Raw genomic sequence first — 57,671 nt, 5'->3', positions numbered from 1 at the left:
GCGCGGTGCCCAGGTGTGTCCCTTCGGCGGCCTCAGACCCTGGCCTGCCTCGTCCTCGAAGCAGATGTACGCGCCCAGGTCCGCCGCAGTCCTTTTACCTCCGGCCACACCCCCGACTTCCACACCTCGATGGCTCCTCGTCGCGCTCGATCGCCCGCCGCAGCGGAACCTGCACAGACCAGCCGCGCCGGCGCAACAGCTTCCACACGCCCTGGACGGTGTAGCCGACATGGAACATCCGGCCGATCAGCAGCTTGACCCGCTTCAGCGTCCAGCCCTGGAACTCATCATCCCAGCCGTGCGCCAGCGGACCACTCTGCAACTCCCGCTCCAGCCCCTCCCACTGCGCCGTACTCAACCGCTCCACCGAGACCGGCCCCTTCGACCGCAACGCGTCCGCGCCGTCCTGCTCCCACGCCCGGCGCCAGCGCCGTACCGACCGTGGGTCACCCGAAGCGCCCGTGCGATCACCTCGGTTCTCTCGCCGCGAGCGAACCGCGCGGCCGCCTCCAGACGCAGCCGCTCCCGCTTTTCCTGCTCTCTGGGCGTCAGCCCGCCCCCTTGCGCGTACCGCATGATCCCCTCGTACCGCAGGGATCAAGGAACGTCACCAGGCGCCGGACATCACGAGTTCAACCTTAGTACCAGGGGGAGAACTCTTCTCGCTATAAACGAGCCACACAGCACGTCTCATTCGAACGAGGGTCCTTGATGGCCGTCCCGAATTCCCTCGAAAGCAGGGGGCATCTTATCCGGGGCAGCACGCCCTGGGAACCTCGGGAGAACCACATGCGCCAGGCCCTCAACGAGCGGCAGCAGACCGTGCTCGACTGGGTGGGCCTGGGGTGCCCCGACGGAGTCTGGCCGGACAGCACGTACAAGACCAGCGCACAGGCCCTGCAGAACCGCGGGTTGATCAAAATCACCAAACGCCGCGGGCATTGGAGCGCCCACCTCACCGACAAAGGCCGTCGGCATCTCACCGACCGCGGCATCCGCCCCGTGGAGCAGAACGCTGAACCACCCAAGCGACCCGTCCGAAACCCGGCACCGCCACGGCTCAAGACAGTGCCGAAGGCCCGTACGAACTACGCGGACCAACTCCTCGACGAACTGGCCGCGAACGACGGCTTCCTCATCAAGCCCCTCGAACCCGGACCGCACGCAGTGAATTGGGCGTCACGGGTCAGCGCCGCCCGCAAGTCCGGCAAGATCCCCCACACGCAGGAGCTCTACGGATACCGAACCCACCGCGGCTACGAAATCAAGCTCACCGACATCCCCGCCTGGCGCCTCGCCGAACTCACTCCGCTGCCCGTTCCGGCCAGACTCACCAAACCCCACTCCGTCGTGGCCGCCCTCCAAAAACAGTCGCAGCCCATGGGGCTGACCAAACCCGTCCAAGGCCGAGCCCTGCGCATCATCCAGGCCCTCGTCACCGCCACCGAAGCACAAGGCCACAAGGCAGCGCTCGGAACCACCCGGGGCGCTCCCCCACCCCATCGGCGCCGCAGCGCACCACCGCACTTCACCATCACCGCCCAAGGCGAAAGCGTCGGATTCCTCGTCCTCCAGGAACAGGACCGCAGCGAACACGTCCCCACCGACAAGGAACTCGCCGAAGCTAAGAAGTACTCCTGGATGCGTATCGCCCGATTCGACTACACGCCCTCGAACCGTCTTCGCTTCATCCTCCGCGGCGGCTCCCCGCACCGCGCCAGTGAATGGGCTGATCTCCCCGACCGGCCGTTGGAGGACCAACTCGCCGAGATCGCGCAGGAAGTCGGCCTCCGTGGCGAAGCCGCGGAACGCAAACGCCGAGCGGATCAGCTAGCCCGAGAGGCGGAGCAACGGCGCTGGGAATCCGCCATGCAAGAAGCCCGCGCCGCGTACGCCCATAGCTATCGCGTCAAACACCTCGGAGAACAGGCAGACGCCTGGCACGCGACCAAGCGGCTGACCGAATACGTCACAGCAGTGCGCGACCAAACCACATCACTGCCACCTGGGCAGGAAAAGACCGAGATCGAGGCGTGGCTCGCCTTCGCGGATGCCCGCCTGCAACACCTCACCGAGTCCGCCGCAGCGCCGAAGCTGCCCTCCCCACCGAAGCCCAGCAGCGACGACCTCAAGCCTTTCCTCGGCCACTGGAGCCCTTACGGACCTCGCCCCTACTGAGCCCCAAACCCGGCCATAAAGGACGGCTCTTCATTAAGGGATAGCAAAGAAGAAGCCCGGCGGACTTCACCCGACGCACCGTCACCTGCACGAACGGCGGCCTGACGCTCCATCAGAACGTGCGTCAAACGTGCGTCACGTGCGTCGCTCATGCGTCAAGATATCGCCCGTAACGCACACAACGCCCATAATGCACACCTGGAGAAACAGCAGGTCAGGCACCCTTTTCGGCAGGCTCCAGAATCGTCACGCACTCCACATGATGCGTCATCGGAAAGATGTGAACCAGAAACGTGTGAAAGGAAACCGCAAGTCAGCGGAATGCTGGGAGTGAAACGGACCCGAGGTCGATGTGCGTTGCGTGCTCTATGGGCACTACATGCAGCCTCTTGACGCACGCTCCAGCACAACGCGAACGCCCCTCTGCCTCCCACACACCACACCCCGCGACCAGGTCGTCAGCTGACCCCAGAGTCCCGTTCACGCCCTCGGCTGCCGCACCGGCGCCGGGGGCGGCGACGCCGGATCCCGGGTGTCGCCGAGGTCGAGATCATTGCCGATGATGACTTTGCCGAACAGCCACATCAACCGCACCGCGCGCGCCACCCCCAGGGCAGCCGCGCCCTCGGCCAGCCAGTGCGCTCCGCTCAGATCCTGCTCCGTAGTGTCGAGGACAACAGCGAGCAGGCACAGCCCGGAGCCCACCAGTGTCGCGCTGAGAATGCTCATCCAATTCCGCCGGAATACCGGCCCCTGTTGGGGGTGCGTGCGCAACACCCGCATGCGGGGACCTGTGGCCGCGGCGTACAGGGTCACGGCCGCAGTGATGAAACTGCCGATGATCGCGACGATGGTCGCCGTCGTCGTATAGACCGCGATCCTCTGCTCCCTGCCGGGCCATCCCAGCACATCGCCCGCGCCCGTCATCCGCACAGCCGCCATGTGCAGGCCGACCACCGCACCTGCGATCACCAGGTCCACCACTGGTCGACCCACCCAGCGCCGCAACAGCCAATTCAGCACGCCGCCCCCAACCTCAGCCCTGAACTACTGCTCAGGCTAGCGGCCGATACTGACATGCTTCCTGCAGCGCCTGCTCATGCGTACGGGCCGCCGCAAAGATCTCGTCGACGGCGTACCGCAGATCGACCGACCGTCCGTCGGTGAAAGCGAGCGGGACATCGCACTGGGCCGTGATGCGGTGGGCGAGAAAGTCCAGCGGCTCGTACTCAAGGGACTGACGGTGCGGATCCCGGACCGCGACCCTGCCGGTTACGGACCGGATCACTCCGGACTCGTCCACCCATTCATCCAGATCTGGCATGAACTGGAGTACGTCGGTGCGCAGTTCGGTTGCGGCCCGATTCCTGCGCATCGCGGGGAGCCTGCTGCCACGCTGGGGAACCTTCAACGAGAGCGTGATGGAGGTGTCGGGATGCCGTTGCCCGAAACTCCGCAGTGAATCAGCAAGGCTGCCGTGGGCGCTCAAGGCGCTGACGGTATCCGCCGGAGCCCCCTCCAAATGCACGGTGAACTCGGTGACCGCCTCGATGCGGTTGAGCTTCTCTCGAGCGCGCGCGTGGATGACCGGCTTGAGCACCACCTCACCCCACGGCAGGCCAACGGCGTTCAGCCACTTGGTGATGGCACTCACCCGCGGCGCCGAGAAGCCGCCGGGCAGGACCCCAATGATGTTGGCGTACGGAAGGAAGCAGATCGTCGTCACATGGACGACGTCCTTGCCCGCCGCGACCTGAAGTGCCTCAATCGTTCCATTGCTCCGGTCAAGCTGGTGCGGCACCTCACCAGTGATCTTGGCGAGTTGTAAATGATCAACAGTGACAGCTGAGTCGATCACCCCGACCAGCTGATCGTCCGCGCTGCGGACCACGCGCTCGTGCGAATCTGAGGCCGAGACCCGGTCGAGGAAGCTCCGCCAGTCCTGGTGATCCATGCGCGGCTGACCGCGCCTGGCCTCCACGACCTCGAAGAAGAAGACCGTTCGCTTGCGTACTGTCCGGGCCACGCCCGCCTCCCCCGCTCTCAGGCTCCCGCGTTCCTACATGATCGTAGGTGCATTCGCTGTGGCACACGGCACAGCATTCACGGGATGACCTGATAGGGACAACCGCATTCCCCTGCCTCCCACACCGCTCACCGGTTTTCTCCCGTCCTCCTGCAACACAGCCTCCCACCTGGCAAGATGTCCAGATCGGCAGTCTGACGATCTCAAAATACCGCGATTCGCCCAATACATTGCCGCTGACGCGGACCACGTCGGCAATCAGGCGGGTCCGGGAGTGGAAAGGTGCGGTGACCGGCGGTGGCGGCAGCAGGAGGTCAGGCGACTCCCAAGCCCGGCCAGCATCATCCGAAGCGCTGGTACCAGACCCGGCCGTCCCCCTTCCCCTGGGAGCAGACGGCCCTCGACTACATCAAGCAGCGAATGCCGGCCACGGCTCCGCACTATGCCTGGGCAACGTTCTCCTTCACCGCCATGAGCGGCCGCATCAACGAGTGCGACCTGTTCATCGCCACACCCCGCGGTCTCTATCTGGTCGAGCTGAAGGGGCACCCGGGCCGCGTCGTCAACAGCGGGGACACCTGGAGCTTCCACGCCCCAGACGGCCGGGTCCGTACGATCCGCAACCCCCTGCACCTCACCGATCTGAAGTCCAAAGAGCTGAGATCGCGTCTCCAGGAAGCGGCCCGCGAGCTCTATCCGAGCATTCGCGTTCCGCGGATCGACCCGATCGTGTTCCTGTCCGACCCGCTGCTCCGGAGCGAGTTAGACACGGTGCAGCGCACTCATGTGTACGGGCGTGATGGCGCCCAGAGCGGTCTCCCCGGCATCTGGGACGACTTCCTCAGCCTGCCGCCAGAGCGAGAGAGCTGGCGGATCAAGGAAGACATCCTTGCACGGCATCTGCCCGAGCTGATGAAGAAAATCGGTGTGCGGGCATCCACCGCCCACCTCGACTTCGGCGACGGCTGGAGGCTCTCCTCTCGTCCCCTGGACGCGGGGCCCACTTGGGAAGACCGGCTCGCCGAACGCAAGGAAATGATCCACGAGGAGGGTCGGGTCCGGGTCTACCTCGTTGAGCAGCAGGCGAGCGAGGAGAGGCGGCGCTCCGCCACCCGCGCCGCCGAGCGCGAGTACCAGGTACTCCAGGGTATCGCCCACCGTGGCATCTCCCAGGCCGTCGCCTTCCGCCAGCACCAAGGCGGCCCTGCAATCCTCTTCCGCCACCGGGAGAGCGACCTGCGGCTGGACAACTACCTTGCTGTGCACGGCCCGAAGCTTTCCGAAGCCGTACGCCGCGACATGGTGCGCCAGCTCGCCGAGGCGGTCCGCTACGCCCACCGCCGCTCGCTCTACCACCGTGCGCTCGCGGCCCGTTCGGTGTACGTCAGTGCCCGCGAGAACGGCAACGACCCCGCCCTGCGGATCATCGACTGGCAGGCATCAGCCCGCGATTTCGACACCACCTCACTGCGCTCGCTCGGCGAGAGCTCCTTCACCGGAGAGCACATCGAGGACGCTGCCCAGTGCTACCTCGCTCCCGAGACCGACGCCGACTACCCGGACCCCGTGGATCTCGATGTCTTCGGACTCGGAGCCGTAGCGCACCACATCCTGACCGGAATGCCGCCTGCCGAGACCCGTACCGCCTTGAAGGCGCGACTTGCGGCCGACGGCGGACTGCACCTCTACGCGGTCAGCGACGCCATGGATGCCGGCCTCGACGAGCTGGTGTACGCCGCGACCCGCGCGTCCGTGGACGATCGCCTTGACTCTGCCGACGCCTTTCTCAGGCAGCTCGACGATGCCGAGCAGGCCAGCGCCGCACAGGCGGTCGCCGTGGAAGCCGACCCGCTCACCGCCACCCCAGGCCAGGCTGTCGACGGGGACTGGACCGTCGAGCGGGTGCTCGGCTCGGGTGCGACAGCCCGGGCGCTGTACGTGACACGCGTCACCGAGGACGAGCGCGGTCGCCGCGTCGAGGAGGAGCGGGTCCTCAAGGTCGCGTTGGACGCAGAGAAGAACGAGCGCCTGGCCTCGGAAGCTGCGGCCCTCCAGCAGATCAGCAGCGGCCGCATCGTCAAGCTGCACGAAGGCCCGCGCACGATCGGCGGCCGAACCGTCCTCGCCTTGGAGTACGCCGGTCCTGAGACCCTCGGCCAACGGCTGGCAAGCTACGGGCAGCTGGGTTATGAGGACTTGGCATCCTTCGGCGAGGACCTGTTCACCGCCCTCGACGACCTTGCAGCCAGGGGCCTGCGCCACCGCGACCTCAAGCCCGACAACCTTGGGATCAAGGTCCGGGACGACGGCGAGCAGCAGTTGATGCTCTTCGACTTCTCCCTGGCCAATGTCTCCGACCGCGACATCAAGGCCGGCACGCGCGGCTATCTCGATCCCTTCCTCGGAGATGTCCGGCGCCCTATCTACGACGACTACGCGGAGCGGTACGCCACCGCGGTCGTTCTGCATGAGATGGCTGCCGCCGAGCGCCCCATGTGGGGCAACGGCACGGACGACCCGCAGACGGCCCTCAGAGACGACCTCCCCGTCCTCGCCACGGACGCCTTCGTGTCCGTCCTGAGACCAGGACTGGAGAAGTTCTTTGAGCGGGCGCTGCACCGTGAAGCGAACCGCCGGTTCGAGTCACTGCGACAGATGCGCGACGCTTGGCGATCCATCTTCGTGGAGGCCGACCGCACCCAGCCGCCGCCGGCATCGGACCCGGTCTCGCTGCTGGGCGGCGCGGGCCGGCAGGAGGGCCTCTCCGACGATGACATCCGAGACTTGTACGCGGAGAAGGCGAAGCTCGGCACAACGCTCAGGGACGCGGGGCTGACCGAGCGAGCGGCTGCGGTGGCCGAGGAACTCGGCGCGGTGACGGTCGGCGAACTGCTGGGCGTCCCCTCGCCTCGCTTCCGCGGGAAGCGCGGTATTGGCGCAGTGGTCAAGAAGGAGCTCAACCGGCGGCACCGTCAGTGGACGGCTGCGCTGCGTCCCAAGAAGCCCAAGGCCGCCGCTCCCCCAGCGCGGCCCGTAGTGCCTGTGGCGGCGGACGACAAGCTCGGTGCCGAGCACGAGGCCAGGCAGGACGTGGAGCACTTGGCCGCGCTCCTCAACCCGGTGCCACCGGGCCGCAAAGACAACAAGCGGCCGCAGGTCGTGGCGGCCTGGCTCGGGCTCAACGGCAAGGCTGAGCTGGGCTCCTGGCCCACTAACCGCCAGGTCGCGGAGACGGTGCAGGTCTCCGAGTTCACCGTCTCGAAGCACCTCAGCGCGGCGATCACGGAGTGGGCCGACGCCGGTTGGATGAAAGTCCTGTGCGGTGAGTTGGTAGACGCGGTCCGGGACGCGGGCCGTGTGATGACTGCGAGGGAACTGTCCCGGGTGCTGGCCGCGAGTCACGGTTCCGAGAGCGAGTCCACGGAGGGCACTGAGGCCGCCGCGCTCGCGGTCGTACGAGCCGCTGTCGCCGCCGAGACACTCCTTACCGGACGCGACGAGGACCATGAACCGCGGCTCGCGCAGATGCGGCGGCGGGGCCGGTTGATCGTGGCCCTGGAGTCGCTGGACGGCTCCGATGACCCGACGTCCGATGAACTCGCTGCCTACGCGACAGAGCTGGGCGAAGCGGCGGAGAAAATCGCCACCGCCGACCCCCTGCCAGACCGGTCTGGTGCACTCCGAGACCTGCGAGCAGTGCGCACACCTGAAGGCATGGACCCGCTGCCGGACGCCCGGCTGGTCACGCTGGCCGCGGCAACTTCGTTGGGTGCCGCCGCCTCCCCCCGGCTAGAGCTGTACCCACGCACGCTGGAGCTGTGGCGTGCCCTGCAGATCTCTCAAGCCGCGGCCGGTGTGCGACGCGAGGTAGGCATCAGCCTGGAGGGGCTGCTCTCTCGCCTGCGCTCTCGCTTCCCCGAGATGGCAATGGGTAGGCCCACGTACGTCGAGGTCGAGGACGCGCTCAAGAAGGCCGGGTTCCCGCTGACGTACGAGACGGCGGAGGCACGCTTCAAGCCCCCCGTGCCGGTGTCAGCGGTGGGCGGCAGCAGCTGGCCCACCTCGACGGGCACGGTGACCAGGGCCTCTCGCGCCCTGGCCGCGGGAGCTGCTGGGGGGCGTGAGCCGTCGGCGCTGCTCGCCGCGAAGCTCAACTCCGCGATACTGGAGGGCGGATTCCTCGCGCTGAATGTGCACGTCAAGCGGCTGCGGGGCGAGGCCGGCTCGGTTGCGGAGGCGGTCGCGGAGGCGTTCCCGGTGGTTCCGGTGAACTTGGCACGGGTCTTTCTGGAGGAGTTCCGGGCGCTCGCGGGCGAGCACGGCACGGACTGGTCGAAGGTACTGGGTGCGGACACCCGGTACACGAGGAGCAGTGAACTTCCGGGTGGCCTGCGGTCGTTCGTGGTCCGGGTGTGGCCGAGGGTCGCGGCACGGCTGGAGGGGGCAGCCTCTCGGGAGCCCGGAGCGGTGTTGTTCGTTCACACCGCGGGCCTGCTCTCCCACTACTACGAGGCGGGCGGGCACGAGCTGCTGGTGGAGCTGCAGCGCGAGTCCCGCAAGCCTGGTGGGCGACCGCACGGGCTGTGGCTGCTCACGCCGTCGCACAACCCGCAGGGGGCACCGCAGTTGGACGGTCGCACGGTGGAGGTAACCGGTGGCGACGCGGAACGCGTGGTACTGACCGAGGACTTCCTCAAGAACATAGCTGCACATCGAGAGGGTTTGGGACTGTGAGCGCGCGCACTGGTGGTCAGGACGGCCTGCTGAAGGACTTGCGCAAGCAGGTCACGCACCTGGAAGACGACCTGCGGGCACGGAGCGAGTCGGTGGAGGAGTATCGGGACCGGCTCACGGACGAGTACACGCGAGCCTTCGCAGCCGGGCGCACTGCAGCCATATATGAGCCATGGCGCGACGAACGAATCACGCAAGTGGCGGCAGCGTGGGTCCTGGGGTGCCTCTTCGTGCGATTCTGCGAAGACAACAGACTGATTGCCCGCCCGTGGCTAGCGGGTGCTGGCGAACGCCTCAAAGACGCGGAAGATCATGATGCCGCGTTCTTTGCGACGAACCCGGAGAAGAACGACCGCGACTGGATTATCGCAGCATTTGATCATCTGGCGGAGACTAACCCGACAGTGGCAGGGCTATTCGACCGCGCACATAACCCTCTATGGGAAATCGAACCTTCATATGAAGCGGCTTCGGCGCTACTAAAATTCTGGCGGCGGGTGGGATCCGACGGCGAGATCATCCACTCGTTCACGGACGAGAACTTGGACACTCGATTCCTCGGCGACCTCTACCAAGATTTGAGCTCGCACGCCCGAGACACGTACGCTTTGCTCCAAACACCGGTGTTCGTTGAAGAGTTCATCCTCGACATGACACTGGACACGGCAGTGGCAGAGTTCGGCCTGGAGCCAGTCGTCTCAATCCACGAAGCAGACGGGTCCATTCGGGAACTTCCGGCGGGTTTGCGGACAATCGACCCTACGTGTGGATCCGGCCACTTTCTGCTCGGCCTCTTCGAGCGACTGCTCACAAAATGGCGGGACGCAGATAAGACCGCAGACGACTGGACTCTGATCCGGAGGGCATTGAACGCAGTACACGGCTGCGATAAGAATCCGTTCGCCGTAGCGATCGCCCGATTCCGTCTACTAATCGCAGTAATGAAGGCAGCAGGGGAGCGGCAGCTGAACTCCCTCAAAGAATTCCCGCTCCATATCGCCGTGGGTGACTCCTTGCTGTACGGTCGAGGAAGCACAGGAATCCAAGAAGACCTATTCTCAACGGTTGATGCATTCCAATACAAGACCGAGGACGCTTGGGAGCATTCCGCCCGATGCGACCTATTGGGTCGCTCGACATACCATCTAGTAGTCGGAAATCCTCCATACATCGAAGTAGCCGACCCGCAAGAAAACAAGAACTATCGAGCGGCATTCGGCGTATGCGTAAACAAGTACCCTCTCTCCGTTCCATTCATTCAGCGATTCTTCGAACTGGCCATCCGACCGGACACACCCGATTCCCCAGCAGGCCTGACCGGACAGATCACCTCAAACTCCTTCATGAAACGAAACCCAGGAAAGAAGGTAATCGAGAATTTCTTACCTACGGTCAACCTCACTCACGTAATTGACACGTCTTACGCGCACATCCCTGGACATAACCGGGAGGGAACACCCACCGTCATCCTGATTGGATCAAACGAAAGCCCATCCCGAGAGACCAGAATTCGCATCGTATCCGGAAATAAGGGTGAAACCCCAACACCGAAAAACCCCAAGAAGGGGAAGGTCTGGCTCGAGCTCACCAGCCACACCGCCGCTAGCTATCCAAGAGAGACCGAGTGGGCATCGTCAAGTGACACACTTCGCACGGGACTGGCTAAGCATCCATGGGCGTTACACGGAGGAGAGCTTAGCCGCCTCACCAACCACCTACGTGCCGAAAACGCTACTCTGAAATCTGTGATTAATCCACCAATTGGCAGGGCGATCAGAGCAGGTGCAGATGAAGCCTTCGTGCGCCCCCTCCGGCCCCACATGAATACCTTCGCCCCAAAAGAAGCCCTGCGCCCCTTCATGACAGGCAAAGTGATCCGGGACTGGAGTGCGGACCCCGCCGAGTCCATCTGGTACCCGTACCACAAGGGTCTTTCCCCCGAAGTGATTAGCCGAGAGCTATGGCCGTTGCGATCCACTCTCGCAGAGCGGCGGACCTTCAAGGGCAACATGGCCTCCGCTGAGCTAAATTGGTGGGAATACATGCAGCACACCCCATCCGCTTACGCTACACCTTTGAGTATCATCTTCGCATTCAAGGCTTCCCGCAATCATTTCTCCCTGGATCGCGGAGGAAACGTCTTCAATCGACACTCCCCGGCCATCAAGCTTCCAGCCGAATCGACGCTCAAAGATCACTATTCGCTCACGGCTATTCTAAATTCATCAACGTCATGCCTTCTCATGCGCGAGTCCTCCCAGCATCAAGGAGGTGGGGCGGCGGAGCATCCTTGGTCATGGACGTTTGAATTTACTGGAGGCATGGTCGAGCGCCTCCCTATTCCAAATGGCGACTTTTCCGAACTTGGTCACTCGCTTGATATGCGAATGCAGGAGCTCAGCCATCATGAGCCTTCCAGTCAGTGCAGTATAGGAAATGTGACGCCAACGCGTGACATCCTCGATGCCGCTCGCCTTCGCTGGGAATGCACTCGAGAGCAGATGATCTCCCTGCAGGAGGAGTTGGATTGGTCTATTTATCACGCCTTCGGACTACTGGACGATGCCGATAAGAAAAGACTTACAATCCCTAACCATGAGGCCTTGAATACCCCTCGGGTAAAACTCGGGGAGCGGGCATTCGAGATCATCCTCGCACGAAAGTTGGCTGCAGGCGAAGTTGAAACGGCCTGGTTCCACCGGCACGGCTCCGAACCAGTCACCGTGATCCCCGAGCATTGGCCCGATTGGTATCGGAGCATCGTACAAGAAAGAATCGACGCGATCATTGCTCGTCCGGATATTTCCCTGATTGAGCGACCTGAGTATAAGCGTCGATGGGAAGCTGAACCTTGGGAGAATCGCGAGAGGTTCGCACTACGGGGATGGTTGTTGGACCGCTGCGAAAAGAGAGCCCTTTGGTTCCATGTCCGAAATGGATTCGAGCAACCCCGAACACTCACCGTCGGGCAACTCGCCGACGAACTTGAGAAGCAGACGGACGCCGATTCAATTCTCAACATCGCATCGCTCTACGCTGCCCACTTGGGCAAGCCGAACCTGTCCCTACAGTACATCCTTCAGGATGTCTTGGACGCCGAGCATGTGCCGTACCTGGCCGCCTACCGCTATACGGATTCTGGCCTTCTTACACACAAACGTTGGGAGTGGGTGTGGGAATTTCAACGAAAGGCAGACTACGCCACAAAATCCGACGACATTCAAGTACCACCTCCCTTCGGGAAGAATGACTTCGCCAAACAGTCCTACTGGTCGAACCGCGGGAAGTTCGACGTGCCCAAGGAGCGATTCGTCTCCTACCCGGACGCCAGTCCCGGCTCCGACCCCACCCTGCTCCTCGGCTGGGCCGGCTGGGACCAGCGTGACCAGGCCACCGCCCTGCTGAACATCGTCAGCGAGCGCCGCAAGCAGCAGGACTGGTCCGGCGAGCAGCTCGTACCGCTGCTCGCCGGGATTAGCGAGCTGATGCCGTGGCTGCGGCAGTGGTTCAGCGAGGTGGACGACGAGTGGGGCGAGGAGTCCGCCGCAGAGGAGTTCCAGAGCTTCTTGGATGGCGAGTTGGCGCGCGAGCACCTCACCCCGGCAGCGCTCACCGAATGGCGTCCGGCGAAGAAGATCCGGGTGCGCAAGGCAACAGCAACGGCAAAGGCGGCAAAGAAGAAGGCGGCGGAAGACGATGAGTAGCGGCAACGGCGACCTCTACCTCCGGGACGTACTCGACCTGCCCGAGTCCGTACTCGCCGGGTCGTTCAAGGTCGAGCTGTCCGGCGGCTTCGACGCGACCGCAGACCGCGTACGCGAGTATGTGGTCACCCCGCAGCTGGAGCAGTCCCTCCGCAAGGCGCTGAAGATTGTTGAGGCCTCTGTACGGGCGGGGTCGTCCGACGCCGCTTACCTACACGGATCGTTCGGCTCCGGTAAGAGCCACTTCATGACCGTGCTGCACGCGATCCTCTCCAACGACCCGGCCGCTCGAACCAAGCCAACCCTCCAGCCGATCATCGCGGACCATGACGCGTGGCTGCGGGACCGGAAGTTCCTGATGGTCCCGTTCCACCTGGTCGGGGCGACCGACCTCGATTCGGCGATCCTCGGTGGATACGTCCGCATGGTTCAGCGCTTGCACGCGGACGCGCCCGTACCGCCGGTCTATCGGACGGACGGGATGTTCGAAGACGCCCGCCGCCAGCGGCAGTTCTTCTCCGATGACACGGAATTCGTCCGCTGGCTCGGCAACCCCTCGCTACCGAAGGAGACAAGCACCGACCCGCAGGCGGCCGCCGATGACGAGGACGATCTGGTGAACCTCGACGTCAAGGAGGCTCCTGAGGTCTGGACTCCGGCGCTCCTCGACGAGGCCTTCGCCGCCTCCCCCGGTGAGAAGGTCCGCAACTGGCTTGCGTCTGCGCTGATATCCGGTCCGTACTCCTCGTACTCCCTGAGTGCGCTCGGCGCGAAGAACGCCTTCCTGCCGCTCGAGAACGGTCTCGACATCATCAGCCAGCACGCCAAGTCTCTTGGCTACGACGGACTGATCCTCTTCCTCGACGAGCTGATCCTCTGGCTCCAGGCGCATCTGCGTGAGCGGACCTTCGTCAATGACGAGGTGAACAAGCTCGTCAAGCTGATCGAGTCAGGTACGGGGGGCCGCGCCCTGCCGGTGATCTCATTCATCTCCCGACAGCGCGATCTCTCCGAGCTGATCGGATCGGACGCGGTCGGCGCTGACGCCAAGAACCTTGAACAGCAGGTCAAGTACCTGGCGGGCCGCATCGACCCGATCAGCCTGGAGGACCGCAACCTCCCGGAGATCATCAAGGAGCGGGTCCTCAAGCCGAAGGACGACGCCGCCAAGGCCGCGCTCGAAGCTGCCTTCGCACGGGTTGAGACGTCCAACCAGTCGGTACGTGACGTGTTGCTCGACGCCAACGGCGCCACCCACGCGGACTGGGGCGACTTCAAGGCCTTGTACCCGGTCTCGCCCGTCCTCCTGAACGTTTTGGTCGCGCTCTCCGGTGCGCTTCAGCGCGAGCGCACCGGTCTCAAGCTGCTCCAGCAGATGCTCTACAAGCGTCGCGAGGATATGAAGGTCGGTGAGCTGATCCCGCTGGGTGACCTGTGGGACGTGCTCGCCGAGGGAATGGGCGAGGCGTTCACCGACCGGCTGCGCAGCGAGGCTGACGCGGCAACTCGCTTTCACTGCAAGGTCAAGGACCACCTCCTCCAGAAGTACGGTTCGGCGGACGACGCCAAGTACAAGGCCGACGACCGCTTCATCAAGACAATGCTGCTCGCCTACCTCGCACCCGAGGTGCCTGCTCTCACTCGCCTCACCGGGCCACGCCTTGCCGCCTTGAACCACGGGTCGATCCGCTCCCGCACCGGGCAGGAGGACCGGATCGTGGTCAAGCGGATGCAGGAGCTCCAGGCAGAGTTCCCCGGTGAGCTGCGCAGTGACGGAAACGACGCGGACCCTGTCTTCACGCTGCATCTGTCCGATCTGGACGTGGAGCCGATCCTGGACAGTGTCGGCGAGAAGGACACGCATGGCGCCCGCAAGCGGTGGGTGCAGGAATGGCTGTGGCGAGAGTTGGGCGTCGTCGACAGCGGTGGCTTCGTCGCCGATCGCGAGATCGTCTGGCACGGTACGCGGCGCATGGTCGAGTTCGTCTTCGAGAACGTGAGCGACCCCCAGATTCTGCCCGACGCGCAGTTCGAGCCGTCCTCGTCGGACCGGATCCGGTTCATCATCGACTACCCCTTCGACGAAAACGAAGACGGCCAGCCCAGTGCGGACGAGAACCGGGTCTTCCGCCTGCAGCGGGAGAAGCCCGATGCGGCGACCATCGTCTGGCTGCCGTCCTTCCTCTCTGCCCAGCGAGGCACCCAGCTCGGCCGGCTCCTGAAGATCAACTACCTGCTCGGCAGGGACCGGTTGAAAGACTTCGCGACCCACCTGTCGTCCGACGACCAGGTGCGGGTCAGGCATCAGTTGGAGGCACAGCGCGAGACGCTCGTCTCGCAGCTGGGCCAGGTACTGCACCAGGCGTACGGAATCGCCAAGGCCAACGAGACCGACCTCGGCGCCCAGGTGACCGAGGGCAAGCACGTCCACTCGTTGTACGCCGGGCACACTCCACAGCTCCAGGGCGGCGGCCTCTTCGAATACAACCTGCTGAAGCTCGGCGACGGGTTGCTGGACACACTGCACCCCAAGCACCCGAACTTCGATCGTCAGGAGAGCCGCAAGCCGGTCACTGCCGCGAAGTTCAAGAAGGCGTACGGCTGGATCGCCAAGGCCATGGATGACGGCTCACGTCGGGTCGTGGTCGACAGCGGTGACATCACGGACGTGGCGCGGATCGTGCACGCGCTGGAGCTGGGTGAGGTGCACGACGGACCACTGAACGTCTCCACGGACTGGCGTCGCCACATCGACCAGCAGGCCGGCAAACGCGGGGCAAAGGGCGACTTCTCGGTCGAGGACATCCGCGTCTGGATCGCCGAACTCGGCTGGACGGGACTCGACAAGCTGGTCTCCAACCTGGTGATCGCCACGTACGCGCTTCTCTCGGACCGCTCCTGGATCTACAACGGGCAAGCGGAAGAGGCCCCCGCGCTGGACCAGATCGGCCCCGGCTGGGCACTGCGGGCCCAAGAGCGACCCAGTGAGGACGAGTTCACGGCGGCACACACCCGGGCCGCGGCACTGTTCGGCACGAGTGTCCCGCAGATGCTGTTCGCCCGGAACGTCAACGCACTTGCCACGGACGTTCACGCGAAAGCGGCGGAACGAGATGCCGCTGTCGGCGGGTTGCGGCGGGCACTGTCCCGGTTCAGAACCGCACTCGGTATCAGTGGCGAGACCCTCAGCGCACGCGAGCAGTCGTTGCACGACGCGGCCGACCTGCTGGCTCGGATCAAACAGAACCCCGAGCCAACTCCGCTTGCCCGTGACCTTGCCGCGGCAACGTATGCCAGCTCTGATGTGGTGCTGGCCAAGACCATGTCCTCGGCACAGCGCGTGCTGGATGCTCTGGAGAGCACCGACTGGGACCTCATCGAGAGTCTTCGGCAGTACACCGAGCGCGGGGATGATCTCGCTGATCGGTCCCGGCTGCTGCTCGACGAAATCGCGGAGACCGCGGCAGCCAACGAGTTCGACACCGAGCTCGCCCCGGTGCTGCGCAGTGCGCGCAGTCAGGCCGTGTCGATGATCAACGAGGCAGCGCGCCGCAGCGTCGTGGCGCCCGTCGCGCCCACGCCGCCCCCGCCTGTGGAGCCGGTGGTGGTTTCTCCCCCTGTCGAGACGAACGACGACAAGCCGCTCGAAGAGCCGAAGCCGACGCCCAGTCCCCCGGTCGCTCCGGTTGGCCCTCGCCGTACCCGTCGGGTCTCGGCGGGGTCCACGAGTGCACTGGAGACCGCGCTCGGTCAGGCTCTCAACGCGATACAGGACGAGATTCGCGACTACGCGGCCGCATACCCCGGCGCCGAGATCGAAATCCAGTGGCGGGTACCCCACGTTGACCAGGGCGACGACGTGCAGGTGCACGGCGGCGAGGGCTGATGGGAGCCATGGTGCCCGAACTCGACCAGCGGGTCATCACCGGACTTCTGACCACACGGCTGGCCCAAACCAAGGGTCGACGGCTGGTGCTGGTGCACGGTAAGTACGTGGTGGGCGGGCCACAGGAGTTCACCGTGCCGGTCGGCGAAGGTGAGCGCCGCAAGGTCCGGGTCACGCACACCACTTCGGTACTCGGCATCACCGATGCCTGGCAGGCTCATCTGGGTACCGAGGGTTCGGACCTGCTGGTGGTCACCACCGATGTGTCCGGTGATCGGATCAGTCTCGACCTGGTGGGCGAGATGGTGCGCTCGCAGATCATCGCCGTCGACGAGGCCGACATCGTCAAGCAGCTTTTCGGCGCCGCCGACCTCGATCCTCGTATGCGGCGCGACCCATGGCTCTGGTTGCCCAACGCACTGATCACCGCCGAGCCGGACGGCGGCTGGCCCCAGCGTGGGGCCGTGCTCACCCTGGACGCGGCGATGCGCGCTCTTGTTGGAGTGCGTCTCGGGCTCGAGGGCGTGTTCGAGGGCGAGGCGTCGGTGGATGTCGATGCCTTGCTGGCCTGGTCCCGTACGGCCGGCGGGCCACAGCGTTTCGCGGCGTTGCCGGAAGCCGAACAGCAGGGCATCGCCGAGTGGCTGGCGCAGAATGCAGGCGAGGCTGCCCCAGTGCTCCTGCGACTGGCACTCAGCGGCCGCGGCACCGAGGCCACTGCGCTGGGTGTGCTGGCCTCGGTCATGAACGGGGACGCCGCGTCGGCCGATGCGGCCGTCGCTCTGGGCTCCGTCTTCGGCATGGGTTCACACCCGACCGAACTGCGCGCCTATGCAAGGGCCGTGGAGGGCACGCTCACCCGATGGATCGGGGAGGCGACGGGGCGGGGGGCGCAGAGCGAGGAGGCACGGCAGCGGGTTCTCGACGTACTGCGCCAAGCTGATCAACTGGCCACGGAGGCCCATCTCTCTGCTGCGCTCGCCGATAATCCATTTCTACCCTCGGGGTTCCAGGCACGGCTGCGTCGGCTGGCCGAGGCGCTGGCCCAGGAGCCTCAAGTAGCTCAGACCGCCTGGGAACACGTACAAGAGCATCACCTTGCCGCTGTTCTCTATGCGAAGCGGATCGAGCTGGCGCGCATGGCCGTACGGCTGAAGCACTGGCTGGACGCGCCGGAGCCGGTGGTGTCCTCGGTCGACCAGGCTGTGCACGCGCATGTCGCCGACTGGGGGTGGGTGGACCGGGCACTGACGCAGTTGTGGGTGGGAGATGCCGACGCCGAGCCCGTTCTGGTTCATGCGTACCGCACTGTGCATGACGCTGCGCGACGGCGAAGGGCGACGCTCGACGAAGCCTTCGCGGCCGAGCTCGGGCCGTGGGCGCAGCACGCCAGTACGGCGCAGCCCGGTGGGACGCTGCTCGTCGAGGACGTGCTGGAGAAGATCGCCGTGAAGCTGGCGGCGAAGCGTCCGCCGTTGGTCCTCGTACTGGACGCGATGAGCAGCGCGGTCGCGGCGCAGCTCGGCGAAGAGTTGACCGGTGCGGGCCGGTGGAGCGAACTGTCCGGCGACGGGCGGCGAGCGGCTGCGGTCGCCATGATCCCGTCGGTGACTGTCGTCAGCCGGGCCACCTTGCTGTGCGGACGCCCGGTATCGGGCGGGCAGAGTGTGGAGAAGGAGGGATTCGTCGATTTCTGGAAGCAGCGCCGGCGTGCGGCTGCTCTCTTCCACAAGAACGAGATCGCCGGTCCCGCGGGACAGTTGCTCGACCAGCGGCTGGTCGAGGCCATCGCATCGGATGCCGTGGTCGGTGTCGTGCTGAACACCATCGAAGATAGCCTCGACCACGGGCAGCAGAGCTCGCTGGCCGACTGGTCGGTGAATCGAGTGAAGTACCTCACCGAACTACTCAACTCCGCGCGGGGGCAAGGGCGTCCAGTGGTACTGGTATCCGATCACGGACACGTACTCGACCGGACGAGACCCGATGCAGAACCAGTGACCGCCGAGGGGGTGGAGTCGGCCCGCTGGCGTACGGGGGCGGCTGCCGGTGAGGGAGAGATCGCGCTGGCAGGCCCCCGCGTGCTGGAAAACGGCGGTCACCTCGTTGCCCCCTGGTCGGAGGAGATCCGCTACACCCCGCGTAAGGCCGGCTACCACGGCGGCGCCGCACTCGCCGAGATGACGGTGCCGGTACTGGTCCTGACTCCGTCGATCGACCTCGCGCCCGACGGATGGGCCGAGCTACCGCGAGAGTCAGCCCAGCCGCCATGGTGGGAAGCGCAAGTCGTCCCGGCACCGTTGACGACCCAAACCACCACGAAGCCCACGCGGAAGGCACCGCCCGCAAAGCCGAAGGCACGGCCCCAGGAGGGTGAGCTCTTCGCCGACGACGCGGTCGAAACGCCCTCGACCACGCCCGCACCCATCGAGTCGCCGGCCCCGGTCACGCTCGGCCGTCAGGTCGTGGCCACCAAGCTCTACGAGCATCAGGGGAAGTTCGTGCGCAGGGTCCCGGACCGCAAGGTGGTGGCGGCTGTCATCGACGCACTCGACGCATCGGGGGGCACGCTCTCACTCGCAGCAGTCGCTGGCGCCGCCGTCGCTTCGGGGGGCCGCACCAACACCCGCCCGGAAGGCTTCGTCACTGTGCTGACCCGGCTGCTGAACATCGAGGGCTACGAAGTCATCAGCCTGATCGACTCCCGGACCCGAGTCCGGCTCAACCGCGACACACTGCGCGAGCAGTTCGAACTGCCCAGGGAGAACGCATGAGCGGGGCATCCGTCAGCGCAGCCCGCCGCCGCGAGGTCATCGACGCGCTACGGCGCGGGACCGTGCCACACTCGGGTCTCGACCTCTTCGCTGTCGGGCTGGACCGTTTCGCGCCCGCGCTGGACGAGCGGATCGCCACGATCGCGACGGGCAGTGCGGCCTTCCATGCCATTCGCGGCGAGTACGGGTCCGGCAAGACCTTCTTCGCCCGCTGGCTCGCCGAACGGGCGAAGCGGGCGGGGCTCGCCACCGCCGAGATTCAGATCTCGGAGACAGAGACACCACTGCACAAACTGGAAACCGTCTACCGACGGCTCACCGAGCGGCTGACCACAGCGACCGAGCCTGCCAGCGCCCTGCGCTCGGTGATCGATGGTTGGTTCTACACCCTCGAAGAGGAGGTGACCGAGGCGCAACCCGAACTCGCTGAAGACAGTGAGGCGTTGGAGTCTGCGGTCGAAGCGCTGCTGGAGGTGCGGCTGCGTGGCGTAGCCCAGACCACTCCCGCCTTCTCCGCCGCCCTGCGCGGCTATCGCAAGGCCACGCTGGACGGGGACGCGGCCACCGCCGAAGCCGTCATCGCCTGGCTAGGCGGCCAGAAGTCGGTCGCCGCCTCCGCGCGCCGTACTGCGGGGGTGCGCGGAGATCTCGACCACTTCGCGGCACTGGGCTTCCTTCAGGGACTGCTCACCGTCCTGAAGGACTGCGGGCATCCCGGACTCCTGCTGGTCCTCGATGAGATCGAGACCTTGCAACGGGTGCGGGGAGACGTGCGCGAGAAGGGGCTCAATGCCCTACGACAGCTCCTTGATGAAATCGACGCGGGCCGCTTTCCTGGGCTCTTCCTGGTCATCACCGGCACACCTGCCTTCTACGACGGGCAGCAGGGGGTTCAACGCCTGCCTCCGCTGGCCCAACGGTTGGCAACCGACTTCTCCACCGATCCGCGCTTCGACTCACCGCGGGCGGTCCAGCTGCGACTTACCGGTTTCGATCTCCAGCGGCTGGGCGAACTGGGCCGTGCCGTACGCGACTTGTATGCGGGATCGGCCCGGAATCCTGAGCGTATCGCTGACCTTGTCGACGATACGTACGTGGCGGAGTTGGCCACTGCCCTGACGGGAAGGCTCGGCGGGCGGGCGGGCATCGCACCGAGGCTCTTCCTGCGCAAACTCGTCGCAGACGTATTGGACCGGGTGGACGAGTTTGACGACTTCGACCCGCGCAAGCACTACGCGCTGACCGTCAGCAGCGACGAGCTGAGCGAAGTCGAGCGCAACGCCACGGCGGACAGCGCCGACGAGATCGAGCTGGAGCTGCCGTGACAGGTGCACCCGAACCGCTGGACCGGCTGCACCCCGGGGTCGTACACCACATCGTCAACACCCTGGGGTGGCCTGGCCTTCGCCCGCTCCAAGAAGAGGCAATCGAACCGCTGCTGGACGGTGCCGATGCAGTACTGCTCGCACCGACGGCGGGCGGCAAGACCGAAGCGGCATCCTTCCCTCTGCTGTCCAGGATGGCAGCGGAGAACTGGACAGGGACCTCAGTCCTCTACGTATGCCCGCTCAAGGCGCTGCTCAACAACCTCCTGCCCCGTCTGGAGACTTACACCTCATGGCTGGGCCGGACCGCGGCGCTGTGGCACGGGGATGTCTCGCAGCCACGACGCAAGCGGATCCTGCGGGATCGGCCAGACATCCTGCTGACTACGCCAGAATCGCTGGAGGCGATGCTGGTCAGCGCCAATGTCGACCACCGGGCCTTCTTCTCCGGGCTGCGGACCATCGTCGTCGATGAGGTGCATGCCTTCGCCGGTGACGACCGGGGCTGGCATCTGCTGGCCGTGCTCGAGCGGCTCGAACGAGTCGTCGGTCGGTCAGTACAGCGGGTCGGGCTCTCCGCGACGGTGAGCAATCCTGAACAGCTGCTCACGTGGCTGCAGGGCTCGGGGCTCGGCCAACGCGCGGCTTACGTTGTCGCCCCGCATCTGCGCGAGGAGAATCCAGTCCTGCCGCCCCCCGGCGAAATCCAGCTCGACTATGTGGGGTCCCTGGAGAATGCGGCGACGGTGATCGCCTTCCTGCATAGCGGGGAGAAGCGGCTGGTGTTCTGCGAATCGCGTCGGCAGGTCGAGATGCTCGGCGAGAGCCTGCGAGCCAAGGGTGTGACCACATTCCTCTCGCATGCGTCTCTCTCAATGGATGAGCGGAGGCGGGCGGAAGAGGCATTCGCCGATGCACGAGACTGTGTGATCGTCTCCACCAGCACACTGGAACTCGGCATCGACGTGGGCGACCTGGATCGCGTCATCCAGATTGACGCACCCAGCACCGTGGCCTCCTTCCTCCAGCGGCTCGGTCGGACCGGACGGCGCCCGGGTTCCACTCGGAATTGCCTTTTCCTTGCCACCGACGAAGACGGTCTGCTCGGCGCAGCAGCCCTGCTTCTGCTGTGGTCACGTGGCTGGGTCGAGCCGGTGGTGGCCCCACCGGAACCCCGGCACATCGTCGCCCAGCAAGTGCTGGCTCTCTGCCTGCAGGAACACCGGGTCGGAGACCGGCTCTGGCGGGAGTGGTGGGGCGGGCTCGGCCCCTTCGGCCCCTCCGCCGAACCCATCGTGCGCCATCTGATCGACGAGGGGTTCCTGGAGCAGGACGGCGGAATGCTGTTCATCGGCCCCGAGGCCGAACGCCGCTTCGGTTACCGCCACTTCATGGATCTCACCGCGGTCTTCACTGCCGCACCGGAGTTCACTGTGCTGGCGGGCCGCAGCGAGATCGGCACCACCAACCCGGCGCTGCTGACTGAGGAAGTTGCCGGACCTAGGCGGCTGCTCCTCGCCGGACGGAGCTGGCAGGTGACGTACATCGACTGGTCCCGGCGGCGGTGCTTCGTCGAACCGGTCGAGGGCGGCGGCAAGGCACGGTGGGGCGGGGTCGGCTCCGGCCGTTCCGCCTCGTACGAGCTGACCCGCTCCGCCCGGGAGGTCCTGCTCGGCACCGATCCGCTAGTCACTTTGACCCGTCGTGCTGAAGCCGCCCTCGCTCAGGCTCGCGACAACGGCGCGGAGTCGGTGCACCCTGCCGGGACAGTTGTTCTCCGCGGTGGTCGGGACACGAACGTGCGCTGGTGGACTTGGGCCGGCTATCGGGTCAACGTCACCCTGGCTGCCACGCTCTCGGGCATTGCCGACCCTCTTCAGCGCCCTACAGACACGTACATCCGGCTCCGCGAAGACTTGACTCTGGACGAGTGGAATCGAGCCAAGGCCGCGGCAATAGGTCAGCTCTGCCTCCCCGCCGTCGACACTCGCGCTATCCATGGGCTCAAGTTCAGCGCCGCACTCCCTCAACGGCTTGCAGAGGCCACACTCGCCGCGCGTCTCGCGGACCTCGATGGCGCATCGGCTGCACTCAAAGAAACCTCGAGGTTCGTGTTCGTGGGCGATTGAGCACCCACGGTAGGGCAGCACCGGCGGTGAGGCGTTCGAGCGCGTCGGCGGTAGGGAAGATCTGGACGAGGTCGACGCGGCGCTTGGCTTCCCGCTGAGTTCAACCACCACAGACTCGCCGGCCAAGCTCTCAGCAGCACACCACTGATGGAAGACGGGCGGCCGAACGTGCGCAGCCCAATTAAGGGTTGCCAAACATCTGAAGCCTAAGCGCTGCCCCCAACTGGGAACATGCCATCGGGCGGACCTACCGACGCAAAGGGTATTCACATGCCGCAACTGCTAAATGAACCTCAACTACAGGTCCTGCGTTGGGTCGGCCAAGGTTGCCCGGAAGACCTATGGGAAGGGACCGCCCACAAGCTCAGCTGCCAAGCGCTACAGAGCCGGGGGCTGGTCAAAGTCTCCAAGAGGGAAGGGCAATGGTCCGCGAGACTCACGGCCTCCGGCCAGTACTTCCTCGACCACGGCAGCTATCCGCCCGACAAACCTCGCGCCAGAGGTGGCGCCCCAGCCCAGAAAGCTGGACCGCCACCAGCGACCGTCTCCACCGGGCAAAAGGCCAGCGAGCCGGTAGACGCGCCAACACCACCACCGAGCCCCAACTCCGGTCCTCGCAAGAGGAAGACGACCGTCACGGAGCAGCTCCTGGAAGAGCTTGTGGAGGCGGGCGGCCGGATCGTCAAACGGGAAGCCAGCGGCCGGGAGACCGAGAAATGGCCGATCCGCGTCGCTGCCGCCCGGAGGTCGGGGAAGATCCCGAAGGCCAAAGAGCTGCACGGAGGCTGGTGCCGTGACGGCTATGAGATCCGGCTGGTCGACACACCTGCCTGGCGCTTGGCCGTGCTGTCACCCATTCCTGTGCCTTCACGGCTCACAAAACCGTATCCAGTCGTCAAAGCCCTGCAGGGCCTTCCTCAGCCCATGGGGCTGACCAAGTCCGTGCAGAACCGGGCTTTCCGACTCATCCATGCCCTGCTCACCGCAACACAGGGGGCGGGGCACACCGTCGTGATCGGCACAGCGAATGCGGCACCGCCACCGCATCGTCGGCGAGGCGGCCCACCTCACTTCACCATCACCGCGCAGGGACAGAAATGCGAATTCCTCGTCCTGCAGGAACAGGACCGGGTCGAACACGTCCCCACGCGGAAGGAACTTGCGGACGCCGAGAAGTACTCCTGGGCCAGGCCCCCTCGCTACGACTACTCCCCCGCCGACCGCTTGAGGATCGCTGTCAGCGGTGGGCTGCCGCACCGGGCCGGCGAGTGGGCCGACACGGCGGCACGCCCTCTTGAGGACCAGCTCGCCGAGATCGTTCAGGAGGTCGGCTTGCGCGGACAGGAAGCCGAACGCAAGCGTCTGGCTGACCTGGAAGAAGCACAGCAGAAGCGCCTGCGGTGGGAAGCCGCCAAGCGGCAGGCCGCGGCCGAATACGCAGAGGCATACCGCGTCCGCCACCTCGAAGAACAGCACGCGGGGTGGAGGCGCGCAGCGGGCCTCGTCGAGTACGTCGGCGCACTCCGACTTCATGCAGAGGGTCTGCCTCCCGGAGCAGCCAGGGACGAAGCCGAGGCATGGATCGCGTGGGCCGAGAGCCATGTGAAACGCCTGAACCCGCTCAACGGTTCACCGTTGCTACCGAAAATCCCCGAGCCCCGCGCTGAGGACCTCCAGCCGTTCATTCGCGGCTGGAGCCCCTACGGACCCACCTATTAAGCGCACGATCCACCTGACTTCCGCCGGACCCGCCAGATCGCGAACTGCAGCGCGCCTGGCACCTGCGATGGCAAAACTCGACCGATCTTCGCAAAGTCCCCGCAAAGACAGGGCTCAGGAACCGCCTTTTCCATCTCACGTGACCTGCGTAATCGACCGAGTGACGCCCCGTCAGAATCTGCGTCAAACGTGCGTCACGTGCGTCGAATATGCGTCAAGATATCGCCCGTAACGCCCACAGCGCACATAACGCACACCACCCGAACCCGCAGGTCAGACGCCCTTTGCGGCCCGCTCAAGGATCGCGACGCACTCCACATGGTGGGTCATCGGGAAGAGATCGAACGCCCGCATGCGCCGTGCCCCGTACCCCGCCTCGCGGAAGTACGCGAGGTCGCGGGCGAGGGCGGCCGGGTCGCAGGCGACGTAGGCGATGCGGCGGGGGGTGAGGGAGGCGAGGTGGCGGACGGTGGCCTTGCCGGCGCCGGCGCGGGGCGGGTCGAGGACGACGAGGTCGACGTCGGTGATGCCGGTGCGGGGGAGGATCTGCTCGACCTTGCCCTGTTCGATGCGGACCCGGTCGAGGTCGGCGAGGTTGTGGCGGGCGTCCTCGACGGCGCGCTTGCTCGATTCGATGCCGAGGACTGCGCCCTTGTCGCCGACGCGTTCGGCGAGGGCCCCGGCGAAGAGGCCGACGCCGCAGTAGAGGTCGAGGGCCATGTCGCCCTTCTTCGGCATCAGGCCCTGCATGACGGCCTCGACGAGGAGGTCGGCGGCCTTCGGGTGGACCTGCCAGAAGCCGCCGTTGCCGACCCGCCAGGTGCGGCCGGCGGCGCGTTCGCGGACGAAGGGGCGGCCGTGGACGCGGTGGACGCCGCCGTCCTTCTCGTCGACGCGGAGGACGGAGACCGGCTTGTCGAGTTCGACGATGGGGAGGCGGCCGCCGGGGCGGGGGGTGAGGATGACCTGGCGGTCGTGGGAGCCGGTGGCGGCGATCGCCTCGACGGTGGCGATCTGCGGCCAGGTGCGCTGCTCGATGCCGAGTTCGGATACGCCGGGGGCGGCGATCATGCAGTGGGTGACCGGCTCGACGTCGTGCGAGCGGTGCTTGCGGAGGCCGGGGTGGCCGTCGGCGTCGACCGCGTACTGGACGCGGGTGCGCCAGGCCGGGACCTCGCCCTTGGCGACCTTGTCGCCGGGGGCCGGTTCGACGGTGCCGTCCCAGCCGGTCTCCTCGGGGGTGAGGCCGGCGAGCCGCGCCAGTTGCTCGGCGATGACCGTGGCCTTGAGGCGGCGCTGCGCGCCGGGCGCGGCGTGCTGCCAGTCGCAGCCGCCGCACCGGCCGGGGCCGGAGAACGGGCAGGGCGCCTCGACGCGGTCCTTGGAGGGGTCGAGGATGTCGACGGCGTCGGCGCGCAGGAAGCGGGCGCCTTCCTCGCCGTCGGTGACGCGGGCGCGGACCCGTTCGCCGGGCAGTGCGTGCCGGACGAAGAGGACCTGGCCGGCGTCGGTGCGGGCGATGCAGTGGCCGCCGTGCGCGACCGGGCCGATCTCGACCTCGTACTCCTCGCCGACCAGTGACTTCCTGGGTTCCGGCGGCGTGTCCGGCTGCATGGCGGGGAGCTCCTGGGTGGGGTGGGAGGAAACCGTGACGGCTGGCCTCCGAGTGGAGGCCAGCCGTCCATTCTACGGCGTGCCGGGGTGTGCCCCGGGCCGCCGCGGTCACTTCTTGGTGGCCGCGGATTCCTTCTTGGGTGCGGTGACCGGGCCGCGCCGGACCGCGCCGGGGGCGTTCCATTCGGCGCGCTTGCGGGCGCGCTTCTTGGCGGCTTCGGAGGAGTCCAGCTGCCAGGGCACGGAGGTGACCATGACGCCGGGGGTGAACAGCAGGCGTCCCTTGAGGCGCAGCGCGGACTGGTTGTGGAGCAGGTGCTCGTACCAGTGGCCGACGACGTACTCGGGGATGTAGACGGAGACCGCGTCGCGGGGGCTCTCCCGGCGCAGCGACTTGACGTAGTCGATGATCGGCCGGGTGATCTCGCGGTACGGGGAGGCGAGGACCTTCAGCGGGACCTCGATGCCGCGGCGCTCCCACTCGGCGCGCAGGGCCCGGGTGTCGGCCTGGTCGACGTCGACGCTGACCGCTTCGAGGGTGCCCGAGCGCATCAGCTTGGCGTAGTTCAGGGCGCGCAGGGTGGGCTTGTGCAGCTTGGAGACCAGGACGATGGCGTGCACGCGGGAGGGGCGGACCACGTCGTCGTCGGGCATGTCCGGGGCGGCGATCTCGTCGGACACCCGGTCGTAGTGGCGGCGGATCGCGGTCATGGTCACGAAGAAGATGACCATGCCGAGGAGGGCGACCCAGGCGCCGTGGGTGAACTTGGTGAGCAGGACGACGACCAGGACCAGGCCGGTGAAGAAGGCACCGAAGGCGTTGATGGCGCGGGAGCGGTGCATCTTGCGGCGCTTGGCGGGGTCCTTCTCGCTGACCAGGTGGCGGTTCCAGTGCCGGACCATGCCGATCTGGCTGAGCGTGAAGGAGACGAAGACGCCGACGATGTAGAGCTGGATCAGGCGGGTGGAGTCCGCGCCGTAGAGGTAGACCAGGATGGTGGCGGCGCCGGCCAGTAGGACGATGCCGTTGGAGAAGGCCAGCCGGTCGCCGCGGGTGTGCAGCTGGCGCGGCAGGTAGCGGTCCTGGGCGAGGATCGAGCCGAGCAGCGGGAAACCGTTGTAGGCGGTGTTGGCGGCCAGGAACAGGACCAGTGCGGTGGCCGCGGCCAGCACGACGAAGAGGAAGCTGCCCTTGCCGAAGACCGCCTCGGCGACCTGCGAGATGACCGGGTTCTGGGTGTAGCCGGAGCCGATCGGCTTGCCGTTGCTGAGCAGGTCGGTGGCGGGGTTCTCGGCCATCCGGACGTGGGTGGTCATGGCCAGCGCGATGATGCCGCAGAACATGGTGACGGCCAGCCCGCCCATCAGGGCGAGGGTGGTGGCGGCGTTCTTCGACTTCGGCTTGCGGAAGGCGGGCACACCGTTGGAGATCGCCTCGACGCCGGTGAGCGCGGCACAGCCGGAGGAGAAGGCGCGCAGCAGCAGGAAGATCATTGCGAAGCCGGCGAGGCCGCCCTGTTCGGCGTGGATGGTGTAGTCGGCGGTGGGGGCCTTCATGGTGTCGCCGAGGACCAGGCCGCGGATCGCGCCCCAGAGGATCATGATGAAGACGCCGGCCACGAAGACGTACGTGGGGATCGCGAAGAGCTTGCCGGACTCCTTGACGCCGCGCAGGTTCATCAAGGTCAGCAGCACGATGATGGCGATGGCGCAGAGCGTCTTGTGCTCGACGACGAAGGGGACGGCGGAGCCGAGGTTCTCCACTCCGGAGGAGATGGAGACCGCGACGGTCAGGACGTAGTCGACCAGCAGTGCGCTGGCGACGGTCAGGCCGGCCTTGGGCCCGAGGTTGGTGGTGGCGACCTCGTAGTCACCACCGCCGCTCGGGTAGGCGTGCACGTTCTGCCGGTACGACGCGACGACGGTGAACATCAGCACGACGACCGCGACCGCGATCCACGGGCTGAAGTGGTACGCCGAGACCCCCGCCACGGACAGGACCAGCAGTACCTCGCCGGGCGCGTAGGCCACGGAGGAGAGCGGGTCGGAGGCGAAGACGGGGAGTGCGATGCGCTTGGGGAGAAGGGTCTCCCCAAGCCTGTCGCTGCGCAGTGCGCGCCCGATCAAGATCCGTTTGGGCACGTCGGTCAGTTTGGACACCCGAGGATGCTAAGCCTTCGTCAAGGTCCTCGCCCACCCGCCACCCGGACGGGTCGGAACACCCGAATGCGCCACCATGCACAGAGCCACCCGACTCCGCATCCACCACGCGGCTTCTCCGCAACATCTACACGCTACGCACACGGCTGCATCGTCGATACGGGGAACCCCGCGGGCCCGAACTTCGTGGTGGATGTCACGGAGTTCGGGCGTGTCGCGGGGGGCGTGTCGTCACTCGCCGCGCGCTGCCGGGCGTGTCGGGGGCCGTGGCCTCACTCCGCGCGCACCACCGGGCGCGGCCGACGGGACAGCAGATCGCCCAGCCCCTCCCGGGTCGCCGCCAGCAGCACCACGTCCTGCGGCCGCAGGACGTGGTCGTCCAACTCGTCCGCCAGATGCGCCGGCGCCGGACCGTCCCCCGACTGCGGCGCGCCCGCCGCGGGCTCCGCCGCCGGCTCGTCGGGCGCGGAATTGTCGACGGCCAGCACCCGCAGCCGGCCCGGCCGCAGCACCTCACCGACCGTCCGCCCCTCCAGGGCGGCATGACCGCGCACCTCCACCCGGGCCACCAGCAGCACCCGCCGCTCCACCGGGATCGCCCCGAGGATCTCGCGGCCCATCATCGCCCCGGCGAAGGCCGGCGCCGCCAGGAACGACACGCTGCGGCTACGGGTCCGCGCACCCGGATGCGCCGCGCGCAACGTGCGGTAGACGGCGGCGGCGAACCCGTCGTCGAAGAGCCGCAGCGTCACCCGCAGCCGCGGATTGACCGACCGTGCGTAGAGCGCCGCCTCCAGATTGGTGGTGTCCTCGCTCGTCAGCGCCAGCAAGGTCCGGGCCCGGTCGGCCAACGCCGCCTCCAACACGCCCTCCTGCGTCACGTCCCCCACGACGGTCGGCACCCGCAGCCGGCGCGCCAACGCGATCCCGCGCGCCTCCGGATCGGCCTCAATGCACACCACCGGGATCCGCATCTCGTGCAACCGCGCCAGCACCCGGGTACCGATCTTCCCCAGCCCCAGCAACACCACGTGCCCGGACAACCCACGGGGCGGACGACGCAACGCCGAGGCACTACGGAACGTCCCCAGCCCCTCGAACGCCGCCGCCACCAGCACCGGGAGCAACAACAGCCCGACCAACCCGGACAGCAACTGGAGCAGTTTGCGCGCCAACGGGGCGTCGAGCGCCGGTTCATTGATCGCGAACAGGTCCAGCAGCGTGAGGTACGCCGCGTGCAACGGCTTCTCCCCCGTCGCCAAGGACGCCGCGACGGCCAGCGCCAGCACCGCCCCGACGATCCCGGCCAGCGACCAGCGCAGCCGCCGGGAGAAGAGGGAGGCGAGCGGCGCACCCCGACCGCGCAGCCGGCGCGGCCGCACCGTCCGCCCCGTATAGGCCACGGTCTCCAGAACGATCCGGCCACAGCCGGTGGCCGCCGCGGCCGAGGCGTCGTCCGGCAGCAGCACCGGCCCCTCGTCACCCGACGCCGCCCCGGGCGCACCGGACGGCCCGCCTGAGGGGCCACCGGCGAAACCACCAGACGCCTCGCCGGGCGACGGCGACAGCAACGCCAACGTGCACAGCCGCCGCGCCCCCGCCGGACCGGACTGCCCCGGCGCACGCTCCACGGCCCGCAGCATCAACCCGTCCGCCTCGATGACCTTGCTGGTCCCGGCGACCGCCGTCGCCACCAACGCCGGCGCGACGGTGTCCGCGTCGGAGAGCACCGTGGTGGAGGCATCGGCTCGCGGCGGCTGCGCACCGTCCGCCCCGCTACTCGCGGCGACCGCCGCTGCCTGGTCCAGCAACTCCTCCAGATGCTGGCCGAGTTTGCGGTTGTAGAGCCGGATCACCAGCCGCAACCGGGGGTTGAGGCGACGGGCCCGGAGCGCGGCGTGGATGTTGAGATCGTCGTCGTCGTGGACCAGCGCCAGCGCGCCGGCCTCGGTGATCCCCGCCCGGATCAGCGCCGCGTCGTCGACCTGCGTCGCCACCAGGACGCGTATCGGCTCCGGCGGCGACTGCCCGTCCTCGCGCGCCGGCGCGGGCGGCGCACCGGGCGGCACACCGGGCCCGCCCCGCGCCACCGCCGCCGACATCCGGCCGAGCAGCGCGGTGGCCCGACCCAGGCCGCGGGACGGCGACGGAACACGGGGGCGGTTCGGCTCCCGCGCGGACGGCACGATCAGCGTCACCCGTTCGCCGTAGACGTCACGGAGCTCGGCGGCGAGCCGGTGGGCGAGCGCGTCATCGCCGCACACCACCATGTGCGGTGCGAGAGAGACCTGTTGGGGCTGTTGTGGCAGTTGTGGCACACGCCGTAGCGTGCCCTATAGGCCCGCCCCCGCGCAGCGCAGCGCACGATCCCACCGCACCCCGGCACCCGCCCACAACGGACCAGCACCCACCGCGCCCCCTACCGGGCACGCCATTACAGCTACGGTTGTACCGGACCACGGTGCGGCCGGCGCTCCCGTCTGACGCACCGGGCCGCGGTCACAAGACCGCGGCTCCGTGTCGCCGGTACGTCGGAGAAGAAAGTAGTGAGCAGGGTGTTTGTGCAGGTCAGCGCGCTAGTGCAAGGCACGGGGTAATCAGCATGCACATCGTCATCATGGGATGCGGCCGCGTGGGCTCCGCGCTCGCGCAGACCCTGGAAGGCCAGGGCCACTCCATCGCGGTGATCGACCAGGACCCGACCGCGTTCCGCCGCCTCGGCTCGGCCTTCGGCGGCCGCCGCGTCACCGGCGTCGGCTTCGACCAGGACACCCTCCGCGAAGCCGGCATCGAAGAGGCCGGCGCCTTCGCCGCCGTCTCCAGCGGCGACAACTCCAACATCATCGCCGCCCGCGTGGCCCGCGAGATGTTCGGCGTGGAGAACGTCGCGGCCCGGATCTACGACCCGCGCCGCGCCGAGGTCTACCAGCGCCTCGGCATCCCCACCGTCGCCACCGTCCGCTGGACCGCCGACCAGATGCTGCGCCGGCTGCTGCCCTCGGGCGCCGAACCCCTCTGGCGCGACCCCAGCGGCGGCGTCCAGCTCGCCGAGGTCCACACCGCCCCCTCCTGGGTCGGCCACAAGATCAGCAAACTGCAGGAGGAGACCGGCGTCCGCGTCGCCTTCCTCACCCGCCTGGGCGAGGCCACGCTGCCCACCTCCCAGACGGTCCTCCAGGAAGGCGACCTGGTGCACGTCATGATGCGCACCGACGAAGTCGAAAAGGTCGAGGCGGCATTCGCCCAGGGTCCCGAGGAGGCGCACGCATGAGGGTCGCCATTGCGGGCGCAGGAGCGGTCGGCCGCTCCATCGCCGGCGAACTGCTCGAAAACGGTCACGAGATCCTGCTCATCGACAAGGCGCCCACCGCCATCTCCGTCGAACGGGTCCCGCTTGCCGAATGGCTGCTCGCCGACGCCTGCGAAATCACCTCACTCGACGAAGCAGCCCTCCAGCGCTGCAACGTCGTCATCGCCGCAACCGGCGACGACAAGGTCAACCTCGTCGTCTCCCTGCTCGCCAAGACCGAGTACGGCGTGCCGCGGGTCGTCGCCCGCGTCAACAACCCCAAGAACGAATGGCTGTTCAACGAAGCCTGGGGCGTCGACGTCGCCGTCTCCACCCCGCGCCTGATGTCCGCCCTGGTCGAAGAGGCCGTCAGCGTCGGCGACCTCGTCCGGCTGCTGCGCTTCAGCCACGGCGACGCCAACCTCGTCGAACTCACCCTCCCCCCGGAAGCCGCCCTGGCCGGCACCCGGGTCGGAGACGTGGACTGGCCCGAGGACACCTCCCTGGTGACGATCATCCGCGGCACCCGGGTCCTCACCCCCAACAAGGACGACGCCCTCGAAGCCGGCGACGAACTGCTCTTCGTCGCCGCCCAGTCCCGCGAGGAACAGCTGGAAGACCTGCTGTCCGTCCGCCGCGACGACAGCTGAGCCGACCCACCGGTCCGGCCGACGCACCACACGAAGGGCCCGGGAGCCACAAAGCTCCCGGGCCCTTCGCCCTGTCACACTTCGCGCCGCAGATCAGCGACGGTGCCGCGGCCCCTCTTGCGGACGGTCCGCGGCAGCCGCCTCCGGCGCCGACAGCCCCCGCTGCCGCTCGGCCTCCTCGGCCTTCTCCTGCGCTTCCATCTCCGCGAAGACATCGATCGGCGCCGGCGCCTTCACCAGGAACATCCAGGTCAGATACAGCGCCAACAGGAACGGCGGAATCTTCAGGGCCACCAACACCCACCCCAGCTGTGTGGTGTCCGCCCACCAGTACAACGGGAACAAGATCATGCACTTGGCGAGCAGGATCAGCCCCCACGCCCAGCTGGCCTTCGCGTACGCCTTCTTACGCCCCGGATTACGCGTCCGCCACGAAAGGTTCTCCTTGAACACCGGGCCCAGAATCAACCCGATCAACGGAACACCCGCAAGCGTCGTGACGATGTACGCCACCGCCAGCCCCAGCGTGTACAGCATCCCCGGCAGGTAGAAGTCCTTGGCGTTACCGGTCATCATCGCGAAGACCACACCGAACGCCACCCCGAACACCCCACTGAAGGCGTGTTTGACGGTGTCCTTCCGCACCAGCCGCACCGCACACAGCACCAACGACACCGCCAGCGCCGCAATCGCCGAGACGTGCAGATCCTTGTTGACCGTGAAGATCGCGACGAACAGCAGACCCGGCAGCACCGTCTCCACCATGCCGCGCACGCCACCGAACGCCTCGAACAGCGCCGCTTCCGTCACCTGCCTGCCATCGGCACCAGCACCCGCACCGGACTCCAGCGGGGCCCCGCCCACAGGGCGGTCAACAGAAGCGGAAGTGGAAGCCTCAGGGTCAGTGGTCGGTCGGTCGTACGACGTCACCGGCTACTCCTGTCCGAGCGGTCGCAGTTCGTACTTGGGATTGAAGAGCACCCGGCGCCCGTGACTCAACGAGACCCGGCCCGAGGCGATGAGCTTACGGCCCGGCTCGATCCCGACGATGGAACGGCGACCCAGCCACACCACGTCGAGCGCCGCGGAGCCGTCGAACAGCTCCGCCTCCAGCGCGGGCACACCGGCACGCGGCCGCAGCGTGACATGCCGCAGGGTCCCGGAGACCTTCACTATCTGACGGTCATCGCAGTCGCATATCCGCGTACACCCCGTCGCCTGCGCATCCTCCTGCAACTCGGCGGACTGCAGCTCCTCCTCGGAGGACGACAGCCTGTCGAGCATCCGGCGGAACCGGCCGGCCGGCTTCTCGGGTCGGATCCCAGCACTCATAACCCCAGCGTACCGGGGCCCGCGCGGCGTCCCCCGCACCCCGCACCAGCACCCCGCCGCCCGCGTTCACCCCTCGAAACGACGATCCACCCGCACCCCGACCACCAGGCCATCCCCCCCCCCACGACGGCCCCCACCAGCCGCCCTCCCCCGGCCGCCCCGCGTTCACCCCTCGAACCGATACCCCATACCCGGCTCCGTGATGAAGTGCCGCGGGTGCGACGGATCACCCTCCAGCTTCCGCCGCAGCTGCGCCATGTACACCCGCAGGTAATTCGTCTCCGTCCCGTACGACGGCCCCCACACCTCCTGCAACAACTGCTTCTGGCTGACCAGCCGCCCCTGATTACGGACCAGCACCTCCAGCAGATGCCACTCCGTCGGCGTCAGACGAATGTCCCGACCGCCCCGATTGACCTTCTTCGCCGCCAGATCGACCGTGAACCCCTCGGTCTCCACGATCACCTCGTCATCCGCCGGCCCGGTCGGCTCCGCCCGCCGCACCGCCGCCCGCAACCGCGCCAGCAGCTCATCCATCCCGAACGGCTTCGTCACATAGTCGTCCGCCCCCGCATCCAGCGCCTCCACCTTCTCGTCCGACGTCTGCCGCGCGGACAGCACCAAAATCGGCACCCGCGACCAGCCGCGCAGCCCCTTGATGACCTCCACACCGTCCATATCGGGCAGCCCCAGATCCAGGACCACCACATCGGGATGGCGGGCCGCAGCGAGCTTCAGGGCAGTGGCCCCATCAGGGGCGGCATCCACCTCGTACTTGCGCGCCTTCAGGTTGATCACAAGGGCGCGAACGATCTGCGGCTCGTCATCAACCACAAGCACCCGGTTCACTGGCGTTCTCCTCGCGGTGTCGATCGCCGACGGGCAACACCCGCCGACCACGTCGTCAATGCGGCCGGTACCGCCCGGCCGGTGAAATGGCCCCCTCCCGGGCCGCGCGGCGGACACGCACCGTCACCGGAACACAGCCGCATCCCGCCGCAGATACGCCCGCCGTGATCTCGACTCATGTCGTCGCCTGCGCCGGAAGATCAGGACGGACCGGCGCAACACCCGCAGCGGCCCGCAACGTCAGCACCATCGTCATCCCACCCCCCGGAGTATCCTCCGCCGCCAACGTCCCGCCGATCGCCTCCGCGAAACCACGTGCCACGGCCAAACCCAACCCCACCCCGGCACCCCGAGGAGCATCCCCGTACCGCTGGAACGGCTCGAAGATCCGGTCCTTCGCACTGTCCGGCACACCCGGACCCCGGTCCGCGATCCGCAACTCCACCCGGTCACCGAGCGCACTGGCCGACACCAGCACCACCTCACCGTCCGGGCTGTACTTCACGGCGTTCTCCACCAGATTGGCCACCGACCGCTCCAGCAGCCCCGGATCCACCGCCACCATCGGCAGCTCCTCCGGGATGTCCAACGTGACACTGCCCTCCGGAACCCCACCCAGCGCCATCGGCACCACCTCGTCGAGGTCGATCTCCCGAATCAGCGGCGTCACCGTCCCCGTCTGCAACCGGGACATGTCCAGCAGATTCCCCACCAGATGATCGAGCCGGTCAGCACCCGCCTCGATCCCCTCCAGCAGCTCCGCCTCGTCCTCCTCCGACCACGCCACATCGTCCGACCGCAACGACGTCACCGACGCCTTGATGCTCGCCAACGGCGTCCGCAGATCATGACTGACCGCCGCCAACAACGCCGTCCGGATCCGGTTCCCCTCCGCCAGCTCCCGAGCCAGCTCGGCCTCCCCCACCAGCCGCTGCCGATCCAGCACCACCGCGGCCTGCGCGGCGAACGCCGCCAACACCCGACGGTCCTCCGCCGGCAACACCCGACCGGTCAGCGCCAACGCCATGTGGTCACCCACCGGCATGTCCACGTCCGCATCCTCCGGACGCGCCAGCGGCGCCCCACTGCCACCACCCGCGCGCCCCGCGCACGTCCACGGATCCACATCGCTGCGCCGCTCCAGCAACGCCACGGTGTCCATCCCGAACGTCTCCCGCACCCGCTCCAGCAGCGCGTCCAACGTGGTCTCACCACGCAGCACACTCCCCGCCAGGAACGACAGGATCTCCGACTCCGCCCGCAACCGCGCCGCCTGATGCGTCCGCCGGGCAGCCAGATCCACCACCGACGCCACCGACACCGCCACCGCGAAGAAGATCACGATCGCCACGATGTTCTTCGGATCACTGACCGTGAGCGTATGAGTGGGCGGAGTGAAGTAGAAGTTCAACAGCAGCGACCCGACCGCCGCCGACGCCAACGCCGGCAACTGCCCACCGAGCAGCGCCGCCACCACCGTCAGGAACAGGAACAACAACACGTCATTGGCCAGCCCCGGACCGTTCGAGAGCTTGGTGAGCAGCAGCGACAGCAACGTCGGACCACCCACCCCGACCAGCCAGCCGGCGATGATCCGCGCCCGCCCCAGCCGCGCCCCCCGCGCCACCGGCAGCCCCCGGCCCTTGGCGACCTCTTCGTGCGTCACGATGTGCACATCGAGGTCCGGCCCGGATTCCCGGGCCACCGTCGCCCCCACACCCGGCCCGAAGACGTACTGCCACGCCTTACGGCGGCTCGACCCCAGCACGATCTGGGTCGCGTTCACCCCCCGGGCGAACTCCAACAACGCACTCGGTATGTCATCACCGATGACGTGATGAAACGTCCCGCCCAGATCCTCCACCAGCGTCCGCTGATCGGCCAGCTCCTTCGGCGACGCCGAGGTCAACCCGTCACTACGGGCTATGTAGACGGCGAGCACCTCACTGCCCGACCCCTTCGCGGCCATCCGGGCGGCCCGACGGATCAACGTCCGCCCCTCCGGCCCACCAGTCAGCCCGACGACGATCCGCTCCCGCGCCTGCCAGGTCGAACGGATCGAATGCTCCGCCCGGTACTCCTGGAGGTACTCGTCCACCCGGTCGGCCACCCACAGCAGCGCCAGCTCCCGCAGCGCGGTGAGGTTCCCCGGCCGGAAGTAGTTCGACAGCGCCGCATCGACCTTGTCCGACTGGTAGATGTTGCCGTGCGCCATCCGCCGCCGGATCGCCTGCGGCGACATGTCGACCAACTCGATCTGATCGGCCCGCCGAACGATCTCGTCCGGCACCGTCTCGCGCTGCCGCACGCCCGTTATCGACTCGACGACGTCCCCGAGCGACTCCAGGTGCTGGATGTTCACCGTCGAGATCACCGTGATCCCGGCTTCCAGCAACTCCTCGACGTCCTGCCAACGCTTGCCGTTGCGAGACCCCGGAACGTTGGTGTGCGCCAACTCGTCGACCAGCGCCACGGCCGGCTTGCGCTCCAGCACCGCATCGACGTCCATCTCGGTGAACGCCGAACCGCGATACTCCAGCTCCCGCCGCTGGACCTGCTCCAGCCCGTGCAGCATGACTTCCGTACGGGGCCTGCCATGGTGCTCGACGAACGCCACCACGGCGTCCGTACCGCGCTCCACACGCCGGTGTGCCTCGGACAGCATCGCGTACGTCTTGCCGACGCCCGGTGCTGCGCCGAGATATATCCGTAGCTTGCCGCGTGCCATGGCCCCATTGTCTTACGTGAAGGTCGCCCCCACCGGGCTTGACCTGATGCGACCCTACCGACCGTTCACCCCGAAAAACGCCCAGGTAGCGGCTTTCCGCCCGGTCTTGACGCGACTCTGATACAGGGCTACGGGAGGGGCCGATCGGGGGTCGCGGACCCTGCGACACGGGCGCGACACCGCCGCGACGCAGGCACGACTCAGGTGCCGACGCGGGCGCGACACGTATGGCCCGGGCATCCCCGGAGGCGCCCCCGCCGCCGGCACCACGGGCCGTACCGCGGCCGCCCCTTGGTCGACCCCGACCGTCCGTTGGCCCGCCTGTTGGCCGAAACAAAGCCGTCGCTCCCGCCGGTACCCCCTGCGACGATGCCTCCCATGACCCGCACCCCCACCCCCACCCCCGCCGAACGCCCCGCCGGCACGACCGAGGTACGCCTAGCCCACACCGCCGACCTCGACGCCGCCACCCTCACGGCCGCCCGGATCCTCCTCTACGACGTCTTCGACGACATGACCGCCGAAGACTGGGAACACGCGCTCGGCGGCCTGCACGCCCTCGTCCACGAAGAAGGCGAACTGATCGGGCACGCCGCCGTCGTCCAACGCCGACTGCTGCACAACGGCCGGGCACTGCGCTGCGGCTACGTGGAGGGCGTCGGCGTCCGCGCGGACCGCCGCGGACGCGGCCACGGCGCCGCCATGATGGCCGCCCTGGAACGAGTGATCCACAACGCCTACGACCTCGGCGCACTCGGCGCCGCCGACAACGCCGCCACCTTCTACGCCACCCGCGGCTGGCAACTATGGCGCGGCCCCTCCTCCGCCCTCACCCCCGACGGCGTCCAACGCACACCCGACGAGGACGGCGCCCTGTACGTCCTGGCCACGTCGGTGTCGTTGGACCTCGGAGGTGATCTGACGTGTGATTGGCGGGAGGGGGATGTGTGGTGAGGGGGTGGTGGGGTGGCTGGGGTGAGGGGAGAGGATCTCTCGGCTGCCGTTGCCCTTGGGGGGCTCCCCCCGCCCCTCCCCCACCCCGCGCCCCCGGCCCCGCCCCCACGTCACGCCCCTCCTCCTCCGTTCACCCCTCCCCCGCCACCGTGACCACCCCGTCGTCCAGCTCCAGCACCCGGTCGGCGAGGGTGAGGAGGGTGGTGTCGTGTGTGGCGACCAGCGCCGTCACGCGCTCACTGCGGACGACGGCGCGGAGCAGTTCCATCACCTGCAGGCCGGTTTCGGTGTCCAGTTGTCCCGTCGGCTCGTCGGCGATGAGCAGGGCGGGACGGTTGGCGAGGGCACGCGCTATGGCGACGCGTTGCTGTTGGCCGCCGGAGAGCTCCCCGGGACGCTGGGTGGCGTGGTCGGCGAGGCCCACCAGGGACAGCAGGAGTGCGACGCGCGCTTCGCGCTCCCGCGGTGGGACCTTCCGCAGCCTCAGCGGCACCCCGACGTTCTCGGCGGCGCTGAGTATCGGTATCAGTCCGAAGGACTGGAAGACGAAGCCGATGCGGTCGCGGCGCATCGCCAGTAGTTCGTTTTCTCCGAGGTCGGCCAGGGGTGTGCCGTCGACGGTGATCCGTCCGGAGTCCGGGGTGTCCAGGCCGCCGATGAGGTTGAGGAGGGTGGTCTTGCCGGATCCTGAGCGGCCGCGCAGGGCGACCATTTCGCCGTGCGGGATGCGGCACGTCACTCCGCGCAGGGCGTGTACGGCGCCCGCTCCGGTGCCGTAGGTCCGGTGCAGGTCCTCGACGAGGACCATCGTCTCCGCCGGCACTGCGTCGGCGACGGCCGTACCCGCGGTCGTCGTCCCGCCGTTTGTCTCGCTGTTCCCGTTCATGGTGGGTGGTTCCCCCGCTCTGGTCTTAGCTCCTGTGCCGCTGGAGCCCTCCAACTCGCCTTGCATGTCCCACAGTTAGTTTCGCCGGAGGGACAACCGGTTGTCTTCATTGGTGTGTTGTGTGCCCGTTGCGAAACAGTATGAGGATGGGGCGCACGGGCCGGCAATGCCTGTGGATAACTCAGGGAGGGGCAGGTCAGGTGTGGTTCGGCCGGCCCGCGTGCCGTCACGGCCCCGTGTCAGATGTCGCCCTCGGGCCGTGATCCCGGGTGCCTGGGTTCCCCGTGCGGGTTCGCCTGTCAGCAAGGGGTGTCGGTGGTCCGCGGCGCACACCAAGTCATGCAAAGGGGCGGCCCCGGGAAAGGTCATCCCCGGGGCCGCCCTCGTGTGTGACGGTGGTGCACCGCGTGTGGTGTGTCCGTAAGCCGGCGTCCGTCACCGGCGTGTCTGTGCCAGGTCCCGGAGTGCCACGTTCAGGTCCAGGACGTTGACCCCGGGCTCTCCCATGAAGCCCAGTTGGCGTCCCTGGGTGTGGTCCTCGACGAGCTGCTTGACCTTGTCGGCGGGGAGGTGGTTCTCCTTGGCGACGCGGTTAGCCTGGAGGAGTGCGTACTCGGGTGAGATGTCCGGGTCGAGGCCGGAGCCGGAGGAGGTCACGGCGTCGGCCGGTACCTGTGACTCGGGGACGCCGTAGGTGGTGGCGACCCACTGCTTGCGTTCCTTGATGGCCTTGACGAGGTCGGTGTTGGTGGCGCCCAGGTTGGAGGCTCCGGAGACCTGGAGGTCGTACTGGGTGTTGACGCCGTTGGTGCGGTTGCTCCCCAGGCCGGCCGAGGGTCGGGGCTGGAAGTAGCGGAGGTCGGGGATCGGGTTGCCCTTTTTGTCGGTGCCCTTGTCGTAGCGCTGGCCGATGAGGGAGGAGCCGACGACCTTGCCGTGGGAGGTGACCTCGGATCCGTTGGCCTTGCCAGGGAAGGCGGCCTGGGCGACTCCGGTGACCACCAGGGGGTAGATCACGCCGCAGACCACGGTCAGGACGAGCAGGGCGCGCAGGCCCGCTGTCAGCAACCGGGCGGTGTTGCGTACGGAGTTGTTCATGGCGGTCACCCGATTCCGGGGATGAGGGAGATGAGCAGGTCGATGATTTTGATGCCGATGAAGGGTGCGATGAGGCCGCCGAGTCCGTAGACGGCGAGGTTGCGGCGGAGCATCTTGTCGGCGCTGACGGGTCGGTACTGGACGCCCTTGAGGGAGAGCGGCACCAGGGCGACGATGATCAGCGCGTTGAAGATGATCGCGGACAGGATCGCGGTCTGGGAGCTGTGCAGCCGCATGATGTTGAGGGTGTCGAGGCCGGGGTAGGCCACGGCGAACATCGCGGGGATGATCGCGAAGTACTTCGCGACGTCATTGGCGATCGAGAAGGTCGTCAGGGCGCCTCGGGTGATGAGGAGTTGCTTGCCGATCTCGACGATCTCGATGAGCTTCGTCGGGTTGGAGTCCAGGTCCACCATGTTCCCGGCCTCCTTGGCGGCCGAGGTGCCGGTGTTCATGGCGACGCCGACGTCGGCCTGGGCGAGGGCGGGGGCGTCGTTGGTGCCGTCGCCGGTCATGGCGACGAGTTTGCCGCCGGCCTGTTCGCGCTTGATGAGCGCCATCTTGTCTTCGGGCGTGGCTTCGGCGAGGAAGTCGTCGACGCCGGCTTCCTCGGCGATGGCCTTGGCGGTCAGCGGGTTGTCGCCCGTGATCATGACCGTTTTGATGCCCATCTTGCGGAGTTCGGCGAAGCGTTCGCGCATGCCGTCCTTGACGACGTCCTTGAGGTGGATGACGCCGAGGACGCGGGGGCCGCTCTCGTCTTCCAGGGCGACGAGCAGGGGGGTGCCGCCGGCCTGGGAGATGGTGTCGGCGAGTTGCTGGGCGTCGTCGCTGTTGTTGCCGCCGCGTTCCTGGACCCAGGCGAGGACGGAGCCGGTGGCACCCTTGCGGATCTTGCGGCCGTCGACGTCGACGCCGGACATCCGGGTCTGTGCGGTGAACGGGATCCATTCGGCGCCCGTCAACGTGTCGACGCTGAACTCACCCTCGCGCAGTGCGTACTTCTCTTTGGCGAGTTCGACGACGGAGCGCCCTTCGGGGGTTTCGTCGGCGAGTGAGGACAGTTGGGCGGCGTCGGCGAGTTCTTCCTCGGTGGCGCCGTGGACGGGGACGAACTCGGCGGCGCGGCGGTTGCCGTAGGTGATGGTGCCGGTCTTGTCGAGCAGCAATGTCGATACATCGCCTGCTGCTTCGACGGCGCGTCCGGACATGGCGAGGACGTTGCGTTGGACGAGGCGGTCCATTCCGGCGATGCCGATGGCGGAGAGGAGGGCGCCGATGGTGGTGGGGATGAGGCAGACCAGCAGGGCGAGCAGCACGATCATGGGCTGTTCGGCGCCGGCGTAGATGGCGAACGGTTGGAGGGTGACGACGGCCAGCAGGAAGACGATGGTGAGGGACGCGAGGAGGATGTTCAGCGCGATCTCGTTGGGGGTCTTCTGTCGTGCGGCGCCTTCGACGAGGTTGATCATCCGGTCGATGAAGGTCTCGCCGGGCTTCGTCATGATCTTGATGACGATGCGGTCGGAGAGCACCTTGGTGCCGCCGGTGACGGCGGAGCGGTCGCCGCCGGATTCCCGGATGACCGGGGCCGATTCACCGGTGATCGCGGATTCGTCCACCGATGCGACGCCTTCGACGACGTCGCCGTCTCCGGGGATGATGTCTCCGGCTTCGCAGACGACGAGGTCGCCGACGCGGAGTTCGGTGCCGGGTACGCGTTCTTCGTCGGTGCCGTTGAGGCGGCGGGCGACGGTGTCGGTCTTGGCTTTGCGGAGGGTGTCGGCCTGTGCCTTGCCGCGGCCTTCGGCGACGGCTTCGGCGAGGTTGGCGAAGATGACGGTGAGCCAGAGCCAGACGGCGATGGCCCAGCCGAACCAGTCGGCGGGTGAGGCGCAGGCGAATATCGTGGTGAGGACGGAGCCGACCTCGACGACGAACATGACGGGGGATTTGATCATCACCCGTGGGTCGAGTTTGCGCAGGGCGTCCGGCAGTGAGGTGACCAGTTGCTTGGGGTCGAAGAGGCCGCCGCCCACGCGGCCGTCGCCGGACTGGTGGCCGCCGTTGGCGTCCTGTTCTGGAGCGCGGGTCGGTGTGGCGGTGGACATGGAGCCGTGCTCCTCCGGTTTCACGGGGGCGGTCATGACAGGCCCTCCGCCAGCGGCCCGAGGGCGAGTGCCGGGAAGTAGGTCAGACCGGTGATGATCAGGATCGTGCCGACGAGCAGCCCGGCGAAGAGCGGCTTTTCGGTACGGAGGGTGCCCGCGGTCTCGGGGACCGGTTGCTGTTCGGCGAGTGAGCCGGCGAGGGCGAGCACGAACACCATGGGGAGGAAGCGGCCGAGCAGCATGGCCAGGCCGATCGTGGTGTTGTACCAGGGGGTGTTGGCGTTGAGTCCGGCGAAGGCGGAGCCGTTGTTGTTGGCGCCTGAGGTGTAGGCGTAGAGGACTTCGGAGAAGCCGTGGGGTCCGGCGCCGAGTGCCTTGGTGTTGAGCATGGAGCCCAGGGCGTCGGGGAGGACCATGGCGGCGGCGGTGAAGCCGAGTACCAGTGTCGGCGTGATGAGGATGTAGCAGGCGGCGAGTTTGATCTGGCGGGTGCCGATCTTCTTGCCGAGGTATTCGGGGGTGCGGCCGACCATGAGTCCGGCGATGAAGACGGCGATGACGGCCATGACGAGCATGCCGTAGAGGCCGGATCCGACGCCGCCGGGGGCGATTTCGCCGAGCATCATGCCGAGGAGTTGGATGCCGCCGCCGAATGCGGTGAAGGAGGAGTGGAAGGAGTCCACGGCTCCGGTTGAGGTGAGGGTGGTGGCGACGGAGAAGATCGCGGAGGCGCCTACGCCGAACCGGTTTTCCTTGCCTTCCATGGCGGCGCCGGCGGCCTGGAGTGCGGGGCCGCTGTGGGCGAATTCGCTCCACATCATGAGGGCGGTGAAGCCCAGCCAGATGATGGCCATGGTGGCGAGGATGGCGTAGCCCTGCTTCACGTTCCCGACGAGCTTGCCGAAGGTGCGGGTGAGCGCGAAGGGGATGACGAGGATCAGGAAGATCTCGAAGAGGTTGGTGAAGGCGTTGGGGTTCTCGAAGGGGTGGGCGGAGTTGGCGTTGAAGTAGCCGCCGCCGTTGGTTCCGAGTTCCTTGATGACTTCCTGGGAGGCGACGGCGCCGCCGTTGGTCTGTTGGGCGCCGCCCATGAACTGGCCGACTTCGTGGATGCCGGAGAAGTTCTGGAGGGCTCCACAGGCGACGAGGACGAGGGCGCCGATGATGGAGATGGGGATCAGGACGCGGATGGTGCCGCGTACGAGGTCGGCCCAGAAGTTGCCGAGTTCGCCGGTGCGGGAGCGGGCGAAGCCGCGGACGAGGGCGATGGCGACGGCCATGCCGGTGGCGGCGGAGACGAAGTTCTGTACCGCGAGGCCGGCGGTCTGGACGACGTGGCCCATGGCCTGTTCGCCGCTGTAGGACTGCCAGTTGGTGTTGGCGACGAAGGAGGCGGCGGTGTTGAACGCCTGGTCGGGGCTGATCGAGGCGAATCCGAGGGAGAGTGGGAGGTGTCCCTGGAGGCGCTGGAGGAGGTAGAGGAAGAGCACCCCGGCGAGGGAGAAGGCGAGGACTCCGCGGAGGTAGGCGGGCCAGCGCATTTGGGTCTCTGCGTTGGCGCCTATGCAGCGGTAGATGACCTTTTCCACGCGCAGGTGGCGGGGGGAGCTGTAGACGGCGGCCATGTAGTCGCCGAGGGGGCGGTACACCAGGGCGAGCGCTGCGATGAGCGCTGTGAGCTGGAGGACGCCCGCGAGAGCGGGGCTCATGTGGCCCGCTGCGGTGGCAGCTGTCGACACCTCAGAACCTCTCCGGGAAGACGAGGGCGAGGACCAGGTAGCCGAGGAGGGCGACGGCCACGATGAGGCCGACGATGTTCTCGATGGTCACAGCTTCGTCACCCCCTTGGCGACGAGAGCCACCGCAGCGAAGACCGCGAGGGTGACGACGACGAAGGCCACGTCGGCCATCGTTGCTCCTAGATGGGCAGACGGAATGGGACCCCTAGAGCAAAGCGCCGTTCTTCCGCCGCTTGAACGCTGTTGACGCCTCCCTTACGGCCATTAGCGTTCCGTTGACGGTTTTCTTACGCTTCCCGACCTGACCTGCGTAAACACTGAGGGGCCGTACCCCCTGTATGGGAGTACGGCCCCTTGTGACCGTCACGATTGAGCCGCCGCGGTGGCGTTTTGGCACGGTGCGGCCTTGCGCCGTGCCGTGCCGTGGTGGGTCAGCGGATCTCGGTGATCTCCGGTCCGCGTTCCAGGCGCTCCACGCCGCCGCCGAAGCGCGACCCCTGGGCCGGCTCCTGCTGCACGCCGTCGGGCACCATCTGGGCGTCGTCGGGCAGCTTGAGGACGATCGGGTCGCGGGGTGCCATCGGGCCCTCGCCGCGGACGATGACGGTGTCCCGGAAGATGTGCTCCAGTACACCCGCGGCCTGCGGCTGCACCGCGCCCTGTCCGGAGATCACTCCGCGCAGGAACCAGCGCGGGCCGTCGATGCCGACGAAGCGCACGACCTGGACGCCGTTGGTGCCGTCCGGCAGTTGCACGGGTACCTGGGCGCGCAGTTCCCAGCCCAGCGGGCCTTCGGCCTCGTCGATGACGCCGCCCTGCTGCGTGATGCCCGCGGCGATCTCCGCGCGGACCTCGCCCCAGATGCCCTCGTTCTTGGGGGCCGCGAACGCCTGCAGTTGCACGGCGCTGTCCTGGAGGACCACGGTCGCGGCCACGATCGCGTCACCGGCGACCTCGACGCGCAGTTCCATGCCTTCGACACCGGGCACGTAGAGGCCGCCGAGGTCGACCCGGCCCTCGCCGGGCTCCTTGACCTCCGACAGGTCCCAGGGGCCGTCGGGGCGCGGCGCGGGCGGGAGATTGAGCCGCTGTTGCGTCGCGTCGTCCTCGCCGGTCTCCGCCTCGTCGGCGAGCGCCGTGTCCTCGGCCGGCTCTACAGGAGCCTCGTTCTTCTTGCGACGTCCGAACACGTCACTGTCCTTCCCGGTCGTCACCGACCGCTGCGTATTCATTCCCGCCCGTGGAGCCGTCCACCGCCCTGTGACCGCCGGTGGACCCAAATCCCCCCTCGGCCCGCGCCGAGCCGGGAAGTTCCGCCACCTCGTGGAAGCGCACCTTCTCGACCTGCTGGACGACCAATTGGGCGATCCGGTCATACTTCTCGAACCGCACGCTCTCGCGCGGATCCAGATTGACCACGATCACCTTGATCTCTCCACGGTACCCGGCATCGACCGTCCCGGGGGCATTCACCAGCGCCAATCCACAGCGGGCCGCCAGCCCTGAGCGGGGGTGCACGAACGCCGCGTAGCCGTCCGGCAGCGCGATCGAAACGCCGGTGGGGAGAACGGTGCGCTCGCCCGGTGCCAGTTCGGCGGCCTCGGTGGTCACCAGGTCGACTCCGGCGTCGCCTGGGTGTGCGTAGGACGGAACAGGAACGTCCGGGTCCAGCCGGCGCAGGAGTACGTCCACCGGATTCCGTAGCTGACTCACGGGTTCACCTCGAAGGCACGTACGCGCTTGACCTGGTCCGGGTCGGACATCGCCGCCTGGATCTCCTCGGCCCTTCCGTTGTCGATGAAGTGGTCGACCTTGACCTCGATGAACACGGCCTGGGCGCGGACCGCGATCGGGCCGTCCGGGGCGCCTATCCGGCCGGCCGCCGTCGAATAGATCTTCCGGCCGTGCACGGCGGTGACCTGCGCTTCCAGGTGCAGCACCGTGCCCAGGGGCACGGGCGTGACGAAGTCGGTCTCCAGCCGTCCGGTCACCGCGATCACCCGCAGCAGCCAGTTCAACGAGCCGAGCGTCTCATCGAGCGCGGTGGCCAGTACTCCGCCGTGTGCCAGGCCCGGTGCTCCCTGGTGGGCCTCCTTGACGGTGAACTCGGCCGTGACGCGCACGCCGTCGCCGGCTCGGGCTTCCAGGTGCAGCCCGTGGGGCTGGCCCGTGCCGCAGCCGAAGCACCCGTCGTAGTGCGCGCCGAGGAGTTCTCCGGGGGCCGGCGCGTCCGGGTGCCGGACCGGGGCCGTGGCGTCCTCGGGGGGCGTCAGCCGCGTCCTGGGTTGGTCAGTTCCACTCACGAGTGCAGACCCTACCCGCGCGGATAAGGGCCGGATGCCGCCGTGCCAAGCTGGGGGCATGCAGTCGTACGAAGAACGTCTCACCGCGCCCCGCTCCTGGTGGGTGATCGCCGCGCTCCTCGGCGTCGCCTGTGCCCTGATGCTGCTCCCTTTGGGAACGCTCCCGATGCTGGGCGGGCTGATCGGCGGCGCGGCGCTGTCCGCGGTGGCGGTGAGCTCGTACGGCTCGGTGCGGATCCGGGTGGTGGGCGGCGCGCTGATCGCGGGGGAGGCGAAGATCCCGGTGTCGGCACTGGGTGAGGCGCAGGCGCTGGATGCGGCGGAGGCGCTGGCCTGGCGGACGCACAAGGCCGATGCACGGGCCTTCATGCTGCTGCGGAGCTACGTGCCGACGGCGGTGCGGGTGGAGATCGCCGATCCCGAGGATCCGACGCCGTACGCCTATCTGTCGACGCGGGAGCCGGAGCGGCTGGTCGCGGCGCTGGCGTCGGCGCGCGGCTGACCGGTCGGGGCGGGGAGGACGTCCCAGGGGATCTGGCGGCGGCGGAGGTCCGCGCGGATCTTGTCGGCGAGTTTCCTGGTGTCGCGGCGGTTGAGGAACGCGCCGACCGCGGCGCCGACCAGGAACGGCGTGAGGTTGGGCAGGTTGCGCAGAGTGCGCTTCATGACCTGCTGGCGCAGTTCGCGTCTCATCTGCCCGCCGAGTGCGAGGTTCAGCGAGGCGGGTTTGGCGATGTCGATGCCGCGTTCCTGGGTCCAGGACGTCAGGTAGGCGGTGGCGCGCTGGGTGCGGTTCCCCGCCGGCCGCAGGCCGTAGACCTCGTGGAGTTCGGCGATCAGTTTGAGCTCCACCGAGGCGACGCCGGCGACCTCAGCGGCGAGTTCGGCGGGCATGGCGGGCGGGACGGGCAGCATGGCGGCTGCGCCGACGCCCGCGCCTACAGTGGCGGTGCCCGCGCAGGCGCCCGCCACCAACTTGTCGGCGAGTTCCTCGGGGGTCAGTCCGGGGAAGTGTGCGCGCAAGGTGGCGAGGTCGCGTACCGGGATCCTGGGGGCGGTGGCGATGATCCGGTCGGCGATCACGCCGAGCGCGGACCGTACGCCGTCGCGGCCCTTCCTGGCGCCGCGCACGGCCGCGCCCGCGAGCGAGGCCGGGCGGCCTCGCCGCTGAAGTTCACCGGTCGTCCGTTCCTCGAGGAGGGCGGTCGGGTCGGCGGGCACGGGCGCGGTTTCCTCGCGTGATCGTGCGCCGGCCGCCAGACCGTTGCCGCCCTTGTGGCCCTTACGGAACGGGTTCACGCCTGGCACGGCGTAACCGGTCAGGCCGCGCAGTCGCGGCAGATCGGGTTGCCGTTCTTGTCCTCGGCAGCCAGCTGGCTGCGGTGGTGGACCAGGAAGCAGCTCATGCAGGTGAACTCGTCCTGCTGCTTGGGCAGGACGCGGACCGCGAGTTCTTCGTTGGACAGGTCGGCGCCGGGGAGTTCCAGGCCCTCGGCCTGCTCGAACTCGTCGACGTCTACGGCCGAGGCGGACTTGTCGTTCCGCCGCGACTTCAGTTCTTCGATGCTGTCCTCGTTGAGGTCGTCATCGGTCTTGCGTGGAGTGTCGTAATCCGTAGCCATGGTCGCTCTCCCCCTCTGGGTGTCTGCGGTGTCTCAGCGCTCGTAACGCGTGAGAGGCCGGACTTGTGCCCGACCTGAGGCGGAGATTTTGCCTCACATCAAGGTCTGTTACTCAATCGACACCCAACCGCACCCCTGAAGAGGTGATCGGTTTGGATGGCGATCAGGACCGTACACGGTCCGAATGTCGCACCTCGCGCAGCCCATCACGTGTACTTCCCGTGATCAGGGCCCTGGGAAACCCGGATTTTCCCGGCTTTCCACCAGGCATTTCGATCACGGAGGGTAGATGGCCGGAATGGAGCCTCTGTGAGGGATCACACACGGTCAGGGCGGCAGGCGGACCCGCCGAATTCCGCGCAAAGCGAACTCGGCGAAGGATCCCCGGAGAGCCCTCGTTCCGTCAAACCGAAAAGGTCGGCCGGGAACGGACGGAATCGGGGTGTACGGCCGCCGGGCGGACGACTGTACGCGTGGGTAGCCAGGAGTCCCCGGCGGCCCCAGCGGCCCCTCCAGCGGCCACACAGGGGCCCTGTCGCCGGTGTCAGAGCGGCAGCACCACCCGCATGTCGAGTCCGCCGCCTTCGCGTGGTGCGGCGGTGATGGTGCCGTCGTGGGCCCGGACCACCGAGCGGACGATGGACAGGCCCAGGCCGACGCCCTTGTCGCTGCCGGTCCGCTCGGTGCGCAGCCGCCGGAACGGCTCGAAGAGGTTCTCCACCTCATACGCCGGCACCACCGGCCCCGTATTGGAGACCACCAGCACCGCACACCCCGGCTGCGGCTCGGTGGTCACCTCCACCCAGCCCCCCTCGGGCACGTTGTACCGCACCGCGTTCTGCACGAGGTTCAACGCGATCCGCTCCAGCAGCACACCATTGCCCTGCACGAACACCTGCTGCCGCACCCCCCGCAGCGCCACCCCCTTGCCCTGCGCCTCCTCCCGGGTCTGATCCACCGCCTGCGAGGCCACCTCCGACAGATCCACCGGACGCTTGTCCACGATCTTGTTCTCACTACGCGCCAGCAGCAGCAACCCCTCCACCAACTGCTCACTGCGCTCATTGGTCGCCAACAGCGTCCTCCCCAGCTGCTGCACCTCCGCCGAAGCCTCCGGATCGGCCAGCTGCACCTCCAACAACGTCCGATTGATCGCCAACGGCGTCCGCAACTCATGCGACGCGTTCGAAACGAACCGCCGCTGCGACTCAAACGCCCGGTCCAACCGGTCCAACATCTCGTCGAAGGTGTCCGCCAACTCCTTCAGCTCGTCATCCGGACCCCCCAACTCGATCCGCCGGTGCAGATCCGACCCCGCCACCCGCTGCGCGGTCCGCGTGATCCGCCCCAACGGCGACAACACCCGCCCCGCCATCGCATAACCGAACGCGAACGCCACGATCGTCAACCCCAACAACGCCAGCAACGAGCGGTTGAGGAGGTTGTTGAGGGCCACCGCCCGCTGGTGCATCAGGCAGTTGTTGACCGCCTCCTGCAGCAGGGCCCCGGAGGTCTCGGTGGGCAGGTCGCAGATGTCACTGGTGGACTGGAACTTCCCGCCGAGGATCTTCAGCGGCAGTGCGCTGCCGTCGTGCAGAGCGGCCGCGGCCAGCATGTAGATGATCGTGAGCAGCACAATGCCGGCCATCAGGAACATGCCGCCGTACAGCAGCGTGAGCCGTATCCGGATCGTGGGGCGCAGCCACGGGAAGGGCCGGACGTTGACCGGTTTCGGGTCCCAGGCTGGTTTGGGCGGGACCGGTGGCGGTGGCGGTGCGGCCTTGGAGCTGGAGAACGAGGGGAGGGAGGGCATCGGCGGTCAGATCCGGTATCCCGAGCCGGGGACGGTGACGATCACCGCGGGCTCGCCGAGCTTGCGGCGCAGCGTCATGACCGTGACCCGGACGACGTTGGTGAACGGGTCGGTGTTCTCGTCCCAAGCCTTCTCCAGGAGCTGCTCGGCCGAGACAACCGTGCCCTCGCTGCGCATCAGGACCTCCAGGACCGCGAACTCCTTGGGGGCGAGCTGGACCTCCCGGCCGTCGCGGAAGACCTCGCGGCGGTTGGGATCGAGCTTGATCCCGGCGCGCTCCAGGACGGGCGGCAGGGCCACAGTGGTGCGGCGTCCCAGGGCGCGGACCCGGGCGGTCAGCTCGGTGAACGCGAACGGCTTGGGGAGGTAGTCGTCCGCGCCGATCTCCAGGCCCTCGACGCGGTCGCTGACGTCACCGGAGGCGGTGAGCATCAGGACACGGGTGGGCATGCCCAGCTCGACGAGCTTGCGGCAGACGTCGTCGCCGTGGACGAGCGGGAGGTCACGGTCGAGGACGACGACGTCGTAGTCGTTGACCGCGATCCGTTCCAGCGCGGCGGCGCCGTCGTAGACCACGTCGACGGCCATGGCCTCCCGGCGCAGTCCGGTGGCCACAGCATCGGCGAGCAGCTGCTCGTCCTCGACGACGAGAACACGCACGTCGCAGTCCTTCCTTACGGCCCTCGATGAGCAGGGCACACCAACGTTCAGAGCCCTTCCATCCTGCCCCGAAGAGTCATAAACCGGCGGTAAGGGGGGTGCGGAGGGGTGGAAGGCCGGGGCCGGGGCGGCGGGGGCGTGGATTTCCGGGCCGGTTGAGGTTTCCCTGAGGGTGCCTGTGGGGAGGACGACTGCACACCCGCGATCACGCCCTGTATCGGCGTCTTGGCACGCTTCGTTTCTCTCACAGGGACCACGCCGTGATCGACCCACCCGTCGGCACACCCCCGTGCCACCGACCCACGACGAGGGGGCGCACCATGGACGCGTTCACCGCAGGTATTTTGCAGCGCATACGGAACACCGAAGCCGATCTGGTCCGGGCCCGCGAGTCGGGTGACGAGCTTCTTGCCGAGGTCGAGCTGGCGGAGCTTGAGGACTTGCAGCGCCTGGCCACCGAGCACGGCGTGCGGTACACCGTCAACGCCTGATTCCGGCTGCTTAGGACAGCTGCTGCGCCCCGGCACCGGGGGAAGGTGCCGGGGCGCAGTCATGCCCGCACGCGGTGCGTGGGCGCGGGATCGGGTCAGTCGTGCCAGGCGCCGAGTTCGTCCAGCCGCGGCTGGAGGGCGGCGAAGACGCCCGGCGAGGCGGCGACGGTCAGTTCGTGGCTGGCGGCCCGGCCGGGGCGGCCGCCGGTGAGTGCGCCGGCCTCGGCAGCAATCAGGACGCCGGCCGCGTGGTCCCAGGGGTTGAGGCCGCGCTCGTAGTAGCCGTCGAGCCGGCCGCAGGCCACGTCGCACAGGTCGATGGCGGCCGAGCCGCCGCGGCGGATGTCGCGGACCTCTGGGAGCAGGGCGCGGACGACCTCCGCCTGGGCGGCACGGCGCTCGGTGAGGTAGCCGAAGCCGGTGGCGATCAGGGCCTGGGCGAGCGGTGGGGCGGGCCGGTGGCGGATCGGTTCGCCGTTGAGGTGGGCGCCGCGGCCGCGGACGGCCTGGAAGGTCTCGCCGCGCATCGGGACGGCGACCACGCCGACGACCGCCTCGCCGTCTTTCTCCGCGGCGATGGACACGGCCCAGGAGGGCAGGCCGTAGAGGTAGTTGACGGTGCCGTCCACGGGGTCGATGACCCAGCGCACGCCGCTGGTGCCGGGGCTGCCGGCACCCTCCTCCCCCAGGAAGCCGTCGGTGGGGCGGTGTTCCCCGATGAAGTCGATGATCAGCTTCTCGGAGGCGAGGTCCATCTCGGTGACGACGTCGATGGGGCTGGTCTTGGTGGCGGCCACCCCCAGGTCGGCGGGGCGGCCGTCGCGCAGCAGGGTCGCGGCGCGGCGGGCGGCCTCCAGGGCCAGTTCGAGGAGTTCGTCGTGCAGGGGGTCGGTGTGCGGCTGCTGGGGGTGCTGCGGGTCGGGCACGGTGCTCCTTGCTCGGACGAGCGGTGGTCGGGGGCTCGGGCGGGCGGGGCGGGTCAGGCGGGGGCCTCGGCCGTGGGGCCGGTCCAGTCGGCGCCGGCGGCGGCCGGGCGGGGCGCCCGGGTGGGGCAGCAGCCGAGGGGGCAGAGGTCGTGCGAGGCGCCGAGTGCGCCTAGTGCGCAGCGTTCGGGGGTGGTGCCGCGTTCGGTGGCGGCGCGCTCCAGGAGGAGGTCGCGGACGGCGGCGGCGAACCGGGGGTCGGCGCCGACGGTGGCGGAGCGGGCGACCGGCAGGCCGAGTTCGGCGGCCTTGGCGGTGGCCTCGGTGTCGAGGTCGTACTTGACCTCCATGTGGTCCGAGACGAAGCCGATGGGGGCCATGACGACGGCCGGGGTGCCGGCGCCGTGCAGCTGCTCCAGGTGGTCGCAGATGTCGGGTTCCAGCCAGGGGATGTGCGGGGCGCCGCTGCGGGACTGGTAGACGAGCTGCCAGGGGTGGTCGATGCCGGTCTCGTCCCGTACGGCGTCGGCGATGACCTGAGCGACGTCCAGGTGCTGGGCTACGTAGGCGCCGCCCGTGCCGTCTTCGGTGTGGTCGTCGGGGGTGCCGGAGGTGTCGGCGGCCGCGGTCGGGATGGAGTGCGTGGTGAAGGCGATGTGGGCGCCGGCGCGGGTCTCCTCGGGGAGTTCGGCGAGGGAGGCGAGGACGCCGTCGACCATGGGGCGGACGAAGCCCGGGTGGTTGAAGTAGTGGCGCAGTTTGTCGACCTGGGGGGCGGGCAGGCCCTCGGCTTGGAGGGTGGTGAGCGCGTCGGCGAGGTTCTCGCGGTACTGGCGGCAGCCGGAGTACGAGGCGTAGGCGCTGGTGGCGAGGACGGCGATGCGGCGGTGGCCGTCGGTGACCATGGTGCGCAGGGTGTCGGTCAGGTAGGGCGCCCAGTTGCGGTTGCCCCAGTAGACGGGCAGGTCGAGGCCGTGATCGGCGAAGTCCTTGCGGAGGGCGTCGAGGAGTTCGCGGTTCTGGGCGTTGATGGGGCTGACGCCGCCGAACAGGAAGTAGTGCTGGCCCACCTCCTTGAGGCGCTCGCGGGGGATGCCGCGGCCGCGGGTGACGTTCTCCAGGAACGGCACGACGTCGTCGGGGCCTTCGGGGCCTCCGAAGGACAGCAGCAGCAGGGCGTCGTAGGGGCGGGGATCGCACTGTTCGGGCATGCCTCCGATCCTGCCACTCCCGGCTCGGACGCGAGGGGTCAGGCCCTGGTGGGGCGGGCGGAGTCCGGGGCGGAAACCAGGAGGCGCCGAGCACCCCGCCAGCCGTAAGCTGTATTGGCCATAGACATTCCTTACCGACTTCCTCACCTGGCGGAGCACCCCGTTGCCCAGTCCCTACCGCGCCATCTTCGGTCGCCCCGGCACCAAGTCGTTCTCCGCCGCGGGGCTGCTGGGGCGGATGCCGCTGTCGATGATGGGCATCGGCATCGTCACGATGGTGTCCCAGCTGACCGGTCGGTACGGACTGGCGGGGGCGTTGTCCGCGACGCTCGCGCTGTCCGCGGCGGTCCTCGGGCCGCTGATCTCCCGCTTGGTGGACCGGCACGGCCAGCGCCGGGTGCTGCGTCCGGCGACGCTGGCGGCGCTGGCGGCGGTCGCCGGGCTGCTGCTGAGTGCGCAGCAGCGGTGGCCGGACTGGACGCTGTTCGCCTTCGCGGCGTGTGCGGGCTGCGTGCCGAGCGTGGGCTCGATGGTGCGTGCGCGATGGGCGGAGCTGTACCGGGGCTCGCCGCGCGAGTTGCACACCGCGTACTCGTGGGAGTCGATCGTCGACGAGATGTGCTTCATCGTCGGCCCGATCCTGTCGATCGGGCTGTCGACGGCGTGGTTCCCGGAGTCCGGGCCGTTGCTGGCCGGGGTGTTCCTGGCGGTGGGGGTGTTGTGGCTGACCGCGCAGCGCGCGACGGAGCCGGTGCCGCATCCGCGTGAGCAGCACGCCAAGGGGTCGGCGTTGCGGTCGGCGGGGCTGCGGGTGTTGGTGGCGACGTTCGTGGCGACCGGCGCGATCTTCGGGGCGATCGACGTGGTGACCGTGGCGTTCGCGCAGGAGGCCGGTCACAAGGCCGCGGCGAGCCTGGTGTTGGCGGTGTACGCGTTGGGGTCGTGTGTGGCCGGCGCGGTGTTCGGGCTGCTGCACCTGGCGGGGCCGCCGTCCCGTCGGTGGCTGGTGGGGGTGGCCGCGATGGCGGTGAGCATGGTGCCGCTCCAGGTGGCGGCGTCGCTGAGCGGTTCGCTGGTGCTGCTGGCCGTTGCGCTGTTCCTCGCCGGGCTGTCGATCGCGCCGACGATGGTCACGACGATGGCGCTGGTCGAGGAGCATGTGCCGCGGACGCAGCTGACCGAGGGCATGACGTGGACGAGCACCGGCCTCGCGGTGGGGGTGGCGCTCGGCTCGTCGGCGGCCGGCTGGGTGGTGGACGCGGCGGGTGCCGCTCGGGGCTATCTGGTGCCGCTCGCCGCGGGTGTCCTGGCCGCGCTGGTGGCGCTCGCCGGCTACCGCTGGCTCCGTCCGCGGGGCGTGTTGGCTCCGTCCTCCCCCGCGGCCGGCGGCATCCCGGCTCCGGCGGAACCCCCGCTCGTAGAACGCCACGACGGGACGCGGACGGGCTGACCCGGGGAACGTACGGGCACGGCGCGGACGGGCGGGCGGCACCCATGGGTCACGCGGTCCGCGCCGTTGCCGTGTCCGTGTCCGTAACTCGTGGAGGGGGCTCTCCTCTCTGCACCATCACCACAACCGTCGGTCCCGTATACCTCACCGGTACAGCCGCCGCTCCTCTCTGCACCATCACTCGGGCCGCCCCCAACACGCCACCGCTGCGGGTGACTTCGCGTGCACTCGGTTGACTCCGAGCTCGGCTGGCCTCCCCGCGCTTGCGCCCGGTGGGTGGGCGGCCGGTGCGACTCCTCGACATTCCCCTGTTACCGGCGGTACGACATGTCCGGGAGCCCTCCGATTACGCCCGTTTTCTCGGCGGTGTGATTCCAGTCACCCCTCCCGGAAGTGGCACCGGCGACTGGCATCATGCGCTGACCAACGGCGGCCGAACACGGCCGGCTCGCGCGGAGGGGAGGCATCGTCACCATGGCAGTCACCGACGTCATCGGCGGCTCAGGAGGGCGCGACTCGGGAGGGCCCTGGCGCAACTGGGCGGGCAATGTGACCGCCCGCCCCACACGGACCGTGGCGCCGGCGAGCACCGAGGAACTGGCGGCCGCCATCCGAGCCGCCGCGACGGACGGCTTGTCGGTCAAGGCGGCCGGCACCGGACACTCGTTCACCCCAGCCGCCGCCACCGACGGCGTGCTGATCCGCCCCGAGCGCCTGACCGGGATCCGCCGGATCGACCGTGCGGCGGGGACGGTCACGGTGGCCGCCGGCACCCCGCTCAAGCACCTCAACCAGGCGCTGTCCGCGCACGGTCTGTCGCTGACCAACATGGGCGACATCATGGAGCAGACCATCTCGGGGGCCACCAGCACCGGCACCCACGGCACCGGCCGGGACTCCGCGTCGATCGCCGCGCAGATCACCGCCCTGGAACTGGTCACCGCCGACGGTTCGGTGCTGCACTGTTCCGCCGAAGAGAACCCTGAGGTGTTCGCCGGGGCGCGGCTGGGTCTGGGCGCGCTGGGCGTGGTCAGCGAGCTGACGCTCGCGGTGGAGCCGGAGTTCCTGCTGACCGCCCGCGAGGAGCCGATGCCGTTCGACGAGGTGACCGCCCGCTTCGACGAACTCGTCGCCGAGAACGAGCACTTCGAGTTCTACTGGTTCCCGCACACCGGCAACTGCAGCACCAAGCGCAACAACCGTAGCCAGGGTCCGGCCGCGCCACCTGGGAGGGTGAGCGGCTGGATCGAGGACGAGTTGCTGTCCAACGGGGTGTTCCAGGTGGCCTGTGCGGTCGGCCGGGCGGTGCCGGCCGCGATACCGGGCATCGCGAAGATCTCCAGCCGGGCGCTGTCGGCCCGTACATACACCGACATCCCCTACAAGGTGTTCACCTCGCCGCGGCGGGTGCGGTTCGTGGAGATGGAGTACGCGCTGCCGAGGGCGGCGGCGGTCGAGGCGCTGGGTGCGTTGAAGGCGCTGGTGGAGCGGTCGGACTTCAAGATCAGTTTCCCGGTGGAGGTGCGGACCGCGCCGGCCGATGACATCGCACTGTCCACGGCGTCGGGCCGGGACACCGTGTACGTCGCGGTGCACATGTACCGCGGGACGCCTCATCAGGCGTATTTCGGTGCCGCCGAGCGGATCATGACGGCCCATGAGGGTCGACCGCATTGGGGGAAGCTGCACACCCGCGACGCGGAGTACCTCGCGGAGGTCTATCCGCGGTTCGGTGAGTTCACGGCGCTGCGCGACCGGCTGGACCCGGAACGCCGGTTCGCGAACGGGTACCTGCGGCAGGTGCTGGGTGAGTGAACGGCGGTCGGCCCCTTCGTGACGTGCCGCAGCCCGGTGTCCCGTAGGGGGCACCGGGCCGCGGTCGTGGGTGGTCCGCCGGTCGGGCGGTCCGCCCGTAGGGGGCGATCCTTCGTCAGGGGGTTCAGGGGGCGTTGGGGTCGGGGGTCTGTCGGCTGCCGGGGTTCTGCTCGCTCTGCTGGTGCCCCGGCGTGGCGCCGCCGCCGGTCGAGCCGGAACCGTCGCCCTTGCCGCCGTCGGTGCCGGCGGACGGGCTCGGCGACGCGTCGGGGGACGACGAGGCGCCCGGGCTCGGGGAGCCGGTGGCGCCGTCGCTCGGGGTCGGCGTCGGGGTCTGCCCGGTGTGGCCGGTACCGCTGCCGGTGCCGTCGGTGCCGCTACTGCCGGAAGGGCTGGGGTCGGGCGACGGTGAGCCGCGGTCACGGCCGTTGCCGTTGCCGGTGGAGTGGCCGGGGTCCGGGGTCTGCGGGGTACTGGGCCGGTGCGGGGAGACGTTGCCGGTGGTGAGGTTGCCAACGGTGGTGCCCTTGACGCCGCTCGCCGTCTCGCCGACGAGCAACTCGGTGGCGGTCACCGCTCCCATGGCGAGCACGAAGACGGCGAGCGCACCGAGCGCGGGCCGCTTCCAGCCGCGCAGCCGGGTGCCGTAGGTAGCGCTGGTCTCCTCGGTTACGTGCGGCGTGGTGCCGGGCTCCGCGGTGCCGGGCGCACCGACCTGCGGGAGTACGGCAGTCGCGTCGGCACCCCGGAGCGCCGCCCGCCCTAGGGCCATGGTCCGCTCGGCCGGCCGCCCCATCAGCTGGGTCGCCTCCGGGTCATGGCCGGGTGGCTGCTGGGCGCGCGGGATCAGCTGGGTGCGGGCGACCGCGGGCCCACGGTCGCGGGCCGCGACGGAGGTGACCGGATCCTCCGTGCCGTGTTTGTCGAAGGTGGGCAGCACCATCGTGGGGCCCGCGGGCTCCGGGGTACTGGTGGTGGCTTGGGATTGGGTGGTGGGCACCCGGCGCGGCTTGGGCCGGGTGGTGACCGCCGCTTCCTTGATCTGCTCACCGGTGCGCCGGAACAGGTGTTGGAATATGGAGCCGCCGGTCGTGGCGACAACACTGACGACACCCGCGCCGATGATGGTTCCGTACACACCGAGCTGACCCGCGAGGTACGCGGCGACGGCCGCGGCGAGCGCGCTGCCGGAGACCTGGGCGAGGCTCAGGTCGATCCGCTTCTTCTTCGGTTTCGTGTCGGCTTCGGTTTTTTCGTCCATCTCCTACCTTTGATCGCCCCTTCGATCCATCTTGCATGGAGAAGTGACCAAATGGCGGAGTCAATAGTTCCGAATCTGTGGAATCTGTGAACCTCGCCACCTTCACTGCAGGTAGAGAGATCGACAAGGTGACTTGCCCGGACTGCGCACCCAGAACTTCCGCGGCGCGGCGGTCCACTTCGGTGGCCCGAATGGAGTACTGTGGCGAGCCCTGGCCCCGGTTCCCGTCCGGCTGCC

Annotated in this window: 39 protein-coding genes and 1 pseudogene (1 of these 40 cut by a window edge); 15 read left to right on the top strand and 25 right to left on the bottom strand. The window is 68.2% G+C overall.

Features of this window, described 5'->3' with window-relative positions:
• Nucleotides 1-576, bottom strand: a pseudogene (locus ACO0M4_RS05230) (IS630 family transposase) (it extends 528 nt beyond the left edge of the window).
• A gap of 213 nt (nucleotides 577-789) precedes the next feature.
• Here ACO0M4_RS05230 and ACO0M4_RS05225 point away from each other — a divergent pair.
• A complete protein-coding gene (locus tag ACO0M4_RS05225; protein ID WP_430368420.1) occupies nucleotides 790-2,178 on the top strand; it encodes a hypothetical protein in 1,389 nt (462 codons plus the stop codon).
• A 480-nt stretch (nucleotides 2,179-2,658) separates the two neighbouring features.
• On the opposite strand, the gene ACO0M4_RS05220 is transcribed toward ACO0M4_RS05225, so the two are convergent.
• Entirely contained in the window at nucleotides 2,659-3,201 is a 543-nt protein-coding gene (locus tag ACO0M4_RS05220) for a hypothetical protein (protein WP_430368419.1), read from the bottom strand.
• 31 nt (nucleotides 3,202-3,232) lie between these two features.
• Nucleotides 3,233-4,204, bottom strand: coding sequence for a hypothetical protein (locus tag ACO0M4_RS05215; protein ID WP_430368418.1), 972 nt, complete (start codon nucleotides 4,202-4,204; stop codon nucleotides 3,233-3,235).
• A gap of 297 nt (nucleotides 4,205-4,501) precedes the next feature.
• Here ACO0M4_RS05215 and pglW point away from each other — a divergent pair, with 297 nt between their 5' ends.
• The 7 genes from pglW (at nucleotide 4,502) to ACO0M4_RS05180 (ending at nucleotide 24,475) form a co-directional block, all read left to right on the top strand.
• The gene (gene pglW / locus ACO0M4_RS05210; protein WP_430368416.1) at nucleotides 4,502-8,938 is read left to right on the top strand and encodes a BREX system serine/threonine kinase PglW; all 4,437 of its coding nucleotides are present in this window, start codon (nucleotides 4,502-4,504) and stop codon (nucleotides 8,936-8,938) included.
• Nucleotides 8,935-12,642, top strand: coding sequence for a BREX-2 system adenine-specific DNA-methyltransferase PglX (pglX, locus tag ACO0M4_RS05205; protein WP_430368415.1), 3,708 nt, complete (start codon nucleotides 8,935-8,937; stop codon nucleotides 12,640-12,642). Before pglW ends, pglX begins: the two co-directional genes overlap by 4 nt.
• The gene (locus ACO0M4_RS05200; protein ID WP_430371256.1) at nucleotides 12,635-16,528 is read left to right on the top strand and encodes a PglY protein; all 3,894 of its coding nucleotides are present in this window, start codon (nucleotides 12,635-12,637) and stop codon (nucleotides 16,526-16,528) included. Before pglX ends, ACO0M4_RS05200 begins: the two co-directional genes overlap by 8 nt.
• Before the next feature lie 8 nt (nucleotides 16,529-16,536).
• On the top strand, nucleotides 16,537-19,302 hold the full coding sequence (pglZ, locus tag ACO0M4_RS05195; RefSeq protein ID WP_430368413.1) for a BREX-2 system phosphatase PglZ: 2,766 nt from the start codon (nucleotides 16,537-16,539) through the stop codon (nucleotides 19,300-19,302).
• Nucleotides 19,299-20,627 (top strand): BREX system ATP-binding protein BrxD, encoded by a 1,329-nt coding sequence (brxD, locus tag ACO0M4_RS05190; RefSeq protein WP_430368411.1) that lies wholly within the window; start codon nucleotides 19,299-19,301, stop codon nucleotides 20,625-20,627. The genes pglZ and brxD overlap by 4 nt, the downstream gene beginning before the upstream one ends.
• Nucleotides 20,624-22,756, top strand: coding sequence for a DEAD/DEAH box helicase (locus ACO0M4_RS05185; RefSeq protein ID WP_430368410.1), 2,133 nt, complete (start codon nucleotides 20,624-20,626; stop codon nucleotides 22,754-22,756). The genes brxD and ACO0M4_RS05185 overlap by 4 nt, the downstream gene beginning before the upstream one ends.
• Before the next feature lie 270 nt (nucleotides 22,757-23,026).
• Complete coding sequence (locus tag ACO0M4_RS05180) at nucleotides 23,027-24,475, top strand: hypothetical protein (protein WP_430368409.1); 1,449 nt, start codon at nucleotides 23,027-23,029, stop codon at nucleotides 24,473-24,475.
• A 273-nt stretch (nucleotides 24,476-24,748) separates the two neighbouring features.
• Here ACO0M4_RS05180 and ACO0M4_RS05175 read toward each other — a convergent pair whose 3' ends face one another.
• The 3 genes from ACO0M4_RS05175 to ACO0M4_RS05165 all read right to left on the bottom strand — a co-directional run bounded on the left by ACO0M4_RS05175 (nucleotide 24,749) and on the right by ACO0M4_RS05165 (nucleotide 30,519).
• Nucleotides 24,749-26,089, bottom strand: a complete 1,341-nt coding sequence (locus ACO0M4_RS05175; protein WP_430368408.1) for a class I SAM-dependent RNA methyltransferase — start codon at nucleotides 26,087-26,089, stop codon at nucleotides 24,749-24,751.
• Nucleotides 26,090-26,197: 108 nt separating this feature from the next.
• Nucleotides 26,198-28,249, bottom strand: coding sequence for an APC family permease (locus ACO0M4_RS05170; protein ID WP_430368407.1), 2,052 nt, complete (start codon nucleotides 28,247-28,249; stop codon nucleotides 26,198-26,200).
• 272 nt (nucleotides 28,250-28,521) lie between these two features.
• Complete coding sequence (locus ACO0M4_RS05165) at nucleotides 28,522-30,519, bottom strand: NAD-binding protein (RefSeq protein WP_430371254.1); 1,998 nt, start codon at nucleotides 30,517-30,519, stop codon at nucleotides 28,522-28,524.
• Between the two features lie 332 nt (nucleotides 30,520-30,851).
• On the opposite strand from ACO0M4_RS05165, the gene ACO0M4_RS05160 reads away from it, so the two are divergent.
• Nucleotides 30,852-31,520, top strand: a complete 669-nt coding sequence (locus ACO0M4_RS05160) for a potassium channel family protein (protein WP_430368406.1) — start codon at nucleotides 30,852-30,854, stop codon at nucleotides 31,518-31,520.
• Nucleotides 31,517-32,188 (top strand): potassium channel family protein, encoded by a 672-nt coding sequence (locus tag ACO0M4_RS05155; protein WP_039631978.1) that lies wholly within the window; start codon nucleotides 31,517-31,519, stop codon nucleotides 32,186-32,188. Before ACO0M4_RS05160 ends, ACO0M4_RS05155 begins: the two co-directional genes overlap by 4 nt.
• Before the next feature lie 93 nt (nucleotides 32,189-32,281).
• Here ACO0M4_RS05155 and ACO0M4_RS05150 read toward each other — a convergent pair whose 3' ends face one another.
• From ACO0M4_RS05150 to ACO0M4_RS05135, 4 genes are all read right to left on the bottom strand, one after another.
• Nucleotides 32,282-33,118 carry a DUF3159 domain-containing protein gene (locus ACO0M4_RS05150; protein ID WP_430368405.1) on the bottom strand — a complete coding sequence of 279 codons (837 nt, stop codon included), beginning with the start codon at nucleotides 33,116-33,118 and terminating at the stop codon, nucleotides 32,282-32,284.
• 3 nt (nucleotides 33,119-33,121) lie between these two features.
• Nucleotides 33,122-33,520 (bottom strand): OB-fold nucleic acid binding domain-containing protein, encoded by a 399-nt coding sequence (locus tag ACO0M4_RS05145; RefSeq protein ID WP_180986023.1) that lies wholly within the window; start codon nucleotides 33,518-33,520, stop codon nucleotides 33,122-33,124.
• A 165-nt stretch (nucleotides 33,521-33,685) separates the two neighbouring features.
• Nucleotides 33,686-34,369 carry a response regulator gene (locus ACO0M4_RS05140; RefSeq protein ID WP_016570936.1) on the bottom strand — a complete coding sequence of 228 codons (684 nt, stop codon included), beginning with the start codon at nucleotides 34,367-34,369 and terminating at the stop codon, nucleotides 33,686-33,688.
• Between the two features lie 175 nt (nucleotides 34,370-34,544).
• Nucleotides 34,545-37,097: a DUF4118 domain-containing protein gene (locus ACO0M4_RS05135; RefSeq protein ID WP_430368403.1), complete on the bottom strand. Its 2,553-nt coding sequence runs from the start codon at nucleotides 37,095-37,097 to the stop codon at nucleotides 34,545-34,547.
• A gap of 378 nt (nucleotides 37,098-37,475) precedes the next feature.
• Here ACO0M4_RS05135 and ACO0M4_RS05130 point away from each other — a divergent pair, with 378 nt between their 5' ends.
• Nucleotides 37,476-38,051 carry a GNAT family N-acetyltransferase gene (locus ACO0M4_RS05130; RefSeq protein ID WP_430368402.1) on the top strand — a complete coding sequence of 192 codons (576 nt, stop codon included), beginning with the start codon at nucleotides 37,476-37,478 and terminating at the stop codon, nucleotides 38,049-38,051.
• A gap of 130 nt (nucleotides 38,052-38,181) precedes the next feature.
• On the opposite strand, the gene ACO0M4_RS05125 is transcribed toward ACO0M4_RS05130, so the two are convergent.
• From ACO0M4_RS05125 to ACO0M4_RS05090, 8 genes are all read right to left on the bottom strand, one after another.
• Nucleotides 38,182-38,859, bottom strand: a complete 678-nt coding sequence (locus ACO0M4_RS05125) for an ABC transporter ATP-binding protein (protein ID WP_430371252.1) — start codon at nucleotides 38,857-38,859, stop codon at nucleotides 38,182-38,184.
• 513 nt (nucleotides 38,860-39,372) lie between these two features.
• Complete coding sequence (kdpC, locus tag ACO0M4_RS05120; protein ID WP_430368401.1) at nucleotides 39,373-40,035, bottom strand: potassium-transporting ATPase subunit KdpC; 663 nt, start codon at nucleotides 40,033-40,035, stop codon at nucleotides 39,373-39,375.
• A gap of 5 nt (nucleotides 40,036-40,040) precedes the next feature.
• A complete protein-coding gene (kdpB, locus tag ACO0M4_RS05115) occupies nucleotides 40,041-42,146 on the bottom strand; it encodes a potassium-transporting ATPase subunit KdpB (protein ID WP_430371250.1) in 2,106 nt (701 codons plus the stop codon).
• A 32-nt stretch (nucleotides 42,147-42,178) separates the two neighbouring features.
• Complete coding sequence (gene kdpA / locus ACO0M4_RS05110; RefSeq protein ID WP_430371249.1) at nucleotides 42,179-43,855, bottom strand: potassium-transporting ATPase subunit KdpA; 1,677 nt, start codon at nucleotides 43,853-43,855, stop codon at nucleotides 42,179-42,181.
• 31 nt (nucleotides 43,856-43,886) lie between these two features.
• Nucleotides 43,887-43,976 carry a K(+)-transporting ATPase subunit F gene (kdpF, locus tag ACO0M4_RS05105; RefSeq protein WP_016575741.1) on the bottom strand — a complete coding sequence of 30 codons (90 nt, stop codon included), beginning with the start codon at nucleotides 43,974-43,976 and terminating at the stop codon, nucleotides 43,887-43,889.
• Between the two features lie 340 nt (nucleotides 43,977-44,316).
• Nucleotides 44,317-45,075 carry a DUF3710 domain-containing protein gene (locus ACO0M4_RS05100; protein WP_430368399.1) on the bottom strand — a complete coding sequence of 253 codons (759 nt, stop codon included), beginning with the start codon at nucleotides 45,073-45,075 and terminating at the stop codon, nucleotides 44,317-44,319.
• 1 nt (nucleotide 45,076) lies between these two features.
• Nucleotides 45,077-45,598 (bottom strand): dUTP diphosphatase, encoded by a 522-nt coding sequence (dut, locus tag ACO0M4_RS05095; protein ID WP_390021903.1) that lies wholly within the window; start codon nucleotides 45,596-45,598, stop codon nucleotides 45,077-45,079.
• The gene (locus tag ACO0M4_RS05090) at nucleotides 45,595-46,188 is read right to left on the bottom strand and encodes a PaaI family thioesterase (RefSeq protein ID WP_430368398.1); all 594 of its coding nucleotides are present in this window, start codon (nucleotides 46,186-46,188) and stop codon (nucleotides 45,595-45,597) included. Before ACO0M4_RS05090 ends, dut begins: the two co-directional genes overlap by 4 nt.
• Nucleotides 46,189-46,246: 58 nt before the next feature.
• Here ACO0M4_RS05090 and ACO0M4_RS05085 point away from each other — a divergent pair, with 58 nt between their 5' ends.
• On the top strand, nucleotides 46,247-46,690 hold the full coding sequence (locus tag ACO0M4_RS05085; RefSeq protein ID WP_430368397.1) for a DUF3093 domain-containing protein: 444 nt from the start codon (nucleotides 46,247-46,249) through the stop codon (nucleotides 46,688-46,690).
• Here the strand turns inward: ACO0M4_RS05085 and ACO0M4_RS05080 are convergent.
• The 4 genes from ACO0M4_RS05080 to ACO0M4_RS05065 form a co-directional block, all read right to left on the bottom strand.
• The gene (locus ACO0M4_RS05080; RefSeq protein WP_430371248.1) at nucleotides 46,630-47,409 is read right to left on the bottom strand and encodes a hypothetical protein; all 780 of its coding nucleotides are present in this window, start codon (nucleotides 47,407-47,409) and stop codon (nucleotides 46,630-46,632) included. The genes ACO0M4_RS05085 and ACO0M4_RS05080 overlap by 61 nt on opposite strands.
• Nucleotides 47,410-47,507: 98 nt before the next feature.
• Entirely contained in the window at nucleotides 47,508-47,810 is a 303-nt protein-coding gene (locus tag ACO0M4_RS05075; RefSeq protein WP_016575747.1) for a DUF4193 domain-containing protein, read from the bottom strand.
• Between the two features lie 544 nt (nucleotides 47,811-48,354).
• Entirely contained in the window at nucleotides 48,355-49,623 is a 1,269-nt protein-coding gene (locus tag ACO0M4_RS05070) for a sensor histidine kinase (RefSeq protein ID WP_430368396.1), read from the bottom strand.
• Between the two features lie 6 nt (nucleotides 49,624-49,629).
• Nucleotides 49,630-50,283: a response regulator transcription factor gene (locus tag ACO0M4_RS05065; protein ID WP_016576171.1), complete on the bottom strand. Its 654-nt coding sequence runs from the start codon at nucleotides 50,281-50,283 to the stop codon at nucleotides 49,630-49,632.
• Nucleotides 50,284-50,603: 320 nt separating this feature from the next.
• On the opposite strand from ACO0M4_RS05065, the gene ACO0M4_RS05060 reads away from it, so the two are divergent.
• Complete coding sequence (locus tag ACO0M4_RS05060; protein WP_180985689.1) at nucleotides 50,604-50,774, top strand: hypothetical protein; 171 nt, start codon at nucleotides 50,604-50,606, stop codon at nucleotides 50,772-50,774.
• A gap of 95 nt (nucleotides 50,775-50,869) precedes the next feature.
• Here the strand turns inward: ACO0M4_RS05060 and ACO0M4_RS05055 are convergent, their stop codons facing one another.
• The gene (locus ACO0M4_RS05055; RefSeq protein ID WP_430368394.1) at nucleotides 50,870-51,700 is read right to left on the bottom strand and encodes an inositol monophosphatase family protein; all 831 of its coding nucleotides are present in this window, start codon (nucleotides 51,698-51,700) and stop codon (nucleotides 50,870-50,872) included.
• A 53-nt stretch (nucleotides 51,701-51,753) separates the two neighbouring features.
• Complete coding sequence (locus ACO0M4_RS05050; RefSeq protein ID WP_430368393.1) at nucleotides 51,754-52,908, bottom strand: ferrochelatase; 1,155 nt, start codon at nucleotides 52,906-52,908, stop codon at nucleotides 51,754-51,756.
• 163 nt (nucleotides 52,909-53,071) lie between these two features.
• On the opposite strand from ACO0M4_RS05050, the gene ACO0M4_RS05045 reads away from it, so the two are divergent.
• Both ACO0M4_RS05045 and ACO0M4_RS05040 read left to right on the top strand, forming a co-directional pair.
• A complete protein-coding gene (locus ACO0M4_RS05045; protein ID WP_430368392.1) occupies nucleotides 53,072-54,358 on the top strand; it encodes an MFS transporter in 1,287 nt (428 codons plus the stop codon).
• 474 nt (nucleotides 54,359-54,832) lie between these two features.
• Nucleotides 54,833-56,173, top strand: coding sequence for a D-arabinono-1,4-lactone oxidase (locus ACO0M4_RS05040; protein WP_430368391.1), 1,341 nt, complete (start codon nucleotides 54,833-54,835; stop codon nucleotides 56,171-56,173).
• Between the two features lie 124 nt (nucleotides 56,174-56,297).
• On the opposite strand, the gene ACO0M4_RS05035 is transcribed toward ACO0M4_RS05040, so the two are convergent.
• Nucleotides 56,298-57,434 carry a hypothetical protein gene (locus tag ACO0M4_RS05035; RefSeq protein WP_430368389.1) on the bottom strand — a complete coding sequence of 379 codons (1,137 nt, stop codon included), beginning with the start codon at nucleotides 57,432-57,434 and terminating at the stop codon, nucleotides 56,298-56,300.
• Between the last annotated feature and the right edge of the window lie 237 nt (nucleotides 57,435-57,671).

The organism is Streptomyces sp. RGM 3693 (assembly GCF_050471125.1).
Lineage (GTDB): Bacteria > Actinomycetota > Actinomycetes > Streptomycetales > Streptomycetaceae > Streptomyces.
The sequence above is the reverse complement of the archived record's forward strand: the minus strand, read 5'-3'. Positions and strand labels throughout refer to the sequence as shown.

Bases quoted from the DNA above. Each gene is read 5' to 3' on its own strand.
- ACO0M4_RS05225 (WP_430368420.1), top strand. From the start codon at position 790: ATGCGCCAGGCCCTCAACGAGCGGCAGCAGACCGTGCTCGACTGGGTG.
- ACO0M4_RS05200 (WP_430371256.1), top strand. From the start codon at position 12,635: ATGAGTAGCGGCAACGGCGACCTCTACCTCCGGGACGTACTCGACCTG.
- pglZ (WP_430368413.1), top strand. From the start codon at position 16,537: ATGGTGCCCGAACTCGACCAGCGGGTCATCACCGGACTTCTGACCACA.
- brxD (WP_430368411.1), top strand. From the start codon at position 19,299: ATGAGCGGGGCATCCGTCAGCGCAGCCCGCCGCCGCGAGGTCATCGAC.
- ACO0M4_RS05180 (WP_430368409.1), top strand. From the start codon at position 23,027: ATGCCGCAACTGCTAAATGAACCTCAACTACAGGTCCTGCGTTGGGTC.
- ACO0M4_RS05175 (WP_430368408.1), bottom strand. From the start codon at position 26,089: ATGCAGCCGGACACGCCGCCGGAACCCAGGAAGTCACTGGTCGGCGAG.
- ACO0M4_RS05165 (WP_430371254.1), bottom strand. From the start codon at position 30,519: ATGGTGGTGTGCGGCGATGACGCGCTCGCCCACCGGCTCGCCGCCGAG.
- ACO0M4_RS05160 (WP_430368406.1), top strand. From the start codon at position 30,852: ATGCACATCGTCATCATGGGATGCGGCCGCGTGGGCTCCGCGCTCGCG.
- ACO0M4_RS05155 (WP_039631978.1), top strand. From the start codon at position 31,517: ATGAGGGTCGCCATTGCGGGCGCAGGAGCGGTCGGCCGCTCCATCGCC.
- ACO0M4_RS05145 (WP_180986023.1), bottom strand. From the start codon at position 33,520: ATGAGTGCTGGGATCCGACCCGAGAAGCCGGCCGGCCGGTTCCGCCGG.
- ACO0M4_RS05135 (WP_430368403.1), bottom strand. From the start codon at position 37,097: ATGGCACGCGGCAAGCTACGGATATATCTCGGCGCAGCACCGGGCGTC.
- ACO0M4_RS05130 (WP_430368402.1), top strand. From the start codon at position 37,476: ATGACCCGCACCCCCACCCCCACCCCCGCCGAACGCCCCGCCGGCACG.
- ACO0M4_RS05125 (WP_430371252.1), bottom strand. From the start codon at position 38,859: ATGGTCCTCGTCGAGGACCTGCACCGGACCTACGGCACCGGAGCGGGC.
- kdpC (WP_430368401.1), bottom strand. From the start codon at position 40,035: ATGAACAACTCCGTACGCAACACCGCCCGGTTGCTGACAGCGGGCCTG.
- kdpB (WP_430371250.1), bottom strand. From the start codon at position 42,146: ATGTCCACCGCCACACCGACCCGCGCTCCAGAACAGGACGCCAACGGC.
- kdpA (WP_430371249.1), bottom strand. From the start codon at position 43,855: ATGAGCCCCGCTCTCGCGGGCGTCCTCCAGCTCACAGCGCTCATCGCA.
- ACO0M4_RS05085 (WP_430368397.1), top strand. From the start codon at position 46,247: ATGCAGTCGTACGAAGAACGTCTCACCGCGCCCCGCTCCTGGTGGGTG.
- ACO0M4_RS05075 (WP_016575747.1), bottom strand. From the start codon at position 47,810: ATGGCTACGGATTACGACACTCCACGCAAGACCGATGACGACCTCAAC.
- ACO0M4_RS05070 (WP_430368396.1), bottom strand. From the start codon at position 49,623: ATGCCCTCCCTCCCCTCGTTCTCCAGCTCCAAGGCCGCACCGCCACCG.
- ACO0M4_RS05060 (WP_180985689.1), top strand. From the start codon at position 50,604: ATGGACGCGTTCACCGCAGGTATTTTGCAGCGCATACGGAACACCGAA.
- ACO0M4_RS05050 (WP_430368393.1), bottom strand. From the start codon at position 52,908: ATGCCCGAACAGTGCGATCCCCGCCCCTACGACGCCCTGCTGCTGCTG.
- ACO0M4_RS05040 (WP_430368391.1), top strand. From the start codon at position 54,833: ATGGCAGTCACCGACGTCATCGGCGGCTCAGGAGGGCGCGACTCGGGA.
- ACO0M4_RS05035 (WP_430368389.1), bottom strand. From the start codon at position 57,434: ATGGACGAAAAAACCGAAGCCGACACGAAACCGAAGAAGAAGCGGATC.